Consider the following 55,903-nt stretch of genomic DNA (forward strand, 5'->3'; position numbering starts at 1 on the left):
TGGCGGCTCTCCGATCCCGGCCGCGCGTGGTTCGACGTTTCGTACGCGGGCAATCCGGCCGCGGCGGTATCGGCGCGGGTCGCCTCGAACAGGTCGGCGGCCGAATCGCCGTCCGGGATGACGATCCGCCCCGCCAGCGCTTCGGTCGCGAACCGTGTGCCGGCCTCGATCGTCAACTGGTACAGCGAGAGATGTTCCGTCCCCAGGCTCAACGCGCGCGCCAGTTCCGCACGCCAGTCGTCGAGCCGCTGGCCGGGCAGCGCATAAATCAGGTCGAAACTCACCCGCGGAAACACACTCTGCGCGGTCGCAAGTGCGGCTTGCCCCTCGTTCACGTCATGCGCACGTCCTAGAAACTTCAGCGCCTGATCGTCGAGCGATTGCAGCCCGAGCGACACCCGGTTCACCCCGGCACGCGCCAAATCCGCAAACCGTGCCGCCTCGACCGAAGAGGGGTTCGCCTCCAGCGTGATCTCGATCCCCTCGGCGAAACCCCACGCCTTCTCCGCCGCGTCCAGCACGGCGGCGACAGTCGACGGCGGCATCAGCGACGGCGTGCCGCCCCCGAAGAAGATCGACTGCAACTTCCGCCCCGGCAACACGCGCGCTTCATGCGCAAGGTCGGTAAGCAGCGCATCACGCCACGCCGCCTGGTCCACCTCTTCGCGGACGTGGCTGTTGAAGTCGCAATACGGGCATTTCGACACGCAGAACGGCCAGTGGACGTACAGCGCGAGGTCGCCCGGGGAATCGGAGCGGGGGCTTGGTGTTTCGAAGACGGGCATTATCTCGCGCATATGGTCGCACGGGGCGGCCGAAGGAAGCGCAATGACGGCACGGATGGGTTTGGCGATCGCCGGGGCGCTTTTGCTGGCGGGCTGCGCGCAGGGCCCCGAGCGTGTCGTCGAGCCGCGCGATACGATGGCCCCGGCACCGCGCGGCGCGAGCCTGCTCAAGACCGCGATGATGGACGGCCACAATGCCGCCCGCGCTGCCGTCGGCGTGGCACCGCTCACCTGGAGCGATACGCTGGCGACCACCGCGCGCGCCTATGCCGAGGAACTGGCCCGCACGCGGAAATTCGCGCACGCCCAGCAACCTCAGGGTATGTCGCGCGAGGGCGAGAACCTCTGGACCGGCACGCGCTATGCCTATGCGTACACCGAGATGATGGGCCACTGGGTCGCCGAGAAACGATATTTCATCAACCAGCCGACCCCTGGGTTCAGCCGCACCGGCAAGTTCGAGGACGTCGGGCACTACACGCAGATCATCTGGCGCAACTCGACCCAGGTCGGCTGCGCGATGGCGAGCAACAAGACGGACGACTATCTGGTGTGCCGCTACTCGCCTCCCGGCAACGTCTTCGGCGAACGCGCCTATTGATCTGGGATAAGCAGGTAGTGCTAGCTCGGTGGTACTTTCTTAAGCGATCGTCGGCTAACCTGCTTTAATGATACCAGTATCCAAACCCGATGGTGCTCGGCTCGCTGGCTGTGTCGGATGCCGTGATGGCGCCGGGCTGTCGTTTGCCTTCTCGATGGCGTTCCAGCCGATCGTCGATGTCGAGACCGAGACCGTCTTCGCCTACGAAGCGCTTGTACGGGGTCCCGAAGGCCAGTCGGCAGCGAGCGTCCTTTCGCAGGTCGACGGCGCAAATCTGTACGCGTTCGATCAGCAATGCCGGGTGCGGGCGATCGAGGCTTCGGTGAAGGCCGGGCTGCTCGATACGCCTGCGCGGCTGTCGATCAACTTCCTCCCGAACGCGGTCTATTCCCCCGCCGCGTGTATCCAGCTGACGCTGAAGACCGCGGCGGCAGTCGGCATGCCGACCGACCGGTTGATCTTCGAGTTTACCGAGAACGAGGAGATGCTCGATCCCGCGCATGTCGCGAACATTATCGCGACGTATCAGAAGATGGGGTTCGGCACCGCGCTCGATGATTTCGGCGCGGGGCATGCCGGATTGAACCTGCTCGCGCGGTTCCAGCCGGATATCATCAAGCTCGACATGGAGCTGATCCGCGACATCGACACGAGCCTGCCGCGGCGGATGATCGTCGAAGGAATGCTGCGGATGTGCACCGCGCTGGGGATCACGGTGATCGCCGAGGGGGTCGAGACGCTTGGCGAGTTCGATGCGCTGCGGGGGCTCGGCGTGCGGTACATCCAGGGGTATCTGCTGGCGAAACCGGCGTTCGAGGCGCTGCCTACGGTAACGTGGCCGGTGAAGCAGGCGATCGCAGTCTAAGGCTTTGCGTAATTTGTGATCCTCCCCCGCCAGGGGGAGGTGGCTGGCCCTTGCCAGACGGAGGGGGAGGCAAACGCCTGCTTCGTGTCCTCCCCCTCCGTCACCTACGGCGCCACCTCCCCCTGGCGGGGGAGGATCGATCGTTCCGCTCTAGGGACAAATCAGAACACCGCGGCTTCCAGCAAACTAAACGCCTCGTTCCGGTGGCTGATCGCGTTCTTCGTCTCGTGCGGCAGTTCGGCATAGGTCTGGTCGTAGCCCAGCGGCACGAACACCGGGTCGTAGCCGAACCCGACATCCCCACGCGGCGGCCAGACGAGCGTACCCTCCGCACGCCCCTCGAACCATTCGACATGCCCATCGGGCCAAGCCAGCGCGAGCACGCTGACGAAATGCGCGCCGCGCGTGGCGTCCGGGCCCTTGGCGACCACCGCGTCCTCGACCTTCTGCATCGCCATCATCCAGTCGCGACCGGTCGGCGTTTCCGCCCAGTCGGCGGTGTAGACGCCCGGATCGCCGTTCAGCGCGTCGACGCACAGCCCGCTATCGTCCGCGAGGGCGGGATAGCCCGACAGGTCGGCAGCCGAGCGCGCCTTCAGCTCGGCGTTCGCGAAGAAGGTCGTGCCCGTCTCGACGGGCTCCGGCAGATCGAGCTCGGCGGCGGAGACGACTTCCAGCCCGCGCCCTTCGAGTAACGCGGCGATCTCGCGCACCTTGCCCTTGTTGTGGCTGGCGATGACCAGCTTGCCCGGCTGGAGCTTGCGGATCGCCTGCGGTTCCTTGCCTTCGCCGCTCACTTGGCCACGGCTTTCGCCTGCGCCGCGAAAATGTCGGTGCAACCGATCCGCGCGAGACGCAGCAGGCGGAGCAGCGCCTCCTCGTCGTACGTAGCACCTTCGGCAGTCGCCTGCGCCTCGGCGATGTTGCCGTTTTCGAGCAGCACGAAGTTCGCATCCGCATCCGCGCCCGAATCCTCGATATAGTCGAGGTCGAGCACCGGATTGCCCTGGTAGATGCCGCAGCTGATCGCCGCGACCTTCTGCGTCAGCGGGTCGGCGGTCAGCTTGCCGCTCGCGAGCAAGCCATCGATCGCAAGCCGCAGCGCGACCCAGCCGCCCGAGATCGACGCGGTGCGCGTGCCGCCATCCGCCTGGATCACGTCGCAGTCGATCACGATCTGGCGCTCGCCGAGCAGCTTGAGGTCGACCACCGCGCGAAGGCTACGGCCGATCAGTCGCTGAATTTCCTGCGTGCGGCCCGACTGCTTGCCCTTGGCGGCCTCGCGGTTGTTGCGCGTGTTGGTGGCGCGCGGGAGCATGCCGTATTCCGCGGTCACCCAGCCTTCGCCCTTGCCGCGCATGAACGGCGGGACCTTCTCCTCGACGCTGGCGGTGACCAGCACCTTGGTGTCGCCGAAGCCGATCAGGACGGAGCCTTCGGCATGCTTGGTGAAGCGCGGCTCGATCGTGATCGCACGCATCTGGTCTGGGGCGCGGCCGGATGGGCGCATAGTCTTATCCTAACGGGAGTGAGTGGTTGCCCGCTGCCTAGCCTTTCGTTTGGTCGCTCGCCAGCCCAACCACCGCCGTCATCCTGACGAAAGTCAGGACCCAGAGCCACACAGGGCACCGCTCGGGTACCCTGGGTCCTGACTTTCGTCAGGATGACGGAGTGGGGCAACGCATTCCCCCCTTTGTCCGCCCGTCGATCCGCCCTAGATCAAAGCGATGGCCACGCCCCCCGTCACCGAACTGACCGATCGCGCGCGCGACATTTTTCGCGCCGTCGTCGACAGCTATCTCGCCAGCGGCACGCCGGTCGGGTCGAAAACGATCGCGCAACTGACCGGCCTCAGCCTCTCCCCCGCCTCGATTCGCGGCGTGATGGGCGAGTTGGAAGGCCTCGGCCTGCTCGCCAGCCCGCATACCAGCGCCGGCCGCATGCCGACCGACCGCGGCCTGCGGCTGTTCGTCGACGGGATGATGCAGGCGATGGAGCCGTCGTTCGAGGAGCGCCAGACGATCGAGGCGCGTGCCGGCGTCGGTGGTCCGGTCGAGGAGGCGCTCGCCGCGACCACGCTTGCGCTCTCCGGGCTTTCGGCCTGCGCGGGGCTGGTGATGGTGCCCAAGCGCGAGCTGAAACTCCGCCAGATCGCGTTCGTCGCGCTGTCGCCCGAACAGGCGCTGGCGGTGCTGGTCAGCGAGGACGGCTCGGTAGAGAATCGTGTGATCGCGCTGCCGCAGGGCATGTCACCGTCCGCGCTGATCGAGGCGGGCAACTACATGTCGGCGACGCTCGGCGGCCTGACGCTGGCGGATGCGCGGACCCGGATCGAGCGCGAACTGGCGGACGGTCAGGCGGCGCTCGATGGTGCGGCGCGGACGCTGGTCGAGCGCGGGATCGCGGTTTGGAGCGAAGATGCGGATCGCCGCCCGGTGCTGATCGTCCGCGGGCAGGGGCGGTTGATCGATACCGCCGCCGCCGCCGATCTCGACCGGGTCCGCGACCTGCTCGACGATCTCGAGGGAAAGCAGGAAGTCGCATCGCTTCTGGACAGTGCGCGGGCCGGTGATTCGACGCGGATTTTCATCGGCGCGGAGACCAAATTGTTCGCGTTGTCGGGGTCTTCGGTGATCGCCAGGCCGTTCCGCGGATTGGACGGCCGGGTGGTCGGCGTGGTCGGCGTGATTGGTCCGACGCGGTTGAACTATGCGCGCGTCGTGCCCATGGTGGATTTCACGGCTGCAACGCTCGCCCGGTTGATGGGTTGAGCCGGCCCAATTTATAGGGAAAACCATGTCCGACATCGACCAGAACACGCCTGCAGACCTGCGCGAAGAGACCGCCGAAGCCGCGCCTGAAGTGGCATCCAACGACCGCGTCGCCGAGCTCGAGAACCAGCTGGCCGAAGCCAAGCAGAACGTCCTCTACGCGCAGGCCGAGATCCAGAACGTCCGCCGCCGCGCCGAGAAAGAAGCGCAGGACGCCCGTGCGTATGCCGCGACGGCGTTCGCGCGCGACGTGCTGTCGGTTGCGGACAATCTCTCGCGCGGGCTGTCGGCAATCCCGGCCGACCTCCGCGCTGATGACAAGATGAAAGGCCTTGTCACCGGGCTGGAGGCGACCGGTCGCGAGCTGGAGAGCGTGTTCCAGCGCCACGGCATCACCAAGATCGCCGCGGAGGGCCAGATGCTCGATCCGAACAAGCACCAGGCGATGCTCGAGGTCCCAAGCGACCAGCCTGCCGGGACGATCGTCCAGGAGATGCAGGCGGGCTACATGATCAAGGACCGCCTGCTGCGTCCCGCCATGGTCGGCGTCGCCAAGGCTGGCTGAATCCGCCCCGGAACGGGGAGGGGGACCGCCACGCGCTTGCGTGGTGGTGGAGGGGGCTCACCTCCCGCGTACCATCTGCGGCCGGGGGCCTGCGTCGAGCGTTACGACCGCGGCACGCCCCCTCCACCAGCTGCGCTGGTCCCCCTCCCCTTGCAGGGGAGGATTTGAAAGTCAGTCCATGAACCAGAACCTCACCACCGATCGCCAGACCTTCGTCACGCATCTCGAATGCTCGATCACCGGCGAGCGGTATGAGGCGGATGAGCTTCACGGGCTGTCACGCGCCGGGCGACCGTTGCTGGTGCGCTACGACCTCGACGCGGTGCGGTCCGCGGTTTCGCGCGACACGATCGAGGCGCGGCCGACCGATTTGTGGCGCTGGCGTGAACTGCTTCCGGTTCGCCACACGGCCAACATCGTCAGTCTTGGCGAGATCGAGACGCCGTTGGTGCCGCTGACCAAGTCGGGTGGCCCCAACGTGCTCGTGAAAGACGAAGGCCGCCTGCCTACCGGCAGCTTCAAGGCGCGCGGGCTGGTGATGGCCGTCGCGATGGCGAAGGAGCTTGGGGTCAAGAAAATCGCGATGCCGACCAACGGCAATGCGGGCGCAGCGCTGGCGGCCTACGCGACGCGCTGCGGGATCGAGACGATCGTGCTCTGCCCCGACGACACCCCCGAGATCAACGTTCGCGAGATCGCGATGCAGGGCGCGCGGGTCTGGCGGGTCAACGGCCTGATCGACGATTGCGGCGCGATCGTCGGCAAGGGCGCCGCGGAAGGCCGCTGGTTCGATTTCTCGACGTTGAAGGAGCCCTACAGAATCGAGGGCAAGAAGACGATGGGGCTCGAACTCGCCGCGCAGTTCGAATGGAAACTGCCGGATGCGATCTTCTATCCGACCGGTGGCGGTACCGGGCTGATCGGGATGTGGAAGGCGTTCGACGAACTCGAGAAACTCGGCTGGATCGGCTCGGAGCGCCCGAAGATGTTCGCAGTGCAGGCGAGCGGGTGCGCGCCGATCGTCCGCGCGTTCGAAGCGGGCGAGGAGCATGCCGAGCGTTGGGAAGACGCTAGCACCGTCGCCGCGGGCATTCGCGTGCCGAAGGCGGTCGGCGACTTCCTGATCCTCCGCGCGGTTCGCGAGAGCGGCGGGCAGGCATTGGCGGTCGGCGATCCGGCGATCCTGAAGGCGGTCGATGCGGCGGCGAAGCAGGACGGGTTGCTGCTATGCCCTGAGGGTGGCGCGACGTTGGCCGCCTATCATCAGGCGCTGAACACCGGGCTGGTCGACGAGGACGACAAGGTCGTTCTTTTCAACTGCGCGACCGGGTTGAAATATCCGATGCCCGAGGCGCCGCAAGCGCTTGATAGAACACGACCTATCGATTTCGACGCGCTGTAAACGGCGGATTTCTGCCGATCGGATGGGTTTCAATCTACCAGATCGGTGGTTGAAATTGATCCATGTTGTCTGCAACGGGGCGCCCTTGTTTACAAAAGGGGTTCCCAATGCAGAAAATCGTCCAGGTCGTTTGCGTCGTGCTCATCGCGGCGGCGGTGATGTTCGGCGGACGTTGGTACATGTACGTCGCGCAGGGTTCGAGCCCGTATGACGAGGTCGGCATCGCGTTGAACGGCTATGCACCGGGGCCGATGCGGGCCTGGGGCTGCCACAAGATGCAGGCGCGGTTCCCGGGCCAGTTGCCGCCTTACGGATGTGCCGGGCCGGATGGTCGTAACTGGCTGTAACAAGCGTCCGTCATCCCAGCGAAAGCTGGGATCTCCCCGTGATAGCGCGCGCCCTTGCCGATTGAGATCCCAGCTTTCGCTGGGATGACGGTGGGGGGACGGGGTGGCTGACGTCAGGCCGACACTAACGGTGTAAACGGCAGCACCGTCTCATACTGCGCGAGCGGCGGGGCGCCCGCGACCTTCGCGCCCGCACGCAGCAGGAAGGCGTGCCGCACGATCTCGCCCTGTTGCTCGATGCCGTAGCGGTGCAGCGCCACCCCAGGCCGGAACGTATAGTCGTACCGACACCAGGGATGCCGCGCCAAGGGCAGGAACACGCCGCGCTGGTGCTGCCAGATATGCGTCATCTCGTGGACGAACAGCCCCTGCAACGTCAGGTTCGCATGCGCGAAGTCGTCGCGCCAAAGATCGCCCTTGGGGTGGAAGTGGATGCAGCCGCGCGGCGCCATCACCGTATCGCGCGGCTGGAAGAACGCCCATTTGCTCCGAGCCAAACTCACCGAAGAGTAATCGATCGCGCCCCCGAACACCGATGCCGCGAGCGCCGTCTCCGCCTCGGTAAGTCCGCGCTTCACTTACCCGCCGGGGTCCCCGCCGCGACCACGGTCGCGTTGTTTATGATGCGCGTCCCATCTGCGAACGCGAACGTGAGCGTCACGCGATCAGCGGGTTTGATCCCCGAGTTCATGTTGAACAGCATCACATGCCGCCCACCCGGCGCGAACGCTACGTCCGTATTCGCGGGAATGTCGACGCGTGTCAGCGGTGCCATCGTCGACATGCCGCCCTTGTCCATCGTCTCGTGCATCTCGGCCTTGATCGCGACGTCGGTGGTGACCGAGATCAGCGTCGCCGGCGTCGGCCCCCCGTGCACCGTGAAATACGCCGCCGCCGGGCGTCCGGTTACCGCGCCGAGCCGCACCCAGGCCCCGTCCACCGACAGTTCCTTCGGCGGCGAGCACGACGCCAGTGTCATCGCCGCAACACCCAGTCCGAAAACGATACGCATAGGTTAACTTTCCCCGGGGGTTGCCTCTTGTGCATCCTATGACCGGTACAATCTTGCGGCAAGCGCGAGGCCACCTATATCGCGCCCATCATCAGAAAGGTTCCGCCTCCGAAACGGGGTGGAGCGGATTTCGTATTTTCGTTTCAAGTGAGGGGCTAATCAGAACTCATGGCTAAAGTAATCGGTATCGATCTCGGCACGACCAACAGCTGCGTTTCCGTCATGGAAGGCGGCAAGCCCAAGGTCATCGAGAATTCCGAGGGCGCGCGCACCACGCCGTCGATCGTCGCCTTCGCCAAGGATGGCGAGCGACTGGTCGGCCAGCCGGCCAAGCGCCAAGCAGTGACGAACGGCGACAACACCATCTTTGCGGTGAAGCGCCTGATCGGCCGTCGCTTCGACGATCCGATCACCAAGAAGGACACTGAGCTGGTCCCGTACAAGATCTCGCGCGGCCCGAATGGCGACGCCTGGGTCTCGGCGGGTGGCAAGGATTACTCGCCATCGCAGATCTCGGCGTTCACGCTGCAGAAGATGAAGGAAACCGCTGAGTCGTATCTCGGCGAGACGGTCACGCAGGCGGTCATCACCGTTCCCGCGTACTTCAACGACGCACAGCGCCAGGCGACCAAGGACGCCGGCCAGATCGCTGGCCTCGAAGTGCTGCGCATCATCAACGAGCCGACTGCGGCGGCGCTGGCCTACGGCCTCGACAAGCAGGACGGCAAGACGATCGCAGTCTACGATCTCGGCGGCGGCACGTTCGACATCTCGGTGCTGGAAATCGGCGACGGCGTGTTCGAGGTGAAGGCCACCAACGGCGACACGTTCCTGGGCGGTGAGGATTTCGACAACAAGATCGTCCAGTACCTCGCCGACGAGTTTAAGAAGGCCGAGGGCATCGACCTCGCCAAGGACAAGCTCGCGCTCCAGCGTCTGAAGGAAGCCGCCGAGAAGGCGAAGATCGAGCTCAGCTCGGCACAGTCGACCGAGGTCAACCTGCCCTTCATCACCGCGGACCAGAACGGCCCGAAGCATCTGGTGAAGTCGATCACCCGCGCCGACCTGGAGCGGATGGTCGAGGATCTGGTCAAGCGCACGCTCGAGCCTTGCCGCAAGGCGCTCGCAGACGGCGGCCTGAAGCCCGAGGACATCTCGGAAGTCGTGCTGGTCGGCGGCATGACGCGCATGCCGCGTGTCCGTGAAGTCGTGAAGCAGTTCTTCGGCAAGGAGCCGCACACCGGCGTCAACCCGGACGAGGTCGTCGCGATGGGCGCCGCGATCCAGGCCGGCGTGCTGCAGGGCGACGTCAAGGACGTGCTGCTGCTCGACGTGACGCCGCTGTCGCTGGGCATCGAGACGCTGGGTGGCGTGTTCACCCGGATGATCGATCGCAACACGACGATCCCGACCAAGAAGTCGCAGACCTATTCGACCGCCGACGACAACCAGGGCGCGGTGACGATCCGCGTGTTCCAGGGCGAGCGCGAGATGGCGGCCGACAACAAGATGCTCGGCAATTTCGATCTCGTCGGCATCCCGCCCGCACCCCGCGGCGTGCCGCAGATCGAAGTCACGTTCGACATCGATGCCAACGGTCTCGTCAGCGTCTCGGCCAAGGACAAGGGCACCGGCAAGGAGCAGCAGATCCGCATCCAGGCGTCAGGTGGTCTTTCGGACAACGACATCGACCAGATGGTCCGCGACGCAGAGACCTTCGCCGAGGAAGACAAGAAGCGTCGTGCCGGCGCCGAGGCTAAGAACAACGCCGAGTCGCTGGTCCACACCACCGAGCGTCAGCTTGCCGACAATGGTGACAAGGTCGACGATGCGCTCAAGACCGAGATCCAGGCCGCGATCGACGCGACCAAGGCTGCGGTCGAGAGCAACGATGCGGATGCGATGACCGAGAAGAGCACCGCGCTCGCCCAGGTCGCGATGAAGCTCGGCCAGGCGATCTACGAGAAGCAGGCCCAGGCGGACGCTTCGCCTTCGGCCGACGGCGATGTGGCGAAGAAGGACGACGACGTCGTCGACGCCGAGTTCTCGGAAGTCGACGACAACCCGAAGGCGTAACCGAAACTCCCTCTCCCCTCAGGGGAGAGGGCCGGGGTGAGGGGCAGTTCCGCGCGCTGCCGTGTGGAACTGCTCCTCACCCAACCCTCTCCCCGGAGGGGAGAGGGCTAAGAGGGCCGCTATGAGTACCCAGACAGATTATTACGAACTGCTCGAATGCGAGCGGACCGCGGATGCGGGGACGATCAAGTCGTCCTACCGCAAGCTCGCGATGAAATATCACCCGGACAAGAACGCCGGCTGCAAGGATTCCGAAGCGCAGTTCAAGGCGGTCAGCGAGGCCTACGAATGCCTCAAGGACCCGCAGAAGCGCGCGGCCTATGATCGCTTCGGCCATGCCGCGTTCCAGAATGGCGGCGGTGGTGGTCACGGTGGCGGCGCGCAGGATTTCGGCGGCTTCAGCGATATCTTCGAAAGCGTTTTCGGCGAGTTCATGGGCGGCGCACAGCGCGGCGGCGGTCGCTCGGCGGCACGGCGTGGCGCAGACCTGCGCTACGACATGGAAGTCAGCCTGGAGGAAGCCTTCCACGGCAAGACGACCGAGATCACGATCGACGTCTCGGCGCTGTGCGACACATGCGACGGCTCGGGCGCGAAGGCCGGGACGCGTGCGAAGACCTGCCAGCATTGCGGCGGCCACGGGAAAGTCCGTGCGCAGCAGGGCTTCTTCGTGGTCGAGCGCGCCTGCCCGGTCTGCAACGGCGCCGGCGAAGTCATCGCGGATCCGTGCCCGGATTGCCGTGGCGAAGGTCGTGTCGAGAAGACCAAGACGCTGTCGATCAACGTCCCCCCCGGCGTCGACGAAGGCACGCGCATCCGCATGTCGGGTGAAGGCGAGGCGGGCGCACGCGGCGCGCCGTCCGGCGACCTCTACATCTTCCTCCACGTCACCAAGCACAATCTGTTCGAGCGCGAAGGCACGACCCTCTTCGCGCGCGCGCCGATCAGCTTCACGGTCGCGTCGCTCGGCGGGGCGCTGTCGATCCCCGGCCTCGACGGCCGCACGCACGAGGTGAAGATCCCCGCCGGCATCCAGTCTGGCAAGCAGCTCCGCCAGCGTGGTGCCGGCATGCCGGTCCTCCAAGGCCGCGGCCACGGTGACCTGGTCGTCCAGATCGACGTCGAAACCCCCACGCGTCTCAGCAACCGCCAGAAGGAACTGCTCGAGATGTTCCGAGAGACGGAAACGGGCGACGAATGCCCGGCCAGCCAGGGCTTCTTCGCCAAGCTGAAGGGCGTGTTCGCGGGGGAATAAATGAGCCGGAAGGTGATGTGGACAAGCATCACCTTCCGGGGGATCATGTCTCAGCCTGCCAATGCAGTCGTTGGTACGCTCATAAGTTCGACCATCCCCTTAGTGCCTCTCGCTCCATCGGTTCCCGCCGGGGCGTTTGCCGGGCTAGTGCCTGCTTCCCCGCCATGCCCGCCGTGGCAGAAACGGCTTCCATGACCGCCGGGACCGCCATTCCCGCCCTTTCCGGACCGGCCGGCAAGACCATTTCCGCCGCCGCTTCCTCCTTGGTTCTGGATCGAGGCGTAGCTAAACTGGCCAACCCCCCGAGCGGTCGAGATGAAGGTTACGTTACCGCCGTCGCCGCCGCGTCCACCGTCTCCTCCGCGGCCGCCAATTTTGCCGTCTTCACCGCGGCTGCCGTCACCGCCGCCGCGTCGGCAAGAGAATGGCCCATCGGAACCACGGTGACCGCGTTCTCCGGCACGGCCGTCGGCACCAGCGCCACCGCGACCACCGTCCCCGCCGGCAACCCCGCGAAACTTGAGCGCCAGATTTATCAGCCGAGGTGTCGCATCGTCGCCGACGGAGAAATGATCGACCACGAAATATACGTGGGGCAGTGCGACGCTCGCGCCACCACCACCGGCGGCGCCGTCAGTGCCATCCGCTCCGTTGGCTGCGGTGGGCGCCTCGAACCGAATGCGATAGCTTGAGGTCGTATCGGGAAATTTGACGTCGTTTGCTGCGATAACGACAAAGGGTGCACTGGTGGCACCAAGGACCAGTTCGCTGTCGGCCGAAAAACTGATGACGTCGGCCTTGAGGATTGCACCTGCAAATGGCTCCGATCCGTTGACCGGAAACAGCGTTTGGCGTCGCGACGTGTTTGCCAGCAGCAGTCGGACTTCCGCGGGCAACGCGGCGTCGAGCGAAGGCAGCGATTTGGGCAGTTCGTCTTGCGCATGGGCGGGGAGCGCGAACAGCGTGGACAAAAGCAGAAGACGGTGCAGGCGCATGGAAATCTCCCCGGTCAGGCCAGCGCGTACGGCCAGCGGACAGGGATTTTGCGATGCTATGGGTCAAAGTGCCAGATGCACTGCAACCGTTCCTGCGGGGTCGGGAACGAAACCGATCCGCTTCGGATCGACCGCGTAAACCTGGGCCCTAGCCGCGCCCCCTCGGGAGGGGGCGGGCGGGCCGATGGATCAGAGGGCGGTGATGACCACCCCGACCACCAGCGCTTGAGCCGCGATCGCCAGCATGGTGCTGGTCACGGTTTCGAACATGCGCATGGGTAGGTCTCCGATGCCGGAACAATATCCGGCAAGCGGGATATGGGCTTAGTTGCGCTATGTCGCAATTTTGTAACACGTAATCGCAATTGCGTTGCGTGCATCTTAGCGCGGTCTTGGGACCGTCCAGCGTCTAGCTCCGTCCGTCATCCTGACGAAAGTCAGGATCCAGAGCCAGGCAGGACGGCGCTTTGTTACTCTGGATCCTGACTTTCGTCAGGATGACGAGGGGAGTCAGGCCGAGCCGAACACCCGGGTGAAGATCGTGTCGACGTGCTTAAGATGATAGCCGAGGTCGAACTTGTCCTCGAGTTCGACATCGCTCAGCGTCACTTCCGGGTCCGCCTTCAGCAGTTCGAGCAGCGACAGCGCGCCATCCGAATCCCATACCTTCATCGCGTTGCGCTGGACCAGGCGATACGCGTCCTCGCGGCTCACGCCCGCCTGCGTCAGCGCCAGCAGCACGCGCTGCGAATGGATGAGGCCACCCATCTTGTTGAGGTTCTTCAACATCCGCTCGGGGTAGACGACCAGCTTGTCCATCACCCCGGTCAGCCGCGCCAGCGCGAAGTCGAGCGTGATCGTCGCATCCGGGCCGATGTACCGCTCGACCGACGAGTGCGAGATATCACGCTCATGCCACAGCGCGACGTTCTCCATCGCCGGCGTGACGTACCCGCGCACCATCCGCGCGAGGCCCGTGAGGTTTTCGGTCAGCACGGGATTGCGTTTGTGCGGCATCGCCGACGAGCCCTTCTGGCCGGGCGAGAAGAACTCTTCCGCCTCAAGCACTTCGGTGCGCTGCAGATGGCGTACTTCGGTCGCGAGCCGCTCGATCGAGCTGGCGATCACACCCAGCGTCGCAAAGAACATTGCATGGCGATCGCGCGGGATGACCTGCGTCGAGACCGGCTCGACCGACAGCCCAAGCTTGCCCGCAACATACTCTTCCACGAACGGATCGATGTTGGCGAACGTGCCGACCGCGCCCGAGATCGCGCAGGTCGCGACGTCCTCGCGCGCCGCCACCAGGCGTGCGCGGTTGCGTGCGAACTCGGCATGCGCCTGCGCCAGCTTCAGCCCGAACGTCACCGGCTCGGCGTGGATGCCGTGGCTGCGACCGATCGTCGGCGTCATCTTGTGTTCGCGTGCGCGGCGTTCGAGCACGACGAGCAGCGCGTCGAGATCGGCGATCAGAATGTCGCTCGCCTTCGCTAACTGCACGGCCAGGCACGTGTCGAGCACGTCGGACGAGGTCATCCCCTGGTGCATGAAGCGCGCTTCAGGGCCGACATGCTCGGCGACGTTGGTCAGGAAGGCGATGACGTCGTGCTTGGTCTCGCGCTCGATCTCGTCGATCCGGTCGACCTCGAACGCGCCCTTTTCCCAGATCGCGGCGGCGGCTTCCTTGGGGACCACGCCGAGTTCGGCGAGCGCGTCGGTGGCGTGTGCCTCGATCTCGAACCAGATCTTGAAGCGCGCTTCGGGCGTCCAGATCGCGACCATGTCGGGGCGGGAATAGCGGGGGACCATCGGGTTTCCTCGGGAGCGTGAAGGGTAGGGCGCATCGCGTGCCATCCGGCCCGCGGTTGCCCGCGAAACGCGGTAGCAGGACGCAGGAGAAGGTTCAAATCACCGGCAAGGGGTTATGTATCGAAGTACGTCGGCGTATACCGATAATAGATTGATCGCGGTATCGAGACTATAATCGGATCGATAGCACGAGCCTTCAGTACAAGCGTAGAACTGCATTGGAGATATGCAATGTTGAAATTTGCTATGATTGCAGGTGTGGCGATGATCGCTGCGCCGGTATTGGCGCAAACCACGACCGGGCCGGTGCAGGGCTCGCCATCCGGTACGGCTGCTGTTCCATCCAGTACGCCCGGCGATGGTTCTGTATCCGGACAACAGGGCACGCCGACCGACGCGGTGCCGATGCAGTCCGCCGCGCGCGAACAGCCGGCGACGGGCAGTCAGGTGGCACAGGTCGTCGACACCGAATTTCCGACCTATGACAAGAACGGGGATGGCAAGCTCAGCGCGACGGAGTTCGGCGGCTGGATGGTTGCGCTGAAGAGCAAGACCGACCCGACGACCAAGCCGGATGCGCCCGAGACGAAGAAGTGGGTCTCCACGGCGTTTGCGCAGGCCGATACCGACAAGAACAAGTCGTTGACGAAGACCGAGCTGACCAGCTTCCTGTCGCAGGGCTGATCTGCCCCGGCCGGGTGACGCCGCCGCCGCATGACACGTTGCACGACACGCCGCAGGATACAGGGTCGTCGAATGCGTTCGGCGGCCTTTTCGGTCAGGTGCCAAGCGTTCCCGTCGCCATCAGGGACAGGAACGGGCTGCGGACGGCGTCCGAGGCGCCGGCGAGCAGCCGCCGCATACGCGCGTCATACGCGTCCACCGGATCCGTCGCGCGGCGGTGTGCCATTGTCCACCCGCCGAACTGACGGTCGCGGATCGAAATATTGTGCTGCAACGACAGGCCGTGGTGGCGATGATCGTTCAAGATCCGCTCGAACGTCGAGTCGATGCTTGCAGTCGGACCCTCGATCACTTGCAGGAACCGCGTACCGTCGGACCACAGTAAACCGGTGATGCCGTCTATCGCGTTGTTATGGCGCGACTGTTCCAATATTCCCACGAGGTCGGCCTTGTCGCCCGTAACCGTGCTCGAACTGACATAGAGAATTTGGCGCATCGGGTCTCCGGTCTGTCTTGGTGACAGATGGATACTCGGGAATGCGGCGCAGCGTCTTGCCGTGGATCAACCGGTCTTGCGGGCGGCTCGTTCTTCGGCTGCGCGGGTTTCGGCCAGGATCTGGCCTTGCGCTTCGGCGGCACCATCGAGCAGTCGATCCGACGTCTCGGCGGCGGCCTCGGGGGTCAGCGACACCGCGACGCCGTCGGGTCCATCGACCATGACCTGTCCGTGTTCGGCGGTCACCGTCGAGGGTTCGTCGTGCAATCTGTTGTCCACCACCGGGTACTCCTTCGTCAGGTCAACGAAGGTCGCCGTCAAAATACACGGCGATATCCCGGCTCGGCCGCCTATTTTTCACTGCGTTAGATCAATCCCTGCGCGCGCAGACTGACATGGCCGCCGGTGCCCATCACGATATGGTCGTGCACCGTGATGCCGAGCCGCTTGCCCGCCTCGGCGATCGTCCGCGTGATGTCGATGTCGGCGCGGCTGGGGGAGGGGTCGCCGCTCGGGTGGTTGTGGACGAGGATGATCGACGCGGAGCCGAGGTCGATCGCGCGGCGGATGACTTCGCGGACATACACCGCGGCCTGGTCGATCGAGCCCTTGCTCATCACCTCGTCGCGAATCAGCATGTTCTTGGTGTTGAGGTGCAGGACCCGGAAGCGCTCGATCGCATGGTGCGCCATGTCCGCGCGGAGATAGTCGAGCAGCGCCTGCCAGTTGGCGAGTACCGGGCGGTCGCTGACTTGCGATTGCAGCAGGCGGATCGCGGCGGCGTGCGCGATCTTGATCGCCGCGGTCGAGATTTCGCCCATGCCCTTCACCCGGCCGAGCGCCTCGGCATCCGCGGTCAGCACGCCGCCGATCCCGCCGAACTCGCGCATCAGAGCCTTGGCGAGCGCCTTGGTATCGCCGCGGGGGATAGCGATCGCGAGCAGGTATTCGATGAGTTCGTGATCAAGCAACGCGTCGCTGCCGCCTTCGAACAGCCGTTTGCGGAGGCGGCCGCGATGGCCTTTCAGATCGTCCCCCCGGACGTCAGCGTCTTCGTCCGGATCGGCCATTTTGCGATGCTAGCACATCCCTGGGCAATTGCATGACGCCCTCGCTCCCGACTATGCAGGCCGCGAAAGCGTGGCGGAGTGAGTGGGTGACCGAGACGAGCGAGACGGGGGCCGACCCCGGGGCCGACCCTCGCCGTCCTGCGACTGCCCGCCGCGTTGCGCTGGTGATCGCGCTGCTGCTGATCGCAGGGCTGGTCGTGCTGTGGCTGGTACGGAAGCCGATCGCCGAGGGGTTCATCGACCGTGAACTCGCCAAGGCCGGCGTGCCCGCGCGCTACGACATCGCGGACCTCGCGCTGGGTGGCCAGCGATTGACCAACGTCGTGATCGGCAATCCGGCACATCCCGATCTGGTCGCCGACTGGGTCGAGACGCGGACCGGCGTCGGGTTGTCGGGGCCGTATCTGGAGGGCGTGCGCGCGGGGAAGGTCCGGCTGCGTGGGCGACTGGTGGACGGCAAGGTGTCGCTCGGCGCGATCGACAAACTGCTGCCGGCGCCGTCGGGCAAGCCGTTCGCGTTGCCCGCGCTCGACGTATCGGTCGCCGACGGGCGGATGCGGCTGGAGGCGCCGCAAGGGATCGTCGGACTGAAGCTCGCCGGCTCCGGCAAGCTCGACGACGGGTTCCGCGGGTCGTTGGCAGCGATCAGCGAGCGGCTCGATGTCGGCGGGTGCGTGATCGATCGGCTCGCGGCGACGGTGAAGTTGCGGATCGATGCGGCGAAACCGACGATCACGGGGCCGGTGCGCGTGTCGCGATTCGACTGCGGCACGACGCAGGCCGAGCGGATCGTGGCCGATCTGGACGTCGGACTCTCGGCCGCGCTCGATCGCTGGCAGGGCAAGGCGACGCTAAAGACGGGCCCGGCACGGACGCCGGGTGCGACTTTGGCCGGCGTCGAGGGCACGATCGACTTCACCGGAACCGCGGTGGCGACTGGCGGCAAGGCGAACATCGCCGCCGATACCGTTCGCACCACCGAGGGCGGCGCGCGGCGGGTTGCGTTCGCGGGCACCTACCGGATCGGCCGGCAGATCGCGTTCGACGGGCGTGTCCAGGCGAGCGGGGCGGCAGTGGCGCAGAAGCGACTCGCGGGGCTGGCGGGAATAGGCGGAGCAGCGGCGGGGACGCCCGTAGCGCCGTTGGCGACCGCGGTGACGCAGGCGGTCCAGAAGGCCGGCCGCGGATTTGCCGCGGACGCCGACGTTCAAGTGCGGATCGACGGCGGGCGCGGCAAGGCGATGCTGTCCCGTCTCGCGCTCGCCTCCGCCAGTGGGGCGCGGGTGGCGCTTGGTGGCGGGAGCGGGGTTGCGTTCGGCTGGCCGAATGGTGGCGTGCGGCTCGACACGGTTCTTGCGATGCGTGGCGGTGGCTTGCCCGAGGCGCGAGTAACGCTCGCGCAAGCGAAACCGGGCGCAGCGATCCGCGGCGTCGCCACCATCGCGCCCTATGCGGCGGGTGGCGCGCGACTGGCGCTGACGCCTGTAACCTTCAGCGCGACTCCGGGCGGTGCAACCTCGATCGCGACGCGTGTCACGCTCGGGGGGCCGATCGGTGCGGGCGGTCCCGCCAACCGGGTCGATGGCCTGTCGATGCCGGTTGCGGCGCTTTGGGACGGTCGCGGGCGGCTGGTCGTCAACACCGGTTGCGCGCCGCTGGCAGTCCAGCGCTTTGCGATCTCCGGGCTTGTACTCGATCCGTCGCGGCTGACCTTGTGCCCGGTGGACGGCGCGCTGGTGCAGGTCGACGGCGCGCGGGTCAGCGGTGGTGCGAAGATCGCCGCGGCCAAGCTCGGTGGGCGACTCGGCACTACCCCGATCACGCTGGCGACGGCGGGAGCGACCGTCCGGCTGGCGGATCGCGGCTTTGCGATCGACGGCGTGCAGACCCGGATCGGCGCGCCCGAACGTGTCACGCGGCTCGACTTCGCCACCGTCACGGGCCGCATGACCGGGCAGGGCGTGGCGGGCGCGTTTACGGGTGGCTCGGGACAGATCGCCAACGTGCCGCTGCTGCTCGGCGAAGCCGCCGGCGACTGGACGCTCGTCAAAGGCGCGCTCAACCTCACCGGCGCGATGGGGGTATCCGATGCCGCGCCGACCCCGCGCTTCAAGCCGCTTGCTGCCCGCAGCGTTACGCTCGCGCTCGTCAACGGCACGATCACCGCGGCCGGCACGCTGTTCGAGCCGACCACCAACACCAAGGTCGCCGACGTCACGCTGACCCACGCTCTCGGCGCGGGGGCAGGCAAGGCCGACCTCGCCGTCCCCGCGATCGCGTTCGCCAAGGACAAGCTGCAACCCGACGCACTGACCCCACTGACCTTCGGTGTTATCGCCGACGTCAACGGATCTGTCAGCGGCGAGGGGCACATCGCCTGGAACCCCGACGGCGTGACCAGCACCGGCGTGTTCCGCACCGCCGGCACCGATCTCGCTGCCGCATTCGGCCCGGTCACGGGAATCGCGACCGAGATCCGCTTCACCGACCTGCTCAACCTCCAGAGCGCGCCCGGGCAGGTGGCGACGATCCGCACGCTCAACCCCGGCATCCCGGTCACCGACGGCACGATCCGCTACCAGACGCTGCCCGGCGCGCGCGTGCAGGTCGAGGGCGGGCGGTGGCCGTTCGCGGGGGGATCGCTGACGCTCGACCCGACGCTGCTCGATTTCTCCGCGCAGTCCGAGCGGCGGATGACGTTCCACGTTGCCAACATGGCGGCCGACCAGTTCTTGCAACAGTTCGATTTCAAGAATCTCGATGCGACCGGGATCTTCGACGGCGTGCTGCCGATGATCTTCGACGAGACCGGCGGTCGGATCGAAGGCGGTGACCTGCGAGTCCGGCCGGGCGGCGGCACGCTCGCCTATGTCGGCGATCTCAGCCAGAAGGATCTCGGCATGTGGGCGAACATCGCGTTCCAGGCGCTGAAGTCGCTGCGGTATCAGTCGTTGCGGGTCGGCATGAACGGGCCGCTCGCGGGTGAGATGGTGACGGACGTCCGCTTTGCCGGGATCAGCCAGGGCGAGGGCGCGAAGGCGAACTTCATCGTCCGGCGCCTGCAGAAACTGCCGTTCGTATTCAATATCCGGATCAAGGCGCCGTTCCGCGGTCTGCTCGATTCGGCACAGAGCTTCTACGATCCGAAGCGGCTGATCCAGCGCAACCTGCCGGCCTTGTTGCAACAGCAGGCCGCGCCGCCGCCCCCCAACCCAACGCCCAAATTTCCACCCATTCAGCCTCCCGCAAGCAGGATCGTGCCATGACCGAAACAGGATTGAAGAAGCTGGAGCAAAGGCCGATCTTGCAGATGATGACGAGGACGATCGCGATTATCGGGCTGACGGCGGCCTTGCCGGGCTGCATCAACGTGTCGGCGCCCGACAAGCCGATCGAGATCAACCTCAACATCAACGTCACGCAGGAAGTGGTCTATCGTCTCGATGGCGAGGCGAAATCGTTGATCCAGCAGAATCCGGGGATATTCTAAGATGAAGACCAAGGTCCTTATGATGGTTGCCGCAGCGGCGGCTCTCGGTGGCCTGTCTGTTGCGGCAACCGCGCAGCGCGATCCGGCCTACGCCGCGGCGCGTGCCGGTGGTGAGGTCGGCGAGCAGCCGGACGGGTATCTGGGCCTCGTCGGCGCGGCGAGCGGCGATTTGCGCGCGCTGGTCAACAACATCAATATCCAGCGCAAGTCGGCGTACACGGCAAAGGCACAGGCGAGCGGCGCGACGGTCGAGCAGCTCGCCTTCACGAGCGGCTGCAACCTGATCATGCAGACCAACCCCGGCGAGAAGTACAAGACCCCCAACGGCGTCTGGAAGACCCGCACCGCCGGCGCCCCCGAACGCGATTCGCGCTGCGTCTGATTCGAAGGCCGTCGCGTAGCCCTCAACCGTCACCCCAGCGAACGCTGGGGTCTCGTGCGGCAGGGGGACGCTCCGTTACCGGGAGCCCCCAGCTTCCGCTGGGGTGACGATTGGGGGGTGGCGGGTTCTCTGCGGAACCAAGCCACATCATGACACGCAATTCACACCGGTTGACTTGCACCCCCCCCTTTTCTAAACGGACCGCGCCTTGGCGGGATCGCTCGTCGCTGCTTGCTTCCTCCCCGATGCGAAATCAGGTGGAGGAACGTGCGTGGCGGAGATCGAACCCGGACAGGACCCCCAGGGTGTTGAAGATCCGCGACTTTCCGCGCTCGATGAGCGATTGCGAGAGGCGCAGCATCGGGAAACGCTCGCAAAGGGGCAGAAGGGGGCGGATGCCGAGCGGGGGTACTCGCAAGGCAATCGCGTCATTTCCGCTCTGATCGGGAGTCTCGTAGGCAGTGCGCTGATCGGGTGGTTGATAGACCATTGGTTCGGCACTGGCCCTTGGGGACTGATCGTGCTGCTGTTCCTCGGGATAGCGGTCGCGTTCAGGCAGATCATTCGAATTTCAGGCGAACGCCCGGAGTAACCGGGCGTTTGTCGTATCAAGACGGCAGGGATTCCACGTGGCGGCAGAACAGGGCGGCAAGATCGATCCGATGCACCAGTTCCTGATCGAGCCGGCGTTCGGCTCGCACTGGATCGTAGGTGGTTATGACCTGTCGTTTACCAATTCCGCATTGTGGATGGTGGTGACGCTGGTCGCGCTTTGGGCGTTCATGATCGGTGGCATGAAGCGTGAGCTCGTCCCCGGTCGCTGGCAGATGGCGGTCGAGGGCTTCACCGGCTTCATCTCGGGCATGCTCGAGCAGAATGTCGGCCCGGGCGGCAAGCGCTTCGTGCCTTACGTCTTCTCTCTGTTCATGTTCATCCTGTTCGCGAACATCATTGGGCTCTTGCCGTTCGGCATCGTCCCCGGCGTGCACCCGTTCACGGTGACCAGCCACATGACCGTCACCGGCGTGCTGGCGCTGATCAGCTTCGCGATCGTGCTGCTCGTCGGCTTCGGCAAGCACGGCTTCCACTTCTTCTCGCTGTTCGTGCCGAGCGGTACGCCCGCACTGATGATCCCGCTGATCTTCGTGGTCGAGCTGATGTCGTTCCTGGTGCGTCCGTTCTCGCTCGGTCTGCGACTGTTCGTGGCGATGACCGCGGGGCATATCCTGCTCAAGGTGCTGGCCGCGTTCGTGATCAACGGCCTGAACCTTGGCGGGATGTATATCGGTCTGGTGAGCGCGCCGAGCATGCTGCTGATGATCGGCATCACGCTGCTCGAGCTGCTGGTCGCCGCGATCCAGGCATACGTGTTCGCGTTGCTGACGTCGGTCTATCTGAACGACGCGGTCAATCTTCACTAAGTTTTCCATTACCTAACTGACTTTCAAAGGGAATTTACCATGGACGCACAAGCAGCAAAGATGATCGGTGCCGGCCTCGCAGCGATCGGCATGGGCCTCGCAGCACTCGGCGTGGGCAACGTGTTCGCACAGTTCCTCGCCGGCGCTCTCCGCAACCCGGGCGCGGCGGACAGCCAGCAGGGCCGTCTGTTCATCGGTTTCGCAGCAGCCGAGCTTCTCGGTCTGCTCGCCTTCGTCACGATGATCATCCTCGTGTTCGTCGCCTAACAACTCGCTGAATTGGCCGGGCGACCGCGCCCGGCCGTTTCACGAAGGACCGACATGCCCCAGATTTCCCAGATAGCCGCTACCTACGCCTCGCAGATCTTCTGGCTGCTCCTCACCTTCGGCATCCTGTATTTCGGGATCGGCAAGGGAATGGTGCCAAAGATCGTGTCCAACGTGGACTCGCGCGAAGGCCGAATCGCGGGCGATCTGGCGGCAGCGGTCGCTGCCCGTACGCAGGCCGATACGGTCCAGGCGAACTGGCAGGCCGAGATGGACGCGGCCCGCGTCGCGGCACAGGCCGAAACGGCTGCCGCTGCGAAGCGTGCGGCGACCGCATTCGAGCAGCAGGTCCATGCGGCCGACGCCGAACTCGCCGAGCGTCTGGGTCATCACGATCTGGCGGTCGCGAACGCCAAGGCCGAGGCGCTCTCGAACTTGCAGGGTGTCGCCGCCGAAGCAGCACAGCAATTGGCCGCCAAGGTCGCTGGTCTCCAGGTCAGCCTGGACGCGGCGACCGACGCGGTACGCAGGACGACGGCGCATGGCTAATCCAGATTCGGCCGCAAAGGTCATCCACGAAGAGGGCATGGCGCCCGAAGGTGCGATCGACAACCAGGGCATCCAGGGTCACACGACCGCGCCCGGCGGCGTCGAGCATGTCGCCGATCCGACCGCGCTCGGCCTGACCTCGACCGGCTGGGTCGCGGTAGCGATGATCGTCGTCATCCTGCTGATGATCTGGAAGAAGGTTCCGGGCATGATCGGCAAGATGCTCGATACGCGCATCGCTGGCATTCGCACGCAGCTCGACGAAGCCAAGGCGCTTCGCGCCGAAGCCGAAGCGATCCGCACCGAGTATGAGGCAAAAGCCAAGACCGCGCACGTCGAAGCCGAAGCCATGAAGGCCCACGCACATCACGAAGCCGCGGCGATCATCGCCAAGGCCAAGGCTGGCGCCGAGGACCTCATGACCCGTCGCGCGAAGATGGCCGAGGATAAGATCGCTGCCGCCGAGCGCGCCGCGATCGCCGAGGTCCGCGCGCGCGCGGCGGATGCTGCGGCGAAGGCTGCCGGTATCCTCATCGCCGAGCACCACGACGCCGCCGCCGACCGCATGATGGTCGACCGCTCGATCTCCGGTCTCAGCCGCCTCAACTAAGCGGGCTAGGGCGGCGATCTGCTCACCTGCTGTTCCCCCGCGAAGGCGGGGGCCCAGGGTTACAAGCGTTATCCTATGAGATCCTGGACCCCCGCCTGCGCGGGGGAACGGAACAGCGCCTATCGCGCTAAACCTCTCAACTATTGACGGCCGTCTCTTCCCGGGTTTCCGGCGGCCGAGTCTCCAATCTGAGCCCGTTGGAGAACACCTATGTCCTGGCTCATCCTCGCCGTCGCCGTCGTCACCGAAATCTGCTGGGCGCTCAGCCTGAAATGGGCGGCCACCCTTGCTACGTGGCAGGCCTCCAGCGTCCCGATCATCCTCAGCTTCGTCAACATGGGCCTGCTCGCGCTCGCGATGCGCGGCCTCCCCGCCGGCACCGCCTACGCGATCTGGACCGGAGCGGGCGCGATCGGCGTGATCATCGGTGGCGTCATCCTGTTCGGCGACAAGGTCAGCGGCATCCAGGCCTGCTTCATGGCCCTGACCGTAGTCGGCATCGTCGGCACCAAGGTCTTCGCCCAAGCCTGACACTCTTCGCCCGCATTGAGAAGGGTGATTCACGCGAAGGCGCAAAGGCGCGAAGAGAAGTATGGTTCACGCGGAGACGCGGAGACGCGGAGGTGTTGCGCTTCGGGCTGATGTGTCGGAAAACCGCAAGCTGATGTGAGCCTTCGGCGATTTTGAGCGAGCGCTGCCGCCATAATCTTCTCTCCGCGTCTCCGCGTCTCCGCGTGAACCAAACTTCTTCTCTTCGCGCCGTCGCGCCTTCGCGTGAACATCACTGCCTGGCGCTGGCATAACCCCCTCGCACTCCCTAGATTCCTTAGCGATGTCCTCCCCCAATTCCCCCGACCGGTTCAACGAAGACAAATCCACGTTCGCCGTCCGCGGCGGCGGTGAAGCGCCTGATCTCGCGGCAGGCGTAGCGGCGATCAGGAACGTGCTCGACACGCTGCCGATCCGCCCCGGCGTCTACCGCATGCAGGACGCGCGCGGCGACGTGCTCTACGTCGGCAAGGCGCGTGCGCTGCGGAACCGCGTCGCGAACTACGTCCAGGTCGAGCGGCTGACGAAACGCCTCCAGCGGATGGTGTCGCAGACGCGATCCATGACGATCGTCACCACGAACAACGAAGCCGAGGCGCTGCTGCTCGAATCGCAGCTCATCAAGCGCTACCGCCCTGCCTACAACGTGCTGCTACGCGACGATAAGAGCTTCCCGTTCATCCTCCTGCGCGACGACCACGCCTTCCCGCGCGTCCAGAAGCACCGCGGCGCGCGCCGGGCAAAAGGCAATTACTACGGCCCGTTCGCCAGCGCCGGGTCGGTCAACAACACGCTAAACGCGCTCCAGAAGCTGTTCCTCCTGCGCAGCTGCACCGACAGCTTTTTCAAGACCCGCGACCGACCGTGCCTGCTCTATCAAATCAAGCGCTGCTCCGCGCCGTGCGTCGGTCGAATCGACGAGGCCGCGTACCGGGAACTGACAGAGGATGCGAAGGCGTTCCTCGGCGGCAAGTCGACCGGCGTTCAGGCCAAGCTCGGCGCGCAGATGCAGGCCGCCGCCGAGAACATGGACTTCGAATTGGCGGCGCTCCTCCGCGATCGTCTCCGTGCGCTCACCTTCATCCAGGGCACGCAGGCGATCAACGCGGAAGGGGTGGGCGACGCCGATATCTTTGCGATGGCGTGCAAGGACGGCCTGATCGGCATCCAGGCGTTCTTTATCCGCGGCGGCCAGAACTGGGGGCATCGCAGCTTCTTCCCGCAGCACACCAACGACGTCCCCGAGGACGAGGTGCTGACCAGCTTCCTCGGCCAGTTCTATGAAGAGGTTCCGCCCCCCAAGCAGATCCTGCTCGACCGCGAACTGACGGAAGGCGCGCTGCTTGCCGAAGCACTAGGCGAACGCGCCGGCTACAAGATCGCGCTGCAGGTCCCGCAGCGGGGCGATCGCCGCCGCCTGATGGACCAGGCCAAGCGCAACGCGATCGAGGCGATCGAACGTCGCCAGGCCGAATCGACCACGCAGGCAAAACTCCTGCGCGAAGTCGCCGACCTGTTCGACCTCGCCGAGCCGCCCGAGCGCATCGAGATCTACGACAACAGCCACATCCAAGGCACCGCCGCGACCGGCGCGATGGTCGTCGCGGGGCCGGAGGGCTTTCGGAAAGGCCAGTATCGAAAGTTCAACATCAAGAACAAGGATACCGCGCCCGGCGACGATTTCGCGATGATGCGCGAAGTCTTCACGCGCCGGTTTTCCCGCGCGCAGGCCGAGGACCCCGATCGCGATTCGGGCGACTGGCCGGATCTGGTGCTGATCGATGGTGGCAGGGGCCAGCTCAACACGGTGAAGGCCGCGCTCGAGGAGATCGGCGTCGAGGACGTGTGTCTGGTCGGGATCGCCAAGGGCCCCGAACACGGTCGCGATGGTCGCGAGGTGTTCCACATGCTCGACGGCCGCGAGTTCCAGCTCCCCGTCAACGCCCCGGTGCTGTTCTACCTCCAGCGCCTGCGCGACGAGGTCCACCGGTTCGCGATCGGCGTCCACCGCGACAAGCGCAGCAAGGCGATCGGCGCCAGCCCGCTCGACGAGGTCCCTGGCATCGGCCCCGCACGCAAGAAGGCGTTGCTGATGCACTTCGGCACTGGACGCGCGGTGCGCAACGCGAGCCTGCAGGACCTGCAACAGGCGCCGGGCGTTTCCGCGGGGGTCGCGCAACAAGTGTATGATTTCTATCATTCTCGTTAGAGTTTCGGGGCTTGTTTGGGTATTCCTCGACCGGAAGCGAGGGGGGGCAGAGGGCAGTGCAACGCAATCTTCATGACCGTTTGTTACGAATGGTTACGTGACCACGCCCGTGTTTCTTACCGTCGACACGGAGTTCGCGTGGCGGCACCATGTCGCGGGGCTCGACGTCGATGCGATCTATGTGCGCTCGCTGGAGCCCGCCGGCGTCGGCCTCGGTTACCAGCTTGCGGAGCTCGCACGGCATGATCTGAAGGCGTGCTTCTTCGTCGATCCGATGCCGGCGATCACCTTCGGACTCGCGCCCGTGCGCCGCATGATCGAGACGATCCTCGAAGCCGGGCAGGAGGTGCAGCTTCACCTTCACCCCAACTGGACGACCGCGCGGGTCGGCGACCACGGCGCCGCGCATGACCGGTTCGCGCTGTTCGACTACAGCCTTGCCGAACAGACCGACCTGCTCGTGCGCGCCACCGAATTGCTGGTCGAGGCCGGTGCGCCCACGCCGATCGCGTTTCGCGCCGGCAGCTATGCCGCGAACGACGACACGCTGACCGCGCTCGCGACGCTCGGTTTCCGCTATGACAGCAGTCACAACGGCTCCGAAGCGCCGGGATCGAGCCGGATCTCGTTATCCCCACGCCAGATCGCACCGGTCCGCTCGTCGCCCGATGGCGATCTGGTCGAGGTGCCCGTCACCGTCATCGAGGATCTACGCGGCCGGATCCGCACGTTCCAGCTCTGTGCGCTATCCGCGGGCGAAAGCTACGACGCGCTCGAACACGCCGCGGTGTCGCACCATGCGGCGGTGACGATCGTGTCGCATGGTTTCGAACTCGCCAACCGCCGCGGCACGCGCGCGAATGGCGTCCACGTCCGCCGCTTCCAGGCGTTGTGCGCCATGCTCGCGGAGATGCGCGACGTGCTGCCGACCACGCATTTCGCCGATCGCCCGGTTTTGGCGCTCGATCACGCAGACGTGCCGCTCGGTCCCGATCCGCTGCGCACCCGCTGGCGTCAGGCCGAGCAACTCTGGTCCAACTGGATTTCCGAACGCCCTCGATCGCGACGTCGCTGACGTCCGCCGGTAATCGCTGGGCCCTCCCGCTCGCCATCACGGAGCGCTAAGGGACCCCATGCACCTCCGCGCAACCGCTATCGTCGTCGCCGTTCGCCAGCACGGCGAGCATGGCGCGATCGTGCGTGCGCTCACCCGAAACGACGGCGTCCAGCCCGGCTACGTCCGCGGCGGGCGGTCGCGCGCCATGCGCCCGGTGCTGCTTCAGGCCAACGTCATTCAGGGCGAATGGCGTGCGCGCACCGGCGAGCAACTCGCTTCGCTGACCGCCGAACTGGTCCACAGCCGTGCGACGCTCCACGGCGAGCCGCTCGCCGCCGGTGCGCTCGAATGGGCCACCGCGCTGGCCGCTGCCGCGCTCCCCGAAGCGCAGCCCTATCCGCAGATCCACGATGCGCTCGACGGCGTGCTCGGTGCGATCGAAAGCGCGCCATCCGCCCGCGGTTGGGCCGCGGCGTTGGTCCGGTACGAATTACTAGTGTTGGCGGAACTGGGGTTCGGGCTCGATCTGGACCGCTGCGTCGCAACCGGAGCGGAGGACGATCTCGGCTTCGTGTCGCCCAAGAGCGGCGCGGCGGTCTCGCGCGGGGCGGCGTTCGGGTATGAGGGCAAGCTGCTGCGATTGCCGCAGTTTCTGATGAGCGGCGGAGAAGCCGACTGGCCCGATATCTTCGATGGCCTGCGTCTCACGGGACATTTTCTCGCCCGCGACATCCTCGTCGACCGCCGCGCCGATCCACTCGCCGCGCGCGACCGGCTGGTGGATCGCCTGAAAAGGGCGGTTGCGTGAGCGCGCACCGCCCGGCAAGGGGCCGCCAGGAGAAACGCACATGCCCTTGATCGCGATACTGGCCGGCGACGGCATCGGACCCGAAGTCACTGCAGAAGCGCGCCGGGTGCTCGATACGCTCGGTCTCGACCTCAGCTATGAAGAAGGGCTCGTCGGCGGTGCCGCGTACAAGGCCGCGGGTCATCCGCTTCCGCCCGAGACGCTCGAACTCGCCAAGCGCGCCGACGCGATCCTGTTCGGTGCTGTCGGCGATCCCGACTGCGATGCGCTCGAACGCCAGTTCCGCCCCGAACAGGCCATCCTCGGCCTGCGCAAGGAACTCGGCCTGTTCGCCAACCTTCGCCCCGCCAAGTTGTTCGCGGGTCTCGAGGACGCATCCGCGCTCCGTCCAGAGATCGCCCGGTCGATCGACATGGTCATCGTCCGCGAACTGACCGGCGACGTGTATTTCGGCGCGAAGGGCATCCGCACCACCGCCGACGGCTTGCGCGAAGGCCATGACGAGATGCGCTACGACGAGACCGAGATCGCGCGCATTGCTCGCGTCGGCTTCGAGACCGCGCGCACGCGCAAAGCCAAGCTGCTTTCGGTCGACAAGGCCAACGTCCTCGAGACCTCGCAGCTCTGGCGTGACGTCGTGATCGAGGTGTCGGCCGACTATCCTGACGTCGCGCTGAGCCACATGTACGTCGACAACGCGGCGATGCAGATGGTGCGCAACCCGGGCCAGTTCGACGTGATCGTCACCGGCAACCTCTTCGGCGACATCCTCTCGGACGAGGCATCGATGTGCGCCGGCTCGATCGGCATGCTGCCGTCCGCCGCGCTCAACGACTCGAACAAGGGCATGTACGAGCCGATTCACGGCAGCGCCCCCGACATCGCAGGGCAGGGCAAGGCCAACCCCTGCGCCGCGATCCTGTCCGCGGCGATGATGCTGCGCCACTCGCTCGACCTGCCCGAAGCCGCCGACCGGATCGAGGCTGCGGTGGCAGCCGCGATCCTGGGCGGCGCGCGGACGCCCGATCTCGGTGGCACGCTGACGACCTCCGCGATGGGCGATGCCATTCTCGCCGAACTAGGCTGACCCGATGATCCCGGACCTTCTCGAACTCGCGATCGTCATCCCGACGTTCAATGAGAAGGCCAACGTTCCGACGTTGATCGCCAAGCTCGACCAGGCGCTGATCGGGCGCAACTGGGAGGCGATCTTCGTCGATGACGACAGTCCCGACGGTACCGCCGATGCTGCGCGCGAGATTGCTCGGCTCGACAAGCGGGTCCGCGTGATCCAGCGGATCGGCCGGCGCGGGCTGTCGTCGGCCTGCATCGAGGGAATGTGCGCGACGGCTGCCCCGATCGTCGCGGTGATCGACGGCGATCTCCAGCACGACGAGACGTTGCTGCCGAAGATGCTCGATCTGCTCAAGGACGGCGAGACCGACGTGGCGATCGGCTCGCGCTTCGTCAGCGGCGGCTGCACCGGGGAGTGGGACAGCGACCGTGTCGCCAAGTCGGCGCTCGCCACCAAGCTGTCGCGCCGCGTGTTGAAGTGCGACCTCAACGATCCGATGAGCGGCTTCTTCATGATCCGCACCGACATCGTCCGCCGCCTCGCACCCTCGCTGTCGGCGATCGGCTTCAAGATCCTGCTCGACCTGCTTACCGCCTCGCCGACGCCGCTGCGCTTCGTCGAGGTGCCCTATACCTTCCGCTGCCGTACCGAGGGCGAGAGCAAGCTCGATCACGTCGTCGCGATGGAATATCTGATCGCGATCTACGACCGGATGTTCGGGCGGGTCGTGCCGGTGCGGTTCGCGATGTTCTCGGCGATCGGGGTGTTCGGCGTCGGCATCCACATGGCGGTGCTGACCGCGCTGTTCGTCGGGCTGGGCACGAATTTCGTGATCGGCGAGATCGGGGCGACGCTTGCCGCGCTCACCTTCAACTTCTTCCTCAACAACGCGCTGACCTATCGCGATCGGCGTCTCAAGGGCTGGCGGCAACTGGTCGACGGCTGGGTGTCGTTCGCGGTGATCTGCTCGGTTGGCGCGGTCGCCAATGTCGGCATCGCCGCGTTCCTGTACGAGATGCGTGACGGGGCGTGGGCGGCATCGGCGCTGATCGGCGTGCTGGTCGGTGCGGTGTGGAACTACGCGCTGTCCTCGAAATTCACCTGGGGACGGTACTAGCCGGATCTTTGATCCTCCCCCGCAAGGGGGAGGTGGCTGGCGCTTGCCAGACGGAAGGGGAGGAAGGGGTAACCTCGGTTGCGTGGTCCTCCCCCTCCGTCGCCTTCGGCGCCACCTCCCCCTGGCGGGGGAGGATCGAGACACTCCGCACCCCTCTTCACACCCGCAAGGCTTGTCCCCGGGCTTGTCATCGCGGCTCCCCCCCGGCAAAGCGGCGCGCATGAAGCGCAAGACCGGCCAGGATCGTTCGATCACTCAGAATTGGCGTCCCGCGACGCGCGCCATCCGCGGCGGCACTGCCCGCAGCGAATATGGCGAGACGTCGGAGGCGTTGTTCCTCACCTCGGGCTATTGCTACGACAAGGCCGGCGACGCCGCGGCGCGCTTTGCCGGCGAGCAGGAGGGGATGACCTATTCCCGCCTCCAGAACCCGACCGTGCAGATGCTCGAAGAGCGGATCGCGCTGCTGGAGGGCGCCGAGGCGTGCCGGACGATGGCGACCGGGATGGCGGCGATGACTGCGTCGTTGCTGTGCCAGCTCCAGACCGGCGATCACCTCGTCGGCGGCCGCGCGGCGTTCGGCTCGTGCCGCTGGCTCACCGACACGCTGCTGCCGAAGTTCGGGATCACCACGACGATCGTCGATGCGCGCGATCCGCAGGCGTTTCTCGACGCGGTCCGTCCCGAGACGAAGGTGTTCTTCTTCGAGACGCCCGCCAACCCGACGATGGACATCGCCGACCTCAAGGCGATCTGCGACATCGCGCGCGAGCGTGGCATCACGACGGTAGTCGACAACGCCTTCGCGACGCCGGCCTTGCAGCGGCCGATGGAGTTCGGCGCAGACGTCACCGCGTACAGCGCGACCAAGATGATGGACGGGCAGGGCCGCGTGCTCGCCGGCGCCGTTTGTGGCACCGAGGACTTCATTACCAACACGTTGTTGCCGTTCACACGCAACACGGGGCCGACGCTGTCGCCGTTCAATGCGTGGGTGGTGCTCAAAGGCCTCGAGACGCTCGACCTGCGCATCCACCGCCAGTCCGAGAACGCGATGAAGGTCGGCGAATTCCTCGAAGGCCGCGTCCCCCGCGTGCTGCATCCCTTTCTGCCGAGCCATCCGCAGCACGAATTGGCAAAGCGCCAGATGGACGCATGCGGCCCGATCTTCGCGTTCGAGGTCGAGGGGCGTGAACAGGCGCATGCATTGCTCGACGCGCTCGAACTGGTCGATATCTCGAACAACATCGGCGACTCGCGCTCGCTGATGACGCATCCGGCCTCGACCACGCACGCGAGCGTCTCGCCCGACAAGCAGATCGAGATGGGCGTGACCGAGGGGCTGTTGCGGATCAACGTCGGGCTCGAGGATGCGCAGGACGTGATCGACGACCTCGACCAGGCGCTGCGCCAGGCGGGCCTGTGAAGGCGCTGTTCCCCAACGCGGCGACGACCGATGGGGTGACGGTGCGCGTGTCGGTCAGCTATTTGCCCGAACAGTCCGAGCCCGAGCGTGGTCGCTGGTTCTGGGCGTATCACATCCGCCTCGAGAACGAGGGCACCGAGACCGTCCAGTTGCTCACCCGCCACTGGGTGATCACCGATGGCCGCGGTGCGCGCCATTCGGTCGAAGGCGAAGGCGTGGTCGGCGAACAGCCGGTGATCGAACCGGGTGCGAGCTTCGATTACGTCTCGGGCTGCCCGCTCGCGACCCCATCGGGCGCGATGCAGGGGAGCTACCAGATGGTCCGCGAAGACGGCGCCGTGTTCGCGGTCGAGATTCCCCGCTTCTCGCTGTTCGCCCCCGCGGTGCTGAATTGAAGCGTACGCATCTCCCGCTCAATGGCCTGCGCGTGCTCGACGCGGCCGCGCGGCATCTGTCGTTCACGCGTGCTGCGGACGAGCTGGCGGTGACGCCGGCGGCGGTTGGCCAGCAGATTCGCGCGCTGGAGGATACGCTGGGCGTCGTCCTGTTCCGCCGCACCACGCGCGGGCTCGAACTGACGCCTGAAGCAGAGGCGGGTCTCGGTGCGCTCCGTGGCGGCTTTCTCCAGTTCGAGGAAGCCGTGCGCGCGATGCAGGCCGGGCAGTCGTCGAAATCGCTGACGATCGCAGCGCCGCGCGACCTGACCGAGAAGTGGCTGATGCCGCGGCTCGCCCAGATCGCCGAGGCGGATCCCGAACTGCGCTTCGTGCTGATCACGGCCGACGAGAATGTCGACTTCACCGAAGCCAATCTCGACCTCGCGATCCGCTGGGGCGATGGTCCCGGCGAGCATGAGGGTGAGGCGCTCGAATCCGAGGGCATGGTGACGATCGCCAAGCCCGGCACCGACACTGAGGCGTCGATCGCATGGTCGGGTGAGGACGGCGTCGCGCTGGTCCGCGTCACCGACGCCGGGCTCGCGATCGACGCGGCGGCGGCGGGGCTTGGCCGCGCGACCGTGCCCGAACTGCTTGCCCGCCGCGATCTCGCGCAGGCGCGCGTGCGTCTGATCGGCGAATCGCAGCCGTCGAAGGGGGGTTATTGGCTCGTCGCCCCGCTCCCGCAGTGGCGCCAGAAGAAAGTCCGCGCGCTCGTGGATGCCCTGACCGCGTGAGGCAACCCGGACGCAGACCGCGGCGTGCCGGCGTATCGCCGGTGCTGAAGACGCGTCGGCTGCGGTTGCGGCCGCTCGTCGAGGGCGATGCGCCTGCATTGCACCCGATGCTCGCCGATGCGGAGCTGATGGCTTATTCCGCCGACGGCCCCTTGGGCTCGGTCGACGACGTCCGCACCTACCTCGCCGAGGAGGCAGCGCCGGGCAACCAGCGCACCTGGGCGATCACCCGCACCGGTGACGACCGCGCGATCGGCTGGGTCTCGGGGAGCGAGGCGGACGGCGCAGGGGTGACGGAGATCGGTTTCATCCTCGCGCGGGAGGCCTGGGGGCGAGGGATCGCGCGCGAGGCTGTGTCGGCAGTGATCGATCGGTTGTTCGCGGAAGGCCGGAGTAGGGTGTTCGCCGACGCGGATACCGAGAATACTGCGTCGATCACGTTGCTGGAACGTCTCGGTTTCCGTCGCGAGCGTCTGTTGCGCGACGAGTGGGAAACGCATCTGGGGTTGCGCGACAGCCTGATCTACGGGCTCTGCGCCGATAGCTGGCAGGCGACTGCGCGGGCCTGAGCCCACTTAATAAGCTGTTCTCCTGCGAACGCAGGAGCCCAGGATCACAAACGCCATCTTCAGTTACCCTGGACCCCCGCCTTGGCGGGGGAACGGCATGGGTTGCGTTCGCGCTGTATTTGATCAGCCTATGGGGGCATTCAGCGAAAAGCAGCGACCCTACCGCGCCGCCAACAACGCCAGCGCCCGCCCCATCAACCCCGCAAACCGCATCTCGTTCACACCGTCGTCCGCCCGGTGCCAGTTCCCGGTCGCCGCGTACCAGCGCCCGTCCTTCGCCTGCACCAGATAGTTCAGCGCAATCACCCCAGGCTCGCCGCCGCCCTTGAACCCGACATACCCAAACCGCTTGGCGACCGCCGGATCGACTCCCGCATTGACCGCCAGCACCTCCCGAGTCGTAGCATCCGCTCCCCGCAACCGGTCCAGCAGCCCCGCCATCGCCATCGGGCTGGAAAACCATTCGACGCTGTCGATCGCCACCGGCTTCCCCGCAAACACGGTCGGATCGAGCTTGGCGGTGGAGATCTTCACCGCATTGTCGACCAGCAGCGCCCGCCGCTCGTCCACCGACCCGGCCGCCCAAGCCTTGGTCAGCGCCGGATCCCCCTTGAACGCGAACATCTCGCGCGTCGTCATCACCGGCACGCTGCCACCCGCCGCCGCCGCCATCGCATCGACCTTCGCGCGTCCGAGCGTCGTCAGCAGCGTATCCGTCGCGGTATTGTCGCTGATCGAGATCATCATCGTCGCCAGCGTCTGCACCGTCACCGGCGACCCCGCGGGCCAGGTCTGCAACACGCCCGACGGCAAGGACGGCGCCCCGACCTTCACGACGTCCTCCCAATGCCGCTCGCCGCTCGCCACCTGCCGCGCCAGTTCCGCCAGCACCCAGAGCTTGAACGCCGACCCGAGCGGCGCCGCCACGTCCGCGCGGTATTCTAGGATCGGCTCGGGCCTGCCGCTGCCCAGCGCATACAGTCCGAACCCGCTAGCCCCCGGCAGTGCACGAAACTCTGCTTCGACCTTCGCCAAAGTATCGTCCCGCGCCCCCGTACCCGTGATCAGCAACCCGGTCGCAACATGCGGCACCTCGGGGTCGATCACCAGCCGAACGCTCGCCGTACCCCGCGCATAGCCGACCACGAGATCCGCACTCCATGCCGACGTCGCCGTCAGCGACTCGATCTTTTGCGGCGCGCCGAGCGTGGTCTTCAGCTTTTCGGCAATCACCGAGAACTGCGCCTTGGGCACCTTTTCGCGGAAGCTCGCCGCGAAATACGCGTCATACGCGCCACGCCCGTCCAGGATCGCGACCAACGCATCCGCTTTCGCCCGCAACGCAGGGTCGGCCACCGCGCCCTGCGCCACCGCACCGACCGGCAGCAAAGCCACCGCCAACGCCACCAGCCAGAGCGCGAGCGTGCGCATCAGTTCTTCAGCTTCCAGCCGCTCTTCAGCAACCGGTAGCACAGCGTCGCCAGCACCAGGTCGATCATCAGGATCACGATCCCTCCGATCATCACCGGCGAGTCGGCGATGCCCAGGAACCCGTAGCGGAACCCCGAGATGATGTAGAAGAACGGGTTCGCATGGCTGAACGCGCGGAACGCCGGCGCGAGCTTGTCGACCGAGTAGAACGTCCCCGACAACAGCGACAACGGCGCGATCACGAAGTTGGTGACCGCGGCGGCATGATCGAACTTGTCCGCCCAGATCGACGTCAGCACGCCGAGCAGCGCGAGGAACGTCGCGCCCAGCAACCCGAACCAGATGATCGCGAGCGGTGCATGCGGCGTCACGTGCACACCCGGATACAGCGCCATCGCCGCCCAAACGACGATCCCGACGATCACCGCACGCGTGATCGCGCCGCCGACCAGCGCGGCGAGCAACTCACCCGTCGACAAGGGCGGCTGGAGATAATCGACGATCGTCCCCTGCATCTTGCCGGCCAGCAGCGAGAAGCTGGCATTGGCGAACGCCGGCCCCATCATGCCCTGCGCGATGATCAGCCCCGGCGCGATGAAATCGGCGAAATCGACGATCTGGCCGTCGACCGGCACCGGGCTTTTCGCGCCCGTCGCGATGGTGAACACGATCAGAAACAGCAACGTCGTGATCGCCGGCGCCCACACCGTCTGGAGCTGCACCTTGAAGAACCGGCGCACCTCCTTGATATAGAGGGTTCGCAGGCCCTCCCAGTTCACGCTCTTTATGACGGGAACACCGGGGGCGGAATGCACCGCCGACTGGATTTCACCGATTGGGGGCTGGCTGCTCATGGGAGTTGCGGGTAATCCCTGCCGCTGCCGCCCGCAACCCGGCTTGAAGATTGGCCGACTGACGTAGACTAAGGAACGAACATGTCCTGGACCGACGAGCGCATCGCGACGCTCAAGACGATGTGGGAGGCCGGCCAGACCGCCAGCCAGATCGCCGAAGCACTGGGTGGCGTCAGCCGCAACGCCGTCATCGGCAAGGCGCACCGCCTCGAGCTACAGGCGCGCCCGTCGCCGGTGAAGCCGAACGATCCCGAGGCCAAGGCGGCGGCTGCGGCCGAGGCAACGGCGTCGGCTGCAGCGATGGCTCCCGAGCCGGTCGCGGCACCGGAACCCGTCGAGGTCGAGGCCCCGAAGCCCGCCCCGGTCGCACCGCCCGTCGTGGCAGAGGCCAAGCCTGCGACACCGGTCGAACCAGAGCCGGTCGCCGAAGAGCCTGAGGACGACGAGGACGAGGACGAGGATGAGGACGAGGCTGCTCCGGCCGTCGCCGCGCCCGTCCGCGCGCCGCAGCCGATCCTGCGCTCGGTCGGCCCAGGCGGATTCCTCCGTCAGGCGCCCGGCGAACAGCAGCCGCCCAGCACGCCAGCCCCGCCGCGTCGTCTGGTCCCTGCCAAGCCGTCGGCCGAGATGGCGAACAAGACGAGCCTGCTCGAACTCAACGACCGCATCTGCAAATGGCCACTCGGCCATCCCGGCGAGCCCGACTTCCACTTCTGCGGCAAGGCGGTGAACCCGGGGTTCCCGTATTGCGTCGATCATTGTGGCCATGCCTACCAGGCGCAGCTGCCCCGTCGCGATCGCCGTCCGACTCCGCCGCTGCCCTTCGGCGGTCCGCGGCCGAGATAAGGCGAAGGGCGACCTGCGCCAACCTGGCGCAGGACTCGCCCAAGCCCGGCCGGCGCGGCTAGCCGCGGCCGACGACTTGGGCTTTGCCCATGGCTAGCTTGGTATAGAAAAGGCCGTTTCCTCAGGTGAGGAAGCGGCCTTTCCTCCAACTGCTACCACCCCGGCGAAGGCCGGGGCCCAGTTGGAAAGGTCTCGGTAACTGAGCGCCGCGCGTGTTTAGCAACGTTTCCCAACTGGGCCCCGGCCTTCGCCGGGGTGGTGCTCTATAGCTGAACGTCTTCCGCCCCCTCTTGTTCTCCCGCGAAGGCGGGAGCCCAGACTGGGTCCCCGCCTTCGCGGGGGAACAAACTTTGCATGCAATCAAAAAAGGCGGCTTCCCCGTGTGGGGAAGCGGCCTTTTTCATATCACGCTAGCCATGGGCAAAGCCCATGTCGTCGGCCGCGGCGAGCCGCGCCGGCCGGGCTTGGGCGAGTCCGCTGCCAGCGTGGCAGCGGCCGCCCTTCGCCTCGCCTTAGAACCGAAACGCCACCGTGCCGCGCAGGCTGTGCCAGCGGAAGTTGTCGTCCGAGCGCTTGAACGCAGTGCCAGCCGTGTTCGGCGCGAGCACGAACGGGTTGTTCGCAGGCTGCGTGCCACGCGTTACGAGAACGCGCGCGTCGTCGTCCTGATACTGGTGGAACATGTATTCCATACCGACCGAGATGTTCTTGCCGAGCTTCTGCTCGATGCCACCGCCGCCGGTGATGCCGAACTGGTTCTTCTTGCCGCTCTGCGCATAGGCGTTGGCGGTGTTGCTCGAATAGAAATCACGATTGATGCGCGCATAGCCCGGACCGAACGTACCGTAGAACAGCGTCGTGTTGACCGCATAGCCGACACGACCACGGATCGAGGCTTCCCAGTCGAGGTCGCGCGTCATCGTGTAGAAGGCGGGCGTGGTCGAGAAGGCGGTGACGCTGTCGCGGATGTTCGACTTGCCGAACTCGCCGACGACGCCGACGACGATGTTGCCACGCTGCTGGTCGATGCCGACGCGAGCGTAATAGGCGGTGTTGTCCTTGTCGTTGCGGCAGCCACGGCCACCGACGGCAGGAGCGGTGCTGCTCCGCGCGGCGCCGTTGCAGAAGCCCGGCGAGAACGCGTTGGCGCCGGCAGCGGTCGTGACGGCGTCACCGAAGCGGCCATCGAGATTGCGGTCGAACAGGATCGACGAACCCTCGTCGTTCGGCTGCACGTCATACCCACCGGCCGCACCGAAATAGATGCCGCTGAACGGCGCGTCGGCCGTAACTTCCTGCGCAGTGGCAGGTGCCGCGAACCCCAGCGTAGCGGCGCCAGCGAGCGCCACCATCATCGTCTTGCTCATATTCACTCCCGGAAACTTCATGACAGGTTTTTCATAAACGGCGGATCGCGCGAAATTTATCCCATCGATGCAACAATCTACATCAATGTGGCTTTCCGGTAACACGGAGAACAAACAGAGCCTGTGGCTTTGTCGCAAGCCAGCGGCTACGTTCGCTCCATGGCTGAAGATCTGTTCGCGTCTCCGGGCGCGTCTGGCGGGAAGACCGCTGCAAACACCTATGACGCGTCCTCGATCGAGGTGCTCGAAGGCCTCGAACCCGTACGCCGCCGCCCCGGCATGTACGTCGGCGGCACCGACGAACGCGCACTGCATCACCTCGCCGCCGAAGTGCTCGACAACGCGATGGACGAGGCGGTCGCCGGTCACGCGACGCGGATCGAGGTCACGCTGGAAGCGAACAACCGTTTGACGATCGTCGACAACGGCCGCGGCATCCCGGTCGATCCGCACCCGAAGTTCCCCGACAAGTCCGCGCTGGAGGTCATCCTCTCGACACTCCACTCGGGCGGCAAGTTTGCCGGCAAGGCCTATGCGACATCGGGCGGCCTGCACGGCGTCGGCATCAGCGTCGTCAACGCGCTATCGTCCGACACCGTCGTTGAGGTCGCGCGCGATCGACAACTGTACCGGCAGCGCTTCGCCAAGGGCCTGACGCTCGGCCCGATCGAGCATCTTGGGGCCACGCCCAACCGTCGCGGCACCAGCGTCGCGTTCACGCCCGACACCGAGATCTTCGGCAACGAGCTGAACTTCAAGCCGCAACGCCTCTACAAACTCGTCCGCTCGAAGGCGTATTTGTTCGCAGGCGTCGAGATCCGCTGGCACTGCGCGCCCGACCTGATCGCCGACGACACGCCGGCCCAGGCGGTGTTCCAGTTCCCCGGCGGCCTCGCCGACCACCTCCGCGACCAGATCGCCGGTCGCGAATGCGCAACCTCCGACTTCTTTTCCGGCTCGCAGGATTTCCCGAGCGCGAACGGTGAAACCCAAGGCCGCGTCGAATGGGCGGTCGCGTGGCCGCTGTGGAGCGATGGCTCGTACAGCTGGTATTGCAACACCATCCCGACCCCCGACGGCGGCACGCACGAACAGGGCCTCCGCCAGGCACTGGTCCGCGGGCTTCGCGCGTTCGGCGATCTCGTCGGCAACAAGAAAACCAAGGATATCAGCGCGGACGACGTCATGGTCGGCAGCGAGCTGATGCTGTCGGTCTTCATCCGCGAACCGCAATTCCAGAGCCAGACCAAGGATCGCCTCACCAGCCCCGAAGCCGCCGGCCTCGTAGAGAAGGCGGTGCGCGATCATTTTGACCATTTCCTCAGCCACAACATGGAGCGCGGCAAGGCGCTGCTGAACTATGTGCTGGAGCGGATGGACGAGCGCCTGCGCCGCAAGCAGGAACGCGACGTCAAGCGCAAGACCGCCACTTCCGCGCGGAAGCTGCGCCTGCCGGGCAAGTTGACCGATTGCTCGGCGAACTCGCCAGAGGGCACGGAACTCTTCATCGTCGAGGGCGATTCGGCTGGTGGCTCGGCCAAGCAGGCGCGTGACCGGAAAACGCAGGCGATCCTCCCGATCCGCGGCAAGATCCTCAACGTGGCGTCGGCCACCAGCGCGAAGATCTTCGCCAACCAGGAAATCGCCGACCTGACGCTCGCGCTGGGCTGCGGCACGCGGAAAGACTGTACGCCCGATACGCTCCGCTACGAACGCATCGTCATCATGACCGATGCCGACGTCGACGGCGCGCACATCGCGACGCTGCTGATGACGTTCTTCTTCCAGGAGATGCCCGAACTCGTCCGCCGCGGGCACCTCTACCTCGCGCAACCGCCGCTCTATCGCCTGACCGTCGGCACCAAGAGCGTCTATGCGCGGGACGACGCGCATCGTGCCGAACTCGAACGCACGGTGTTCAAGGGCAAGAAGGTCGACGTCGGCCGCTTCAAGGGCCTCGGCGAGATGAACCCGAGCCAGCTCCGCGAAACCACGATGGACCCCGCCACCCGCGGCATGCTCCGCATCACGCTGCCGCAGGAATATGAAGAGCGCGCCCAGGTAAAGGACCTGGTCGACCGCCTGATGGGCAACAACCCCGCGCACCGCTTCGCGTTCATCCAGGAGAATGCAGGCAGAATGGACGAAGAGGCGATCGACGCGTGAAGTAAGGGTGCGGTGGGTTTGGAACAGGCGGCGATGTCACGCCCGTCGGAATGAGCGCGGTCCGAGTTCGCCAAGCTTGCCGCCGCCAATATGTTCACCCGCCAAGGCGGGTGCCCAGCCTGGGCTCACGCTTTCGCGGGAGTATGATCCAGCTGGGCACCATCATGGGTCCTAAAACGGTTCCCCGTTACTGCTTGTACGCGATCAGCGTCGAGGTCCGGCCATATTTGATGTCGTTCGCGTTCATCGTCATCATCTTTCCGTCAGGCGAGATCGTCATGATATATTTGCCGATGACCTTGCCCTCGAAATAGTCGGTTTCATGCAGCGTGTTGAGGCTGGGTTGCTTCAACGACACCGTCGTCCATCCGGGATCGCCGACGACCGCCACCGCGGGGCCGCCGGTCGTTGCCACGTACGACGTGCCGGTTGGAGTCGAGTAGGTCACGACCTTGCCAACCTGCGCCAAGGTGAAGACGAGGCCGCTGTCGGACACTTGGCCTTCGCTCGTCTGGCGCCATGATCCCGATGACGCGTGCGAACCCGACGGCCCGGTAGTGACGCGCGTGCTGACGCCGGTTCCAGTGACGGGAATGCCGTTGGCCGCGCTGAGGTCGTTGAACGCCGACGTCAGGGTCTTGCCGTCGGCCGAAACCGTGGCGGTCGTATCGCCGACCGGCTTGCCGCCCTTGCGGGTCGCGCGCCTGACGGTCATCGGATCGACGATCGTCACCGCCATTTCGTCGTAATATGCGTGGCCGGCGACCGGATGGAATTCGCCGTCGGCGGCAACCTTGACCACCGGTATGCAGGTCGAGCAGGTGTAAGTGCCGTCGTTCAGTACGGAGGCGAAAGGCTTGGTGGAGGGCGCGCTGGCTTTCACATCGCCTTTCCAAGTACCGCTAAAGGCATCCTTGGCATATGCTGGTGATGTCGTGGCAAACAGAAGTGCAATAAATGCTATTGATCTAGACATGGTTATTTCCCCTGTGTTGTGGCGGGGTGATTCGAATCGAACCAAAGCGCACAGGATACTGGCACCACGTCAAGAAGATCATGCGCCTGTTTATGCTGGTCCCGCAAGAGGTGCTGTGACATCATGACGGTTTTGCAGATCGCGCGGCCGGCGGACGGCGCGACGCGGTGTTGCCCCCAGGCTCGCGCACTCGTATCAGGCGGTTCGGGCGGCCGATAAGGGTCGCCCTCGCTGTTTGAAGGAGCTTGCCGTCGTGACCATCACCCCGCTCATGCCCGTCTACCCGCGGTGTGGCGTGCGTCCGGTCCGAGGCGAGGGCGCGTACCTCTTCGGCGAGGACGGCCAGCAGTATCTCGATTTCGCCAGCGGCATCGCCGTCAACGCACTCGGCCATGCGCATCCGCACCTGACCAAGGCGATCGCCGAGCAGGCGGCGACGCTGATGCACGTGTCGAACCTGTACGGGTCGCCGCAGGGCGAGCATCTTGCGCAGCGCCTCGTCGACAACACATTCGCCGACACCGTGTTCTTCACCAATTCGGGTGCGGAGGCGGTCGAGTGCGCGATCAAGACCGCGCGGCGCTATCACTTCGCCAACGGCAATCCGCAGCGGCACACGCTGATCACGTTCGACACCGCGTTCCACGGGCGTACGCTCGGCGCGATCTCGGCGACCAATCAGGCGAAGATGCGCGACGGGTTCGAGCCGTTGCTGCCGGGGTTCGCCTATGCGAAGTTCAACGATCTCGAAGGCGCACTCGCGCTGATCGACGACAACACGGCGGGCTTCCTGGTCGAGCCGATCCAGGGCGAGGGTGGTATCCGCCAGGCGAGCCACGAGTTCCTGACCGGCCTGCGCAAAGCATGCGACGAACACGGCCTGCTGCTGGTGCTCGACGAGGTTCAGTGCGGCTATGGGCGTACGGGCAAGTTTTTTGCGCACGAGCTGTACGGCATCACCCCCGACATCATGTCGGTAGCAAAGGGCATCGGCGGCGGCTTCCCGCTCGGCGCGTGTCTTGCGACCGAGGAAGCGGCGAAGGGCATGGTCGCGGGCACGCACGGCTCGACCTATGGCGGCAATCCGCTGGCGATGGCGGCGGGCGAGGCGATTCTCGACGTGATTCTCGACGAGGGCTTCCTCGAGAACGTCACGGCGATGGGCGACCGGTTGCGGCAGGGGCTTGAGCAGATGATCCCCAACCACGATCATTTGTTCGACAGCGTTCGCGGCACCGGGCTGATGCTTGGGCTGAAGCTGAAGAGCGACAGCCGTGCATTCGTCGCGTTCGCGCGCGACAACCATAATCTGCTGCTGGTGTCGGCGGGCGAGAACGTCGTCCGCATCCTGCCGCCGCTGGTGATCGACGAGAGCCACATCGCCGAGTGCATCGACAAGCTGTCGACCGCCGCGCGCGTCTACGTGCCTGCCGCCGACGATTGAAACTGATCCTCCCCGGTACGGGGAGGGGGACCATGCGAAGCATGGTGGAGGGGGCTTTCCCCGCAGCGCAGCATCCGTGGAGGCCCCCCTCCACCACTTGCTCTGCAAGCGGTCCCCCTCCCCGTGCCGGGGAGGAATTATGCGTCATTTCCTGAATCTCACCGACGCCGGAGCCGACGGCATCGCCGCGATGCTGGCCGACGCACTCGACCGGAAGGCGGCGCGCGCCGGCTTCCCCAAGGGCCGCGCCGACGCCGATGCGCCGCTCGCCGGCCACACGCTCGCGATGGTGTTCGAGAAGAGCTCCACCCGCACGCGGTTCTCGTTCGACATGGCGATCCGCCAGCTCGGCGGTACGTCGATCGTGTCCGACGGCGGTTCGATGCAGCTCGGTCGCGGCGAGTCGATCGCCGACACCGCGCGCATCCTGTCGGGCTATGTCGACGCGATCATGATCCGCACCGACGATCACGCCAAGATCGAGGAGATGGCGCACTACGCCTCGGTCCCGGTCATCAACGGCCTGACCGACGCGTCGCATCCGTGCCAGATCATGGCCGACCTGCTGACGATCATCGAGAGTGGCAAGACGCTGCCCGGCCTCAAGGTCGCGTGGCTCGGCGACGGCAACAACGTGCTCGCCTCGATCGTCGAGGCCGCCGGGCTGATGCAGTTCGACGTCGTCGCGGCGTGCCCGCAGGGGTTCCAACCAGAGGAAGAGGCCATCACGCGGTCGTCGGGTCGGGCGCGCGTCGTGGCCGACCCGCGCGAGGCGGTCGAAGGCGCTGACATCGTCGTCACCGACACCTGGATATCGATGGGCCAGGCACACGCCGAGGCGAAGCTGAAGGCGCTCACCCCGTACCAGGTCGACGCGACGCTCATGGCGCTTGCCAAGCCCGACGCGAAGTTCCTCCACTGCCTGCCTGCGCATCGCGGCGAGGAGGTCACGCCCGACGTGATCGACGGCCCGCAGTCGCTGATCTGGCAGGAGGCCGAGAACCGACTCCACGCGCAGAAGTCGGTCCTGCGCTGGTGCTTCGGGCAGATCGGTTGACCTGAACGGGCAGGGTCACCATCTGGCGGACGATGAACGATACGCCAAAATTCGATCCCAACGTGACCGATCTCGACCGTGCGCTGGCTTTCGCGATCCCGACGCGCAGTGCACGCGGCCGGATCGTGCGGCTCGGCACCGCGCTTGATGAAGTGCTTGCCGCGCACGCCTATCCGCCCGCGATCGAGAAACTGCTCGCCGAAGCGCTGACGCTCGCCGCGCTGATCGGTTCGACGCTCAAGGATTCGAGCGGCCAACTGACGATGCAGACGCGCACCGACAACGGCGTCGTCCAGTTGCTCGTCTGCGACTATCGGGGCGGCGAGGTGCGCGGCTATATCGAGTACGACGCGGACAAGCTCGCCGAGGCGCCCGCCGAGCCCTCGCTGTTCGCGCTGTTCGGCGCCGGCTATCTCGCGATCACGTTCGACATGGCGACCAGCAACGAGCGCTATCAAGGCATCGTGCCGCTCGATGGTGATACGCTGTCGCAGGCCGCGCAAAGTTATTTCACGCAGTCCGAGCAGATCCCGACGATGATCCGCACCGGCATGGCGAAGGGCCCCGACGGTCGCTGCATCTCCGGCGGGCTGTTCCTCCAGCATCTTCCCGAAGGCGAGGACGGGCGCGAACGCCTGCATACCAAGCTCGATCATCCGGAATGGGAGCATGTCGCCACGCTCGGCAACACGATGGGCGTCGATGAACTCACCGATGCGACGGTGCCGCTGGAAACGCTCGTCTGGCGCCTGTTCAACGAGGAGGAGGACGTCCGCATCCTCGCCGATATCCCGATCATGCGCGGGTGCCGCTGCGATCCCGAGTATATCAAGGACGTGATCTCGAAATTCCCGTTGGAGGAACGCCAGTCTATGGCGGACGAGAGCGGCTTCATCATCGTCGACTGCGCGTTCTGCGCGACAAAATTTCCGGTGCCAGTCGACGGCTAAGTGCCTAAACTAAAAGGAAAAACAGGCGCGCACCGCCGAATTAACGTGATCCTTACCTCTCGTCGGCATAGGTGACTCTGTGCTCTTATTCAGCACGTTTTTTTCTCCCTTGTGGCGCGCTTGCGCGCCAACCTTCAGGGCCGCTCCACCGGGCGGCCCTTTCTTTTTGGCTGCTGCTGGCCTAGCGGACTCCGCATCATGACATCCTCCCCTTATGCGGTCGCCCTCGTCTCCGGCGGCCTCGACTCGATGGTATCCGCGGCGATGGCGCGCGACGCCGGACAGCGCGTGCTCGCGCTGTCGTTCGACTATAATCAGCGCCACCGCGTCGAGCTCGCCGCCGCACGCCGCATCGCCGACGCGCTCGGCGTCGAGCGCCATATCGTCCTGCCGATGGATCTGTCTGCGTTCGGCGGCTCCGCGCTGACCGCCGATATCGACGTGCCGAAGGACGGCGCGGGCACCGAAGACGGCGGCGGCATTCCCGTCACCTACGTGCCGGCGCGCAACACGATCTTCCTCAGCCTCGCGCTCGGCTGGGCCGAAGCGGCGGGCGCGCGCGACATCTATATCGGCGTCAACGCGCTCGATTATTCGGGCTATCCCGATTGCCGCCCCGAGTTCATCGCCGCGTTCGAAGGTCTCGCCGAACTCGCGACCAAGGCCGGTGTCGAAGGCGATCCGTTCCGCATCCAGGCACCGCTCCAGCATATGACGAAGGCGGATATCGTCCGCGAAGGCACGCGTCTCGGGCTCGATCTCGGGCTGAGCTGGTCATGCTATGATCCGGCACCGGGCTCCCTGCATTGCGGCGAATGCGACAGCTGCCGCCTGCGTGCGAAGGGCTTCGACGAGGCCGGGATCGCCGATCCGACGCGCTATGCCGTGAAGCCGATCTGACGATGAGTTATGCGGTCAAGGAGATGTTCCTGACGCTGCAGGGCGAGGGCGTGAACGCGGGCCGCCGTGCGGTGTTCGTGCGCTTTGCCGGGTGCAACCTGTGGTCGGGCCGCGAACAGGATCGCGCCACTGCAGTGTGCAAATTCTGCGATACAGAGTTCGTCGGCACCGATGGGCTCGGCGGCGGCAAGTTCGCCGATGCGCAGGCGTTGGCGGATGCGGTCGCGGGGTTCTGGGGCGAGGGGACGACCGACCGGTTCGTCGTGCTCACCGGTGGCGAGCCGATGCTCCAGATCGACGACGCGATCGTCGAGGCGCTGCATGCGGCCGACTTCCGGATCGCGATGGAGAGCAACGGGACGATTGCCGCACACCCCGGTATCGACTGGGTCTGCATCAGTCCCAAGGCCGGCAGCATCGTCGTCCAGCGCACCGGCGACGAGCTGAAGCTGGTCTGGCCGCAGCCGGGCACCGATATCGCCGACGTCGAGACCTGGGACTTCGCGAACCTGCTGCTCCAGCCGCTCGACGATCCGAATGCGGATGCGAACCGCGAGGCGTGCGTGGATATGGTGATGGCGCGGCCGCAATGGCGGCTCTCGCTCCAGACCCACAAGCTGCTGGGCTTGCGCTGAGGCGTTCGGGAGGGGAGACGTTTCCGTCCCGTCTATACGCGCTCCACTCCGCCCCATGATCAACGCCTCCCGTCATCCCAGCGAAAGCTGGGATATCCCCGTTTGACTCGGATCGTCTGACCCGAGGGTTACCCCAGCTTTCGCTGGGGTAACGGGACGGAGCAGAGCGGCGGAATAAAGATACGGGATAAGGGCAGGGGCCGGAAGGAATCGACGCCGACCTGGTCCCGACTTACAGCCCCCAATGCCTTACCGTCCGGCGATCCCGACGCCTGCTGGCGGCCAGTTCTGCGCCCCGCACTTCTTGTCGACCCACTCGCCCTTCTTGTTCCAGCAGATCACGTCGAGGCGCGGCATCGCGGCCGTGTCGCGACCGATGCGGCGCGGAAAGCGCTGCTCGCCCCAGGGGATCAGGCTGTTGCGCAGCTCACGCGAGCGCGCCAGCGCGACCTCGGAGAAATGCCCGCGCGGCGTGAAGATCGCGTCGCGACCGATCGAGGCAGCGGTCTGGCAGAAGCCGTACTGCGCAGCGACCGTGGCAAAGCTCGAATAGGTGCGCGTGCCGAACTGATCGAGCGCGGTCTGGCCGGCCTTGGGGCCCGCCGCCTTGTTCACGCGAACGAAGTATTTGGTCAGCGTGTCGAACGAATTCTTCAACTCGTCACCGTGATCGGCGAGGATCGAATTGTAGGTCGGCACGGTCAGCAGGGTCGGCTCGAACTGGCACTGCAGCGCCGCAACGTTCAGTGCCGCACGCATGTGCCATACGAGCGCGGCGCGCGTCTCGGCCGGGGTCGCACCGGGCAAGGGCTGCCCCAGATCCGCTTCGTCTCCGGTCACTGCAGCGGCCGAAAAATCGCGCGACTGTAAAAAGAACTGCGCCGACGCCGACTGCGCGACAGCGAGCCCGCTCGACGCGACGCAAAGCGCGAGCGCGGTACGCAACACTTTCATTCCAACCTCCCCAGGGGCATTCCAAGGGACCGAATCTAAAGCGTTTCGCGGAAACTCCCAAGCGATTTTAACCTTTTCCGACCGCCGAGAGCACATCGGCAGCACCGGGCCCGAAAACTCGATTCGTCGCGTCCGGAACGATCGTTGGGGGCGCCGGGATCGGGGGCGGCATGCCACAACGGAAAAGGGCCGCCCGGTTGCCCGGGCGGCCCTTCACACCGCGTAGGTCCTGTCGGAAACTACCCGCCGAAGCGGGTAATCTCCACGGGATTACATTGCGTTGTTGGTCATCATGGTGTCGTTCGACATCATCGTGTCGTTCGCCATCATGGTGTCGTTGGCCATCATGCCACCGTTCGACGCGCCGTCGACTGCGGTCATGTTGTCGGTCATGGTGTCCATGCCTTCAGTGGCGTTCATGTCGGTGACCATCGTGTTGTCGGTGGTCGTCTCGGTCTTCGGACCGCAAGCCGAAACGGCAAGTGCTGCGCTGGCGATCAGCGAACCGGTCAGGACCTTGGAAATGAGTGCACGCATGTGGAAGCTCCCTAGATAGAGGATTTGGCTGGCTGCTCGCCCTTAATACCCAAATCGTAGTGGACATTAATCCGATAACGCCTTGCCCTCAAGCCTCGTTTTCTCAAGGACAAGAAACTGTTTCAAGAAAAGCGTCGTTTGTTAACGCGAGGGCTGCATCGAAAGTTGCAAGATCGGCTTTAATGCCCAGCGATTGCAGGCTGGTAACGCCGAACTCGGGCAGGCCGCAGGGGACGATACCGCCAAAGTGCGACAGATCGGGGTCGACGTTCACCGAGAAGCCGTGGAGCGTGACCCAACGTTTTACCCGAACGCCGATCGCGCCGATCTTGGCCTCCCGTCCCCGATCGAGCGTCCAGATGCCGACCCGGCCATCGACCGCGAACGCCTCGACGCCGAGTTCGCCGAGCGCCGCGATCACCCAGGATTCGAGCGCGTGGACATAGCGGCGGACGTCGCGCCCGCGCTTGGTCAGGTCTAGCACGACATAGCCGATCCGCTGGCCCGGCCCATGATAGGTGTATTTCCCGCCGCGCCCGGTCGGGATCACCGGAAAGCGCGCGTCGATCAGGTCGCCCGGTTCGGCGCTGGTGCCTGCGGTGTAGACCGGCGGATGTTCGAGCATCCACAGCAGCTCGCGCGCATCGCCGGTGCCGACTGCGGCCGCGCGCGTCTCCATTTCCGCCAGCGCGTCGGCATAGGGCGTCAGGCCGGCGCTGGTCCGCCATTCGATATCGGAGGGGAGGGGGGTGGTCACCGATCCCAATTGCGCACCCGCGCGCCAAGTTGCAACTCCGGCGCGTGTCGCAACCATGTGGTCAAGTGCAGGGGCTTGGGCTAACCCGCGAGCCGAGATCAGCGGGGGAGCAAGACGCATGGTGAAGATGGGGACGGTCTGGGATCGCACGGTCGAAGTGCTCAACGGGCGCACCGGCATGATGGCGCCGATCGCGCTGCTCGGCATGGTCGTGCCCAGCGTGATCCGCGACGGCTATGTCGCGTTCTCGACGCCGGGGACGATCAGCTTTGCGCTGGTCGGCAGCGTGCTGGCGATCGGGACGCTGGTCGCGATGCTCTGGTCGCAGCTCGCGATCGTCGCGATCGCGACTGACCCCGCCACCGACGCCGCATCCGCACGCCGCCAGGCTGGCGCGCGCGTGTTGCCGGCGTTCGGCATCACGGTGCTGATCACGCTCGTTGCGGTGCTCCTCGTCATACCGCCGGTCATCGTGCTGATGCAGTCGGGCTTCAATTTCGCCGCGGCCGCGAGTGGATCGAGCGTGCAGATGACGCCGCCCAGCGCCAGCGCGGCCGGGTTCACCGCGCTTTACGGTCTGGCCTATCTGCTGGTCGCGATCTGGATCGGCGCGCGGCTTGTGCTGCTGAACCCGGTCATCCTCAACGAGCGCCGCGGGGTCGGTGCGATTCGCCGCTCCTTCCAGCTGACCAAGGGGCTGACGTGGCGGATCATCGGCGTGCTGATCCTGTTCGCGATCGTCATGCTCGTGTCCACCTGGGCCGCGCAGTCGGTGACCGGGATCATCTTCCGCCTCGCGCTCGGCGCGAAGGGCATTGCGACCGCGACGTTCCTGTCGGGCGTCGTCGCCACGATCGTCACCACCGTCTTCACCGCGCTCGCCGCGGTCTTCACCGCGCAGCTCTACGTCGCGGTCAGAGAGAAACTTCCCCAGGAATGAAATCCTCGATGAAGCTCGATTTCGCGACCGTCCTCACCGATGCCTGGACGCTGTTCAAGCGCGACCGCGACCTGTTGCTGCGGATCGCCGCGCCGTTCCTGTTCCTGCCCGCGTTCGCGCTCGCGCTGGTCGTACCCGATCCGCCGATGCCCGATGCCGCGGCAGGCAATAACGAGGCACAGGCGCTGGTCTGGGCCGACGCGGTGCAGACCTGGGCGGCGGCGCATGGCGGCTGGTATCTGCTCGCCTATGTAATGAGCTTCTTCGGCACGTCGCTGTTCTACGCGCTGTATCTCGATCGCGAGCATCTCGACCTGCGGCAGGCGTTGACGCGCTGCCTGCGAATCTTCCCGCGTTTCCTGCTGGCGATGGTGATCGTGTCGCTGCCGGCCGGCGCGGGGCTGCTGCTGTACGCGATCCCCGGCCTCTACATCCTCGGCCGGACGATGCTGACCGGCCCCGCACTGTTCGCCGAAGCCCCGCTCGGTGCATTGGGAGCGATCCGCCGCAGCTTTACGCTCAGCCGAGGCTCGGGGCTCCCGCTGATGGGGTTGGCCGCGTTCAGCTACATCAGCGGCTGGCTCGTCGGTGCGCCGTTCATGATGCTCGACAAGGCGTTGCGCGACGGCGGGCAGGCCAACCCGGTCGCGTTGGCGATCGTCGACGCCGGCGCTGCGGTGGCGGCGATGGCGGCGGGTATAGCGATGGCGCTGATAGCAATCTCCGCCTACCGCCGCCTGGCGCGGTAAGGGGCGAGCCCGCCTGATCGAAAGCACCTCCCCGGCGGAGGCCGGGGCCCAATTGGAAAGGTCGCAGTAATCGGCCGCCGCGCTCAGTTAGCAACGTCCCCCAATTGGACCCCGGCCTCCGCCGGGGAGGTGAACATGGTCGAACGGGATCGGCAACAAGTCGGCTCAGTTGCCGAGTGGGTTAGGCCCCACGCCCCTTTCCGAGGTACGGAATCTGTGGCGCGGTCTCCGGCGGCAGCAACCCGGAAGCCCGCGGGTCGGGAAACGTCTCGATCGTCCGCTTCACCGCCACGAACCCCTGCGCGCGATAGAATCCCAGCGCGCTGGGATGGTCGAGCGTGCAGGTGTGCAGCCAGACCCGCTCCACCCCCTTGGCCCAGGCCCGAGCGCAAGCCTCGGCCATCAGCCACCGCCCATGACCTTGCCCCGCCAATTCCGAAATCAGCCCGAAATACGAGATCTCGCAAGCGCCCGCCTCACGGAAGTCGAGTTCGAGCATCCCGACCTCGATTCCCGCCGGATCGAGCACCGCATACACCGCGATCCCCGGATCATGCACGATCGCCGCCAGCACGTCGTCCGCCATCACCAGCCGCGAGAACCACAGCCACGGGCTCCCCACCCGCCGGAACAGCGCACGGTATTTCTCCAGCGCCGGCCGCTCCCACTTCACCAGCCGCAACCGCGATCCCGGGCTCGGCCGCAGCGGTGGCCGCTTGCGGATCTCCAGCGTCGTGACGATCGTCGCGAGGACGTCGTCGGCAACCGGGATCAGCGCCACTGGATCACGACCACGTAGCGCGCGGCGGCAGGCTCATCAGGATCGCGTCGATGTTGCCACCGGTCTTGAGCCCGAACAGCGTCCCCCGGTCATAGACGAGGTTGAATTCGGCATACCGCCCACGCCATTCGAGCATCTGCGCCTCGTCGGCGGCATCGAACGGCGTATCCATCCGCCGCCGCACGATCCGCGGATACGCATCGAGAAACGCCTCGCCGACATCGCGCGTGAAGGCGAAATTGGTTTCGAAATCGCTATCGAGATGATCGAAGAAAATGCCGCCCTCACCGCGGCTCACCTTCCGGTGCGGAATGTAGAAATACGTCTCCGCCCACTCCTTGAAGCGCGGGTAATGCGACGGATCATGCGCGTCGCACGCCGCCTTCATCGTCGCGTGGAAGTCGGCGGTATCCTCCTCGATCGGCAAGGGCGGGTTGAGATCGCCGCCGCCGCCGAACCAGCGCTTGGTGGTGTTGAGGAAGCGGCAGTTCATGTGCACCGCCGGCACATGCGGGTTGGTCATATGTGCGACCAGGCTGATCCCGGTCGCGAAGAACCGCGGATCTTCGCCCGCACCGTGGATCGACTTGGCGAAGTCGCCCTCGAACGTGCCGCCGACGGTCGAGACGTTGACGCCGACCTTCTCGAAGACCTTGCCCTTCATCACGCCGCGCACGCCGCCACCACCCGGTTCGCCCGAAGGATCGATCCGGTCCCACGGCGTGTACTCGAACGACGCGTCGGAGCCCGCCTCGCGTTCGATGGCCTCGAACTCCGCGCAGATACGATCGCGCAGGGATTCGAACCAGGTTCGGGCGGCGGCTTGCTGGGGGTCGAGATCGGTCATGGCGGCGTCTCTACCAAATCCTCCCCGGCACGGGGAGGGGGACCGTTCGGCTACTTGGCCGAAGGGTGGAGGGGGGCTTCCACGAGCGTACCGGTTGTGATGACGAAGCGGTACGTCCGCGGTGAACCCCCTCCACCAGCTTCGCTGGTCCCCCTCCCCGTGCCGGGGAGGATCAGTTTGGCCAGCCGCCCGTCTGCCGCAACGCCTCCGCGGCCACGATCCCCGTCGCCACGGAAATATTCATCGACCGCAACCCCGGCCGCATCGGGATCAGCACCCGCACATCGGCTCGCGCATGCACGTCCTCCGGCACCCCGGCCCCCTCGCTCCCCATCAGCAACACGTCGTCGCTACGAAACTCGGCCACATCCAGCCGCACCGCGCCCTTCGTCGTCAGCAACACGATCCGCCCCTCCACCTGCGCCAGAAACGCATCCCAATCGACGTGCCGCACCACGTCGACCGCCCCCACATAATCCATCCCCGAGCGCGCCACGGCCTTCTCGCTCCACGTGAATCCCATTGGTTCGATCAGGTCGACGCCGATCCCCATGCACGCGGCGGTCCGCAGGATCGCGCCGACATTTCCGGCGATGTCGGGCTGATAGAGGGCAATTCTCATGCCCGATCCCCTAGCAAGGCGGTAACCCAAAGCAAATTGCAGTTGGCAAACCCGCGCCCCGCCGTCTATCAAAGCACAGCCTCCGTGGGGACGGTCGGACGGATTGGGGATATGGTTTCGCGAAACCGAAAGCCCAGCCCGTCACGAAAAAAATAACGTGCAAGGGCGAGATGAATGGCGACAGTCGACGACATGGTTCCCCCCGGCGAATCGCCAGAGCCGTTTCACGAAGAGGCCCATGATCCTCGCCGCCGTGATTTCATCAACATTGCCGCCGTCTCGTTCGCCGGTGTCGGCGCGGTCGCGATCGTCCTGCCGCTGATCAACCAGATGAACCCGAGCGCCGACGTGCTCGCACAGTCGACCACCGAGATCGACCTGTCGAAGATCCTCCCCGGCCAGGCGATCAAGACCTCGTTCCGCAAGCAGCCGCTCTTCGTGCGCAACCTGACGCCGAAGGAAATCTCGGAAGCCGACGCGGTCGATATCTCGACGCTGCGCGATCCGCAGACGCTGGAGCAGCGCACCAAGGCGGGCAAGAAGAACTGGCTGATCACGCTGGGCGTCTGCACGCATCTCGGCTGCGTCCCGCTCGGCGCGGGCGAGGGCGAGAACAAAGGGCCGTTCGGCGGCTATTTCTGTCCGTGCCACGGCTCGGCCTACGACACCGCCGCGCGCATCCGCAAAGGCCCCGCTCCGTCGAACCTCCACGTTCCGGACTATGCCTTCAACTCCGACACCGTCGTCACGGTAGGCTGAGGAAAACGACATGAGCTTTCCCTGGGCCAAGCAATACGAACCGAAGCTGCCGCTGACGCGGTGGCTGGATGAGCGGCTTCCCGTTCCCCGGCTCGTCTATAATTCACTCGGCGGCGGCTATCCCGTCCCCCGCAACCTCAATTACTTCTGGAACTTCGGCGTCCTCGCCGGCGCCGCGCTGGCGATCCAGATCGTCACCGGCATCGTCCTGGCGATGCACTATGCCGCCAACGGCCTGGTCGCGTTCGACTCGGTCGAAAGCATCATGCGCGACGTCAATGCGGGCTGGTTCCTGCGCTACGCCCACGCGAACGGCGCCTCGATGTTCTTCATCGTCGTCTACACGCACATCTTCCGCGGGCTCTATTACGGCTCGTACAAGGCACCACGAGAGATGGTGTGGCTTCTCGGCGTGGTCATCTTCCTGCTGATGATGGCGACCGCGTTCATGGGCTACGTGCTTCCCTGGGGCCAGATGAGCTTCTGGGGCGCGCAGGTCATCACCGGGTTCTTCTCGGCGATCCCGCTGGTCGGCGATACCATCCGCATCTGGCTGCTCGGCGGATTCGCGCCCGATAACGCCGCGCTCAACCGCTTCTTCTCGCTGCATTACCTGCTGCCGTTCGTGATCGCGGGCGTCATCATCCTGCACATCTGGGCGCTGCACATCCCCGGCTCGAACAACCCGACCGGCGTCGACGTGAAGGGCGAGCAGGACACCGTCCCGTTCCACCCCTATTACACCGCCAAGGACGGCTTCGGGCTCGGGATCTTCATGCTGATCTTCGCCGGCCTGCTGTTCTTCTTCCCGAACTATCTCGGCCACCCGGACAATTACATCCCGGCGAACCCGCTGTCGACGCCCGCGCACATCGTGCCGGAATGGTATTTCTGGCCGTTTTACGCGATCCTGCGCGCCTTCACCGCGGACTTCATCCTGCCGGCCAAGCTCTGGGGCGTGCTGGCGATGTTCGGCTCGATCCTGCTGCTGTTCTTCCTGCCCTGGCTGGACAGCTCGCCGGTCCGTTCGATGAACTATCGGCCCAAGGCGCGGATCGCGTTCTGGGTGCTGGTCGCCGACATTCTGATCCTCGGCTATTGCGGCGGTGCACCGGCGACGGCGACGTACGTGATCCTGAGCCAGATCTGCGCGGCCTATTACTTCGCGCATTTCCTGATCATCCTGCCGCTGATCTCGCGCTCCGAGCGACCGCGGCCGCTGCCCAACTCGATCACCGAGGCCGTCCTGGCCAATCACGGTGGCACGAGCCCGGCCCAGACCGCGCTGTCGACGGCCTCTGCGCCGCACACCGCGCACTGATACGAACTAGAGGACACACACATGGTTCGTCTCATCGCATCCCTGGTCGGCGCGGCCTTCGTGCTGGTGCTCGGCATCGCGCTGTTCGGCAGCGTCTACGGGGCCATCACCGACCCCGTCGCACCGACCGCCGAGAGCGAGTATCATCTCCACCCGAAGGAGTTGGACCTCGCCTCGAACGGCGTGTTCGGCAAGTTCGACCGTCGCCAGCTCCAGCGCGGGTTCCAGGTCTACAAGGAAGTCTGCGCCGCCTGCCACTCGCTGCGCCTGGTGGCGTTCCGCGACCTACAGAAGATCGGCTATTCGGAGCCTGAGGTTAAGGCGATCGCCAACCAGTGGGTGATCGAGCAGCCGTCGATCAACCCGGAGACGGGTGAGGCGGCGACGCGGAAGAACATCCCGTCGGATCACTTCCCGCTGCCGTTCGCCAACGACGTCGCCGCCCGCGCCGCGAACAACAACGCGTTGCCGCCCGATCTCTCGCTGATGACCAAGGCGCGTCACGATGGCGGGGCGTACATCCACTCGCTGCTGACCGGCTACCAGCCGCAGTCGGCCAAGATGTTGAAGGAATTCCCGGACATCAAGACGCCCGAGGGTCTTCACTACAACCCGTATTTCGCGAACCTCAACATCGCGATGCCGCCGCCGCTGACCTCGGATGGCCAGGTCGGCTATGCGGACGGGACGAAGGCCACCAAGGAGCAGATGTCGACCGACGTCGCCGCGTTCCTGACCTGGACCGCCGAGCCCAATCTCGAGGCACGCCATGCGGCCGGGTTCGCGTCGATCATCTTCATCCTGATCTTCTGCGGCCTCGCCTGGGGCGCGTACCAGAACGTCTGGCGCGACGTTAAGCATTGATGACGGCCCGGCTCCCGCGGTAAGGGCGCACGGATAGAGGGAGCGGCGGACGGGCAAACAGCCTGATCCGCCGCTTTCATTTTGGCCGTAGCGCCGCGCCGCAATACGGCCGCTGCTCTGCGCGAAGAAGGGAACGTCCATGGCCGATACCAACGAGCGCAACGCCGACCTGAAGGCGCTGATCCGTACCATTCCGGACTTCCCCAAGCCCGGCATCCAGTTCCGCGACATCACCACCTTGCTGCTCGACCCGCACGGCTGGGCGACCGCGATCGAGCGGATGGTCGCGGCAGTCTCCGGCCCCGTCGACCTGGTCGCCGGCATCGAAGCCCGCGGCTTCCTCTTCGCCGCCGCGCTCGCCGCACCGCTCAGGGCCGGCGTCCTGCTGATCCGCAAGGACGGCAAGCTCCCCGGCGCCACCATCGCCGAAGACTATGCTCTGGAATACGGCACCGACCGCATCGCGATTCACGCCGACGCCTTCGCCCCCGGCGCACGCGTCCTGCTGGTCGACGACCTGATCGCCACCGGCGGCACCGCCCGCGCCGCCGTCCGCCTGCTCCACAAGGCCGGCGCGGTGGTCACGCAAGCCCAGTTCCTGGTCGACCTCCCCGACCTCGGCGGCGCGGAAGCACTGCGCTCGGATGGCATCGACGCGACCGCGCTGATTCACTTCCCCGGACACTGACCGCGCGCCGACGGCACGTCAC

Annotated in this window: 60 protein-coding genes (1 of these 60 running past the window's edge); 40 read left to right on the top strand and 20 right to left on the bottom strand. The window is 65.8% G+C overall.

The features are described 5' to 3' along the window. Positions 1-785, bottom strand: partial view of a radical SAM family heme chaperone HemW gene (hemW, locus tag IFR23_RS15150; protein ID WP_192976621.1) — the 5' portion only. It extends 388 nt beyond the left edge of the window; 785 of the gene's 1,173 nt are visible here — the first part of the coding sequence; it begins with the start codon at positions 783-785; the stop codon falls past the left edge of the window. Positions 786-828: 43 nt separating this feature from the next. Between hemW and IFR23_RS15155 the strand changes: the two genes are divergently transcribed. Then, entirely contained in the window at positions 829-1,386 is a 558-nt protein-coding gene (locus tag IFR23_RS15155) for a CAP domain-containing protein (protein ID WP_192976622.1), read from the top strand. 67 nt (positions 1,387-1,453) lie between these two features. Further along, positions 1,454-2,251, top strand: coding sequence for an EAL domain-containing protein (locus tag IFR23_RS15160; RefSeq protein WP_446740915.1), 798 nt, complete (start codon positions 1,454-1,456; stop codon positions 2,249-2,251). Positions 2,252-2,412: 161 nt separating this feature from the next. On the opposite strand, the gene rdgB is transcribed toward IFR23_RS15160, so the two are convergent. Further along, positions 2,413-3,048: an RdgB/HAM1 family non-canonical purine NTP pyrophosphatase gene (gene rdgB / locus IFR23_RS15165; protein ID WP_192976623.1), complete on the bottom strand. Its 636-nt coding sequence runs from the start codon at positions 3,046-3,048 to the stop codon at positions 2,413-2,415. Beyond that, complete coding sequence (rph, locus tag IFR23_RS15170) at positions 3,045-3,761, bottom strand: ribonuclease PH (protein ID WP_056055360.1); 717 nt, start codon at positions 3,759-3,761, stop codon at positions 3,045-3,047. The genes rdgB and rph overlap by 4 nt, the downstream gene beginning before the upstream one ends. A 217-nt stretch (positions 3,762-3,978) precedes the next feature. Here rph and hrcA point away from each other — a divergent pair, with 217 nt between their 5' ends. From hrcA to IFR23_RS15190, 4 genes are all read left to right on the top strand, one after another. Continuing rightward, positions 3,979-5,022, top strand: a complete 1,044-nt coding sequence (gene hrcA, locus IFR23_RS15175) for a heat-inducible transcriptional repressor HrcA (protein ID WP_192976624.1) — start codon at positions 3,979-3,981, stop codon at positions 5,020-5,022. A gap of 25 nt (positions 5,023-5,047) precedes the next feature. Then, positions 5,048-5,587 (top strand): nucleotide exchange factor GrpE, encoded by a 540-nt coding sequence (gene grpE / locus IFR23_RS15180; protein ID WP_056488509.1) that lies wholly within the window; start codon positions 5,048-5,050, stop codon positions 5,585-5,587. 178 nt (positions 5,588-5,765) lie between these two features. Beyond that, entirely contained in the window at positions 5,766-6,989 is a 1,224-nt protein-coding gene (locus tag IFR23_RS15185) for a threonine synthase (RefSeq protein ID WP_192976625.1), read from the top strand. A 107-nt stretch (positions 6,990-7,096) separates the two neighbouring features. Next, the gene (locus IFR23_RS15190) at positions 7,097-7,336 is read left to right on the top strand and encodes a hypothetical protein (protein WP_132896109.1); all 240 of its coding nucleotides are present in this window, start codon (positions 7,097-7,099) and stop codon (positions 7,334-7,336) included. A gap of 113 nt (positions 7,337-7,449) precedes the next feature. Here the strand turns inward: IFR23_RS15190 and IFR23_RS15195 are convergent, their stop codons facing one another. After that, a complete protein-coding gene (locus IFR23_RS15195; protein ID WP_192976626.1) occupies positions 7,450-7,914 on the bottom strand; it encodes a vgr related protein in 465 nt (154 codons plus the stop codon). Then, entirely contained in the window at positions 7,911-8,348 is a 438-nt protein-coding gene (locus IFR23_RS15200) for a copper chaperone PCu(A)C (protein WP_192145661.1), read from the bottom strand. Before IFR23_RS15200 ends, IFR23_RS15195 begins: the two co-directional genes overlap by 4 nt. A 168-nt stretch (positions 8,349-8,516) precedes the next feature. Between IFR23_RS15200 and dnaK the strand changes: the two genes are divergently transcribed. After that, positions 8,517-10,424 (top strand): molecular chaperone DnaK, encoded by a 1,908-nt coding sequence (gene dnaK, locus IFR23_RS15205; RefSeq protein WP_192976627.1) that lies wholly within the window; start codon positions 8,517-8,519, stop codon positions 10,422-10,424. Between the two features lie 121 nt (positions 10,425-10,545). Further along, positions 10,546-11,679 (top strand): molecular chaperone DnaJ, encoded by a 1,134-nt coding sequence (gene dnaJ / locus IFR23_RS15210; protein WP_120301094.1) that lies wholly within the window; start codon positions 10,546-10,548, stop codon positions 11,677-11,679. A 50-nt stretch (positions 11,680-11,729) separates the two neighbouring features. On the opposite strand, the gene IFR23_RS15215 is transcribed toward dnaJ, so the two are convergent. Further along, positions 11,730-12,674 carry a hypothetical protein gene (locus IFR23_RS15215; RefSeq protein ID WP_192976628.1) on the bottom strand — a complete coding sequence of 315 codons (945 nt, stop codon included), beginning with the start codon at positions 12,672-12,674 and terminating at the stop codon, positions 11,730-11,732. Positions 12,675-13,184: 510 nt separating this feature from the next. Next, positions 13,185-14,483, bottom strand: a complete 1,299-nt coding sequence (gene purB, locus IFR23_RS15220; RefSeq protein ID WP_192976629.1) for an adenylosuccinate lyase — start codon at positions 14,481-14,483, stop codon at positions 13,185-13,187. A gap of 231 nt (positions 14,484-14,714) precedes the next feature. Between purB and IFR23_RS15225 the strand changes: the two genes are divergently transcribed. Continuing rightward, positions 14,715-15,167: an EF-hand domain-containing protein gene (locus tag IFR23_RS15225; protein ID WP_192976630.1), complete on the top strand. Its 453-nt coding sequence runs from the start codon at positions 14,715-14,717 to the stop codon at positions 15,165-15,167. 94 nt (positions 15,168-15,261) lie between these two features. Here the strand turns inward: IFR23_RS15225 and IFR23_RS15230 are convergent, their stop codons facing one another. The 3 genes from IFR23_RS15230 to radC form a co-directional block, all read right to left on the bottom strand. Next, the gene (locus tag IFR23_RS15230) at positions 15,262-15,663 is read right to left on the bottom strand and encodes a BLUF domain-containing protein (protein ID WP_192976631.1); all 402 of its coding nucleotides are present in this window, start codon (positions 15,661-15,663) and stop codon (positions 15,262-15,264) included. A gap of 66 nt (positions 15,664-15,729) precedes the next feature. Beyond that, positions 15,730-15,942 carry a hypothetical protein gene (locus IFR23_RS15235; RefSeq protein WP_192146643.1) on the bottom strand — a complete coding sequence of 71 codons (213 nt, stop codon included), beginning with the start codon at positions 15,940-15,942 and terminating at the stop codon, positions 15,730-15,732. A gap of 86 nt (positions 15,943-16,028) precedes the next feature. After that, on the bottom strand, positions 16,029-16,733 hold the full coding sequence (gene radC, locus IFR23_RS15240) for a RadC family protein (RefSeq protein WP_192976632.1): 705 nt from the start codon (positions 16,731-16,733) through the stop codon (positions 16,029-16,031). A gap of 86 nt (positions 16,734-16,819) precedes the next feature. Here radC and IFR23_RS15245 point away from each other — a divergent pair, with 86 nt between their 5' ends. From IFR23_RS15245 to IFR23_RS15330, 18 genes are all read left to right on the top strand, one after another. Continuing rightward, positions 16,820-19,999 carry a YdbH domain-containing protein gene (locus tag IFR23_RS15245; RefSeq protein WP_342344974.1) on the top strand — a complete coding sequence of 1,060 codons (3,180 nt, stop codon included), beginning with the start codon at positions 16,820-16,822 and terminating at the stop codon, positions 19,997-19,999. Positions 20,000-20,043: 44 nt separating this feature from the next. Then, positions 20,044-20,223, top strand: a complete 180-nt coding sequence (locus IFR23_RS15250) for a YnbE family lipoprotein (protein ID WP_082445295.1) — start codon at positions 20,044-20,046, stop codon at positions 20,221-20,223. Position 20,224: 1 nt separating this feature from the next. Further along, positions 20,225-20,605 (top strand): YdbL family protein, encoded by a 381-nt coding sequence (locus tag IFR23_RS15255; protein WP_093399745.1) that lies wholly within the window; start codon positions 20,225-20,227, stop codon positions 20,603-20,605. A gap of 271 nt (positions 20,606-20,876) precedes the next feature. Further along, positions 20,877-21,197 carry an AtpZ/AtpI family protein gene (locus IFR23_RS15260; protein WP_056488546.1) on the top strand — a complete coding sequence of 107 codons (321 nt, stop codon included), beginning with the start codon at positions 20,877-20,879 and terminating at the stop codon, positions 21,195-21,197. A gap of 70 nt (positions 21,198-21,267) precedes the next feature. Further along, a complete protein-coding gene (locus tag IFR23_RS15265; protein WP_056056028.1) occupies positions 21,268-22,026 on the top strand; it encodes a F0F1 ATP synthase subunit A in 759 nt (252 codons plus the stop codon). A gap of 39 nt (positions 22,027-22,065) precedes the next feature. Continuing rightward, positions 22,066-22,293 carry a F0F1 ATP synthase subunit C gene (locus tag IFR23_RS15270; protein ID WP_055873230.1) on the top strand — a complete coding sequence of 76 codons (228 nt, stop codon included), beginning with the start codon at positions 22,066-22,068 and terminating at the stop codon, positions 22,291-22,293. Between the two features lie 54 nt (positions 22,294-22,347). Then, complete coding sequence (locus tag IFR23_RS15275; RefSeq protein WP_056065115.1) at positions 22,348-22,842, top strand: F0F1 ATP synthase subunit B family protein; 495 nt, start codon at positions 22,348-22,350, stop codon at positions 22,840-22,842. A 37-nt stretch (positions 22,843-22,879) separates the two neighbouring features. Beyond that, the gene (locus IFR23_RS15280) at positions 22,880-23,452 is read left to right on the top strand and encodes a F0F1 ATP synthase subunit B family protein (protein WP_181321102.1); all 573 of its coding nucleotides are present in this window, start codon (positions 22,880-22,882) and stop codon (positions 23,450-23,452) included. A 210-nt stretch (positions 23,453-23,662) separates the two neighbouring features. Then, complete coding sequence (locus IFR23_RS15285; protein WP_192976633.1) at positions 23,663-23,983, top strand: DMT family transporter; 321 nt, start codon at positions 23,663-23,665, stop codon at positions 23,981-23,983. Positions 23,984-24,284: 301 nt separating this feature from the next. After that, the gene (gene uvrC, locus IFR23_RS15290) at positions 24,285-26,210 is read left to right on the top strand and encodes an excinuclease ABC subunit UvrC (protein WP_133029419.1); all 1,926 of its coding nucleotides are present in this window, start codon (positions 24,285-24,287) and stop codon (positions 26,208-26,210) included. Positions 26,211-26,307: 97 nt separating this feature from the next. Continuing rightward, entirely contained in the window at positions 26,308-27,285 is a 978-nt protein-coding gene (locus tag IFR23_RS15295) for a polysaccharide deacetylase family protein (protein WP_192976634.1), read from the top strand. 58 nt (positions 27,286-27,343) lie between these two features. Then, positions 27,344-28,075 carry a DNA repair protein RecO gene (recO, locus tag IFR23_RS15300; protein WP_192976635.1) on the top strand — a complete coding sequence of 244 codons (732 nt, stop codon included), beginning with the start codon at positions 27,344-27,346 and terminating at the stop codon, positions 28,073-28,075. 40 nt (positions 28,076-28,115) lie between these two features. After that, on the top strand, positions 28,116-29,162 hold the full coding sequence (gene leuB / locus IFR23_RS15305) for a 3-isopropylmalate dehydrogenase (protein WP_192976636.1): 1,047 nt from the start codon (positions 28,116-28,118) through the stop codon (positions 29,160-29,162). A gap of 4 nt (positions 29,163-29,166) precedes the next feature. Next, positions 29,167-30,267, top strand: coding sequence for a glycosyltransferase family 2 protein (locus tag IFR23_RS15310; RefSeq protein WP_192976637.1), 1,101 nt, complete (start codon positions 29,167-29,169; stop codon positions 30,265-30,267). Between the two features lie 220 nt (positions 30,268-30,487). Beyond that, complete coding sequence (locus tag IFR23_RS15315; RefSeq protein WP_192976638.1) at positions 30,488-31,693, top strand: trans-sulfuration enzyme family protein; 1,206 nt, start codon at positions 30,488-30,490, stop codon at positions 31,691-31,693. Further along, the gene (gene apaG / locus IFR23_RS15320) at positions 31,690-32,088 is read left to right on the top strand and encodes a Co2+/Mg2+ efflux protein ApaG (protein WP_056488567.1); all 399 of its coding nucleotides are present in this window, start codon (positions 31,690-31,692) and stop codon (positions 32,086-32,088) included. Before IFR23_RS15315 ends, apaG begins: the two co-directional genes overlap by 4 nt. Next, positions 32,085-32,867 carry a LysR family transcriptional regulator gene (locus tag IFR23_RS15325; protein WP_107961477.1) on the top strand — a complete coding sequence of 261 codons (783 nt, stop codon included), beginning with the start codon at positions 32,085-32,087 and terminating at the stop codon, positions 32,865-32,867. The genes apaG and IFR23_RS15325 overlap by 4 nt, the downstream gene beginning before the upstream one ends. 41 nt (positions 32,868-32,908) lie before the next feature. Then, entirely contained in the window at positions 32,909-33,436 is a 528-nt protein-coding gene (locus tag IFR23_RS15330; protein ID WP_342344975.1) for a GNAT family N-acetyltransferase, read from the top strand. 159 nt (positions 33,437-33,595) lie between these two features. Here the strand turns inward: IFR23_RS15330 and IFR23_RS15335 are convergent, their stop codons facing one another. Both IFR23_RS15335 and IFR23_RS15340 read right to left on the bottom strand, forming a co-directional pair. Beyond that, positions 33,596-34,867: a serine hydrolase gene (locus tag IFR23_RS15335; RefSeq protein ID WP_192976640.1), complete on the bottom strand. Its 1,272-nt coding sequence runs from the start codon at positions 34,865-34,867 to the stop codon at positions 33,596-33,598. Further along, positions 34,867-35,721, bottom strand: coding sequence for an ABC transporter permease (locus tag IFR23_RS15340; RefSeq protein WP_192976641.1), 855 nt, complete (start codon positions 35,719-35,721; stop codon positions 34,867-34,869). The genes IFR23_RS15335 and IFR23_RS15340 overlap by 1 nt, the downstream gene beginning before the upstream one ends. Before the next feature lie 81 nt (positions 35,722-35,802). Between IFR23_RS15340 and IFR23_RS15345 the strand changes: the two genes are divergently transcribed. Continuing rightward, positions 35,803-36,567, top strand: a complete 765-nt coding sequence (locus IFR23_RS15345) for a GcrA family cell cycle regulator (protein ID WP_192976642.1) — start codon at positions 35,803-35,805, stop codon at positions 36,565-36,567. A gap of 512 nt (positions 36,568-37,079) precedes the next feature. Here IFR23_RS15345 and IFR23_RS15350 read toward each other — a convergent pair. Continuing rightward, positions 37,080-37,934, bottom strand: coding sequence for an outer membrane protein (locus tag IFR23_RS15350; protein ID WP_192976643.1), 855 nt, complete (start codon positions 37,932-37,934; stop codon positions 37,080-37,082). 159 nt (positions 37,935-38,093) lie between these two features. Here IFR23_RS15350 and parE point away from each other — a divergent pair, with 159 nt between their 5' ends. Continuing rightward, positions 38,094-40,100 carry a DNA topoisomerase IV subunit B gene (parE, locus tag IFR23_RS15355; protein ID WP_192976644.1) on the top strand — a complete coding sequence of 669 codons (2,007 nt, stop codon included), beginning with the start codon at positions 38,094-38,096 and terminating at the stop codon, positions 40,098-40,100. Between the two features lie 187 nt (positions 40,101-40,287). Here parE and IFR23_RS15360 read toward each other — a convergent pair whose 3' ends face one another. Further along, a complete protein-coding gene (locus IFR23_RS15360; protein WP_192976645.1) occupies positions 40,288-40,983 on the bottom strand; it encodes a hypothetical protein in 696 nt (231 codons plus the stop codon). Between the two features lie 346 nt (positions 40,984-41,329). Here IFR23_RS15360 and IFR23_RS15365 point away from each other — a divergent pair, with 346 nt between their 5' ends. From IFR23_RS15365 to queE, 5 genes are all read left to right on the top strand, one after another. After that, positions 41,330-42,520, top strand: a complete 1,191-nt coding sequence (locus tag IFR23_RS15365; RefSeq protein WP_192976646.1) for an acetylornithine transaminase — start codon at positions 41,330-41,332, stop codon at positions 42,518-42,520. Positions 42,521-42,659: 139 nt separating this feature from the next. Further along, entirely contained in the window at positions 42,660-43,577 is a 918-nt protein-coding gene (argF, locus tag IFR23_RS15370) for an ornithine carbamoyltransferase (protein ID WP_192976647.1), read from the top strand. Between the two features lie 32 nt (positions 43,578-43,609). Further along, positions 43,610-44,527, top strand: a complete 918-nt coding sequence (gene hslO / locus IFR23_RS15375) for an Hsp33 family molecular chaperone HslO (protein WP_192976648.1) — start codon at positions 43,610-43,612, stop codon at positions 44,525-44,527. Positions 44,528-44,725: 198 nt separating this feature from the next. Then, the gene (gene queC / locus IFR23_RS15380; RefSeq protein WP_192145607.1) at positions 44,726-45,427 is read left to right on the top strand and encodes a 7-cyano-7-deazaguanine synthase QueC; all 702 of its coding nucleotides are present in this window, start codon (positions 44,726-44,728) and stop codon (positions 45,425-45,427) included. Positions 45,428-45,429: 2 nt separating this feature from the next. Continuing rightward, positions 45,430-46,062, top strand: coding sequence for a 7-carboxy-7-deazaguanine synthase (gene queE / locus IFR23_RS15385; RefSeq protein ID WP_192976649.1), 633 nt, complete (start codon positions 45,430-45,432; stop codon positions 46,060-46,062). A gap of 249 nt (positions 46,063-46,311) precedes the next feature. Here queE and IFR23_RS15390 read toward each other — a convergent pair whose 3' ends face one another. The 3 genes from IFR23_RS15390 to lipB all read right to left on the bottom strand — a co-directional run bounded on the left by IFR23_RS15390 (position 46,312) and on the right by lipB (position 48,310). Next, positions 46,312-47,016, bottom strand: coding sequence for a hypothetical protein (locus tag IFR23_RS15390; RefSeq protein ID WP_192145604.1), 705 nt, complete (start codon positions 47,014-47,016; stop codon positions 46,312-46,314). 270 nt (positions 47,017-47,286) lie between these two features. After that, the gene (locus IFR23_RS15395) at positions 47,287-47,553 is read right to left on the bottom strand and encodes a hypothetical protein (protein WP_055881015.1); all 267 of its coding nucleotides are present in this window, start codon (positions 47,551-47,553) and stop codon (positions 47,287-47,289) included. A 103-nt stretch (positions 47,554-47,656) separates the two neighbouring features. Beyond that, a complete protein-coding gene (lipB, locus tag IFR23_RS15400) occupies positions 47,657-48,310 on the bottom strand; it encodes a lipoyl(octanoyl) transferase LipB (RefSeq protein WP_342344976.1) in 654 nt (217 codons plus the stop codon). Positions 48,311-48,428: 118 nt separating this feature from the next. Between lipB and IFR23_RS15405 the strand changes: the two genes are divergently transcribed. After that, positions 48,429-49,250 (top strand): glycerophosphoryl diester phosphodiesterase membrane domain-containing protein, encoded by an 822-nt coding sequence (locus IFR23_RS15405; protein WP_192976651.1) that lies wholly within the window; start codon positions 48,429-48,431, stop codon positions 49,248-49,250. A gap of 8 nt (positions 49,251-49,258) precedes the next feature. Beyond that, positions 49,259-49,999, top strand: coding sequence for a hypothetical protein (locus tag IFR23_RS15410; RefSeq protein WP_192976652.1), 741 nt, complete (start codon positions 49,259-49,261; stop codon positions 49,997-49,999). Positions 50,000-50,180: 181 nt separating this feature from the next. On the opposite strand, the gene IFR23_RS15415 is transcribed toward IFR23_RS15410, so the two are convergent. The 3 genes from IFR23_RS15415 to IFR23_RS15425 form a co-directional block, all read right to left on the bottom strand. Next, complete coding sequence (locus IFR23_RS15415) at positions 50,181-50,780, bottom strand: GNAT family N-acetyltransferase (protein ID WP_192976653.1); 600 nt, start codon at positions 50,778-50,780, stop codon at positions 50,181-50,183. Positions 50,781-50,784: 4 nt separating this feature from the next. Further along, on the bottom strand, positions 50,785-51,627 hold the full coding sequence (gene hemF / locus IFR23_RS15420) for an oxygen-dependent coproporphyrinogen oxidase (RefSeq protein ID WP_192976654.1): 843 nt from the start codon (positions 51,625-51,627) through the stop codon (positions 50,785-50,787). 172 nt (positions 51,628-51,799) lie between these two features. Next, positions 51,800-52,249, bottom strand: a complete 450-nt coding sequence (locus IFR23_RS15425; RefSeq protein WP_192976655.1) for a tRNA (cytidine(34)-2'-O)-methyltransferase — start codon at positions 52,247-52,249, stop codon at positions 51,800-51,802. Between the two features lie 192 nt (positions 52,250-52,441). On the opposite strand from IFR23_RS15425, the gene petA reads away from it, so the two are divergent. The 4 genes from petA (at position 52,442) to IFR23_RS15445 (ending at position 55,881) form a co-directional block, all read left to right on the top strand. Then, positions 52,442-53,008, top strand: a complete 567-nt coding sequence (gene petA, locus IFR23_RS15430; protein ID WP_056489394.1) for a ubiquinol-cytochrome c reductase iron-sulfur subunit — start codon at positions 52,442-52,444, stop codon at positions 53,006-53,008. A 10-nt stretch (positions 53,009-53,018) separates the two neighbouring features. Continuing rightward, positions 53,019-54,329 carry a cytochrome b gene (locus tag IFR23_RS15435; protein ID WP_056055498.1) on the top strand — a complete coding sequence of 437 codons (1,311 nt, stop codon included), beginning with the start codon at positions 53,019-53,021 and terminating at the stop codon, positions 54,327-54,329. A 21-nt stretch (positions 54,330-54,350) separates the two neighbouring features. Continuing rightward, the gene (locus tag IFR23_RS15440; protein ID WP_056055500.1) at positions 54,351-55,193 is read left to right on the top strand and encodes a cytochrome c1; all 843 of its coding nucleotides are present in this window, start codon (positions 54,351-54,353) and stop codon (positions 55,191-55,193) included. A 139-nt stretch (positions 55,194-55,332) separates the two neighbouring features. Continuing rightward, complete coding sequence (locus tag IFR23_RS15445) at positions 55,333-55,881, top strand: adenine phosphoribosyltransferase (protein WP_192976656.1); 549 nt, start codon at positions 55,333-55,335, stop codon at positions 55,879-55,881. The last annotated feature ends 22 nt before the right edge of the window (positions 55,882-55,903 follow it).

The organism is Sphingomonas sp. CFBP 13603 (assembly GCF_014892665.1).
Lineage (GTDB): Bacteria > Pseudomonadota > Alphaproteobacteria > Sphingomonadales > Sphingomonadaceae > Sphingomonas.

Coding starts and splice junctions, on each gene's coding strand:
- IFR23_RS15155 (WP_192976622.1), top strand. CDS start 829: ATGACGGCACGGATGGGTTTGGCGATCGCCGGGGCGCTTTTGCTGGCG.
- IFR23_RS15160 (WP_446740915.1), top strand. CDS start 1,454: ATGATACCAGTATCCAAACCCGATGGTGCTCGGCTCGCTGGCTGTGTC.
- rph (WP_056055360.1), bottom strand. CDS start 3,761: ATGCGCCCATCCGGCCGCGCCCCAGACCAGATGCGTGCGATCACGATC.
- hrcA (WP_192976624.1), top strand. CDS start 3,979: ATGGCCACGCCCCCCGTCACCGAACTGACCGATCGCGCGCGCGACATT.
- grpE (WP_056488509.1), top strand. CDS start 5,048: ATGTCCGACATCGACCAGAACACGCCTGCAGACCTGCGCGAAGAGACC.
- IFR23_RS15185 (WP_192976625.1), top strand. CDS start 5,766: ATGAACCAGAACCTCACCACCGATCGCCAGACCTTCGTCACGCATCTC.
- IFR23_RS15190 (WP_132896109.1), top strand. CDS start 7,097: ATGCAGAAAATCGTCCAGGTCGTTTGCGTCGTGCTCATCGCGGCGGCG.
- IFR23_RS15200 (WP_192145661.1), bottom strand. CDS start 8,348: ATGCGTATCGTTTTCGGACTGGGTGTTGCGGCGATGACACTGGCGTCG.
- dnaK (WP_192976627.1), top strand. CDS start 8,517: ATGGCTAAAGTAATCGGTATCGATCTCGGCACGACCAACAGCTGCGTT.
- dnaJ (WP_120301094.1), top strand. CDS start 10,546: ATGAGTACCCAGACAGATTATTACGAACTGCTCGAATGCGAGCGGACC.
- IFR23_RS15215 (WP_192976628.1), bottom strand. CDS start 12,674: ATGCGCCTGCACCGTCTTCTGCTTTTGTCCACGCTGTTCGCGCTCCCC.
- purB (WP_192976629.1), bottom strand. CDS start 14,483: ATGGTCCCCCGCTATTCCCGCCCCGACATGGTCGCGATCTGGACGCCC.
- IFR23_RS15225 (WP_192976630.1), top strand. CDS start 14,715: ATGTTGAAATTTGCTATGATTGCAGGTGTGGCGATGATCGCTGCGCCG.
- IFR23_RS15230 (WP_192976631.1), bottom strand. CDS start 15,663: ATGCGCCAAATTCTCTATGTCAGTTCGAGCACGGTTACGGGCGACAAG.
- radC (WP_192976632.1), bottom strand. CDS start 16,733: ATGGCCGATCCGGACGAAGACGCTGACGTCCGGGGGGACGATCTGAAA.
- IFR23_RS15250 (WP_082445295.1), top strand. CDS start 20,044: ATGATGACGAGGACGATCGCGATTATCGGGCTGACGGCGGCCTTGCCG.
- IFR23_RS15255 (WP_093399745.1), top strand. CDS start 20,225: ATGAAGACCAAGGTCCTTATGATGGTTGCCGCAGCGGCGGCTCTCGGT.
- IFR23_RS15265 (WP_056056028.1), top strand. CDS start 21,268: ATGCACCAGTTCCTGATCGAGCCGGCGTTCGGCTCGCACTGGATCGTA.
- IFR23_RS15270 (WP_055873230.1), top strand. CDS start 22,066: ATGGACGCACAAGCAGCAAAGATGATCGGTGCCGGCCTCGCAGCGATC.
- IFR23_RS15275 (WP_056065115.1), top strand. CDS start 22,348: ATGCCCCAGATTTCCCAGATAGCCGCTACCTACGCCTCGCAGATCTTC.
- IFR23_RS15280 (WP_181321102.1), top strand. CDS start 22,880: ATGGCGCCCGAAGGTGCGATCGACAACCAGGGCATCCAGGGTCACACG.
- IFR23_RS15285 (WP_192976633.1), top strand. CDS start 23,663: ATGTCCTGGCTCATCCTCGCCGTCGCCGTCGTCACCGAAATCTGCTGG.
- uvrC (WP_133029419.1), top strand. CDS start 24,285: ATGTCCTCCCCCAATTCCCCCGACCGGTTCAACGAAGACAAATCCACG.
- recO (WP_192976635.1), top strand. CDS start 27,344: ATGCACCTCCGCGCAACCGCTATCGTCGTCGCCGTTCGCCAGCACGGC.
- leuB (WP_192976636.1), top strand. CDS start 28,116: ATGCCCTTGATCGCGATACTGGCCGGCGACGGCATCGGACCCGAAGTC.
- IFR23_RS15310 (WP_192976637.1), top strand. CDS start 29,167: ATGATCCCGGACCTTCTCGAACTCGCGATCGTCATCCCGACGTTCAAT.
- IFR23_RS15315 (WP_192976638.1), top strand. CDS start 30,488: ATGAAGCGCAAGACCGGCCAGGATCGTTCGATCACTCAGAATTGGCGT.
- IFR23_RS15335 (WP_192976640.1), bottom strand. CDS start 34,867: ATGCGCACGCTCGCGCTCTGGCTGGTGGCGTTGGCGGTGGCTTTGCTG.
- IFR23_RS15340 (WP_192976641.1), bottom strand. CDS start 35,721: ATGAGCAGCCAGCCCCCAATCGGTGAAATCCAGTCGGCGGTGCATTCC.
- IFR23_RS15345 (WP_192976642.1), top strand. CDS start 35,803: ATGTCCTGGACCGACGAGCGCATCGCGACGCTCAAGACGATGTGGGAG.
- IFR23_RS15350 (WP_192976643.1), bottom strand. CDS start 37,934: ATGAGCAAGACGATGATGGTGGCGCTCGCTGGCGCCGCTACGCTGGGG.
- parE (WP_192976644.1), top strand. CDS start 38,094: ATGGCTGAAGATCTGTTCGCGTCTCCGGGCGCGTCTGGCGGGAAGACC.
- argF (WP_192976647.1), top strand. CDS start 42,660: ATGCGTCATTTCCTGAATCTCACCGACGCCGGAGCCGACGGCATCGCC.
- hslO (WP_192976648.1), top strand. CDS start 43,610: ATGAACGATACGCCAAAATTCGATCCCAACGTGACCGATCTCGACCGT.
- queC (WP_192145607.1), top strand. CDS start 44,726: ATGACATCCTCCCCTTATGCGGTCGCCCTCGTCTCCGGCGGCCTCGAC.
- queE (WP_192976649.1), top strand. CDS start 45,430: ATGAGTTATGCGGTCAAGGAGATGTTCCTGACGCTGCAGGGCGAGGGC.
- IFR23_RS15390 (WP_192145604.1), bottom strand. CDS start 47,016: ATGAAAGTGTTGCGTACCGCGCTCGCGCTTTGCGTCGCGTCGAGCGGG.
- IFR23_RS15395 (WP_055881015.1), bottom strand. CDS start 47,553: ATGCGTGCACTCATTTCCAAGGTCCTGACCGGTTCGCTGATCGCCAGC.
- IFR23_RS15405 (WP_192976651.1), top strand. CDS start 48,429: ATGGTGAAGATGGGGACGGTCTGGGATCGCACGGTCGAAGTGCTCAAC.
- IFR23_RS15410 (WP_192976652.1), top strand. CDS start 49,259: ATGAAGCTCGATTTCGCGACCGTCCTCACCGATGCCTGGACGCTGTTC.
- hemF (WP_192976654.1), bottom strand. CDS start 51,627: ATGACCGATCTCGACCCCCAGCAAGCCGCCGCCCGAACCTGGTTCGAA.
- IFR23_RS15425 (WP_192976655.1), bottom strand. CDS start 52,249: ATGAGAATTGCCCTCTATCAGCCCGACATCGCCGGAAATGTCGGCGCG.
- petA (WP_056489394.1), top strand. CDS start 52,442: ATGGTTCCCCCCGGCGAATCGCCAGAGCCGTTTCACGAAGAGGCCCAT.
- IFR23_RS15435 (WP_056055498.1), top strand. CDS start 53,019: ATGAGCTTTCCCTGGGCCAAGCAATACGAACCGAAGCTGCCGCTGACG.
- IFR23_RS15440 (WP_056055500.1), top strand. CDS start 54,351: ATGGTTCGTCTCATCGCATCCCTGGTCGGCGCGGCCTTCGTGCTGGTG.
- IFR23_RS15445 (WP_192976656.1), top strand. CDS start 55,333: ATGGCCGATACCAACGAGCGCAACGCCGACCTGAAGGCGCTGATCCGT.